The organism is Clostridium thermobutyricum DSM 4928 (genome assembly GCF_002050515.1).
GTDB lineage: Bacteria > Bacillota > Clostridia > Clostridiales > Clostridiaceae > Clostridium > Clostridium thermobutyricum.
Map to the genome: position 1 here is coordinate 1 of NZ_LTAY01000103.1, position 57,671 is coordinate 57,671.

The window sequence follows — 57,671 nt, forward strand, 5'->3', positions numbered from 1 at the left end:
CTAATAACTTTTTTCGATTTATTTTAATTTTTTTTAAATAAATATATTGATTTTTTAACATAAAAAATTTATAATAAATTTTGTTTGTTTAGTAATCATAAACTTTATGTTTAGTAAAACTTAAATTTTATAATTATTAAACAAATTATTTAAAAGAAAGCTGGTGTTATTTTGGATATTGGAGAAAAAATAAGAAGTCTTAGGGTAGCGAAAGGTTTAACACAAGAAGAACTTGCTAATAGATGTGAACTTTCAAAAGGATTTATATCTCAAGTTGAAAACGACCTTACTTCTCCTTCAATTGCCACTCTTGTAGATATATTAGAAATTTTAGGTACAAATTTAAATGAATTCTTTAGTGAAAAAACAAAAGAAAAAGTTACATATTCACATGAAGATATGTTTGAAACAGAAGATGATAATCTTAAATATAATTTAAAATGGTTAGTTCCTAATGCTCAAAAAAATGACATGGAGCCAATAATGCTAACTATATATCCAGGTGGAAGATACATAGAAGAAGAACCTCACGAAGGTGAAGAATTTGGACTTGTTTTAAATGGTACTATAATTCTCCATCTTGGTGATACTAGCTATAAAGTGAAAAAAGGTGAGACATTTTATTTTAAGCCTAAGTTGAACCATTGGATCTCTAATGAAGGTAAAACTTTAGCTAAAGTAGTTTGGGTGGTTACTCCCCCATCATTTTAATAAGTATTATTAGAAAGAGGTGTTTTCATGAGTGATAACATTTTAGAAATTAAAGGTATTAACAAAAAATATGAAGATAATGTAGTATTAGATAATTTAAATCTTAATATAAAGAAAAATGAATTTTTAACTCTTTTAGGACCAAGTGGATGTGGTAAAACAACTACTTTAAAAATAATTGCTGGATTTGAAAATCCAGATAGTGGGTCTGTTATGTTTGGAAATAAAGATTTATCAACAATTCCACCTCATAAAAGACCTGTTAATACAGTTTTCCAAAAATACGCACTTTTCCCACATATGAATGTTTTTGAAAATATTGCTTTTGGATTAAAAATTAAAAATGTTCCTAAAGAACAAATAAAAGAAAAAGTAACTGAAATGCTTAAACTTGTTGCTTTATCAGGTTTTGAAAAAAGACGTATAGAATCTCTTAGTGGTGGACAACAACAAAGAGTCGCTATTGCTCGTGCACTTGTTAATGAACCTGAAGTTTTACTTTTAGATGAACCTTTAGGTGCTCTTGATTTAAAACTTAGAAAAGAAATGCAAATCGAACTAAAAAAAATACAACAAAGACTTGGAATTACATTTATATTTGTAACTCATGATCAAGAAGAAGCTTTAACAATGTCAGATACTATTGTTGTTATGAATAAAGGTGTAATTCAACAAATGGGTACACCTCAAGATATATATAATGAACCTGCTAATGCTTTTGTAGCTGATTTCATTGGAGAAAGTAACATTGTAGATGGTATTATGCTAGATGATTTTAAAACAGAATTCTGTGGAAGAGTTTTTGAAACTCTTGATAAAGATTTTGATAAAAATGAACAAGTTGATGTAGTTATAAGACCAGAAGATATTCAAATGGTTTCTCCTTCTGATAATGTTTTAAAAGGAACTGTTTTATCAGTTATATTTAAAGGAGTTCATTATGAAATAGAAGTTAAATTAGAAGATTCTGATTATAAATGGATTATACATAATACAAAATCTGCTCCTATAGGTTCAACTATTGGACTTATGTTAAATCCTGAAGATATTCATGTAATGAGAAAGGTAAGATAAGCTATGAGTAAAAGCAAAAATAAATTTAGTCTTATAGCCACTCCTTATGCTATATGGAGTGCTTTATTTATTGTAGTTCCACTGCTTATAATTTTATTTTTTAGTGTAACTGTTTCTACTCCTAATGGATATCAATTCTCTCTTCAAAACTTTACGAGAATGTTTCAGGAACAATATATTGCTATATTTTTAAAATCATTATTTTTAGCAGTAATATCAACTATTATATGTCTTATTATTGGATTTCCAATTGCATATATAATTTCTAAAATGAATATAAAAAGAAGAAATCTTTACATTATGCTTTTCATTCTTCCTATGTGGATGAACTTTTTATTAAGAACATATGCTTGGATTCCTATACTAGGTAAATATGGAGTTGTTAATAACTTTTTAGGTCTTTTCGGAATTGAACCAATACAATTTTTATATAGAAACGGAACTATTCTTTTAGGTATGGTTTATAACTTCCTACCTTTTATGATACTTCCTATTTATACAGTATTATCTAAAATAGATAATGATTTAATAAATGCTGCTAAAGATTTAGGTGCAAATGATAAAGAAGTGTTTACTAAAATTATTTTTCCTTTAAGTATTCCTGGAGTAGTTTCAGGTATAACTATGGTATTTATGCCAGCAGTTTCTACTTTCGTTATTTCTAAACTTTTAGGTGGTGGAAAAACTATGCTTATAGGTAATGTTATTGAACAACAATTCACTTCTATAAACAACTGGAATTTTGGTTCATCAATTGCAATTATATTAATGATTTTAATTCTTATCTCTATGGCATTTATGGCAAAATTCAGTGGAGATAGCGTAAAAGGAGGAGGAAAACTGTGGTAAACAAATTTGTAGATTTTTTCAAGAAATTTTATCTCGCTATAATTTTTATATTTTTATATGCTCCTATTGTTACACTTATAGTTTTCTCTTTCAATGAATCTAAAAGTATGGCAAAATGGACAGGATTTACATTAGATTGGTATAAATCTTTATTTCAAAACGATACTCTTTTAGAAGCACTTTATTATACAGTCTTAATTGCTGTAGTTGCTTCTATAATAGCAACTATAATTGGAACTATTTCAGCAATTGGTATTTATTATATGAGAGGAAAAAGAAAATCTCTTCTTCTTAATGTAAATAACCTACCAATATTAAATCCTGATATTGTTACTGGGATTGCTCTTATGAGTCTTTTTATATTTTTAAAATTTAATTTTGGTTTTAATACAATGCTTATAGCTCATATAGTTTTTGATATTCCTTATGTTATACTTTGTGTTCTTCCAAAATTAAGTCAGCTTCCTGATAATACAATAGAGGCTGCTATGGACTTAGGTGCAACTCATTTTTATGCCCTTAGAAAGGTTATAATTCCACAAATTAAGCCTGGTATAGTTGCAGGACTTTTAATGGCATTTACTATGTCAATTGATGATTTTGTTATATCATTCTTTACTACTGGTCCTGGAGTAACAAATCTTTCTATTGAAATTTATTCAATGGCTAGAAAAGGTATTAATCCTCAAATTAATGCTCTTTCAACTTTAATGTTTGTTACTGTACTTACTCTTTTATTAATAGTAAATAAAAAGACTAACTCTAGAGGTGATTCAAATGAAAAAATTAAAGGTTATTAGTGCTATATGTATTATCTCTTTAATCTGTATTGGTCTTTTTGTAGGTTATATAAAAAATAAAGAAGATAATAAAACTGATGGCAAAGTATTAAATGTTTATAACTGGGGAGATTATATTGATCCTTCTCTTATAACTAAATTTGAAAAAGAAACAGGAATTAAAGTTAATTATAATACTTATGATACAAATGAAACTATGTATGCTAAAGTAAAAAGTGGATCTAGTGATTATGATATAGTTGTTCCATCTGACTATATGGTAGAAAAAATGATTAAACAAGGACTTTTAGAAAAAATAGATTTTAATAATATTCCTAATTATAAATATATAGGAAAACAATTTAAACATTTATCTTATGATCCTACTGATGAATACTCTGTTCCATATATGTGGGGTACTATAGGAATTGCTTATAATTCTAAATATATTAAAGGTCCTATAACTAGTTGGAAAGATCTTTGGAATCCTAAATATAAAGATCAAATAGTTATGTTTGATTCTATGCGTGATTCTATGGCTATTGCTTTAAAAACTTTAGGATATTCAATGAATTCAACTAACCCTGAACAAATAAAAGAAGCTGGTGAACTTTTACGTAAGCAAAAACCACTTGTATTAGCATATTTTGTTGATGAAGTTAAAGATGCTCTTTTATCCGGAGAAGCTACTATAGCTCCTGTTTGGTCTGGAGATGCAGCTTACATGATGAGTGAAGATCCAGATATAAAATATGTTATCCCAAAAGAAGGTTCTAATGAATGGTTTGATGCTTTATGTATACCTAAAGGGGCTAAACACAAAAAAGAAGCTGAAATGTTTATAAACTTTTTATGTAATCCAGAAAATGCTCTTATAAATGTTGAATATATAGGATATCAAACACCTATTCCTGAAACTTATGAAATGCTTCCTGAAGATATAAAGAAAGAATATCCTTCAGAGGCTGAACTAAAAAATTGTCAAATATATACTGATTTAAATCAAAAAACACTTGATCTTTATGATGAAGAATGGATAAAATTAAAATCATAAAAAAATCCAAGGATATAATCCTTGGATTTTTCTTATTTAAACCAAATATTTATTTCTCTCTCAGCACTTTCATTAGAATCAGAACTATGAACACAATTTTCTCTTATACTATTTCCATAAAGATTTCTTATAGTTCCTTCTTTAGCTTCTAAAGGATTTGTTGAACCATTTAATTCTCTTACTATTTTTATTGCCTCTTCTCCTTCTAAAATCATTGCGCAAAGTGGACTTCTAGTTATAAAATTTACTAAATTTTCAAAGAAAGGCTTGTCCTTATGTTCAGAATAATGTTCTTCAGCAATACTTCTATCTGCTTTCATCAATTTTAAATTTGAAATATTTAATCCGTTCTCTTCATAAAGGCTTATTATCTTCCCTATTACCTTTTTTTCTACCCCATCTGGCTTAATTAAAACTAGACTTTTTTCCATATTTTTTCTCCTATTACTTTTTTTTCATTATATTATATATTATAATTCTGTAACTGTTTTCATGCAACTTTTATGTTATAATAATAAAAAAAAATTATGAGGTGATTATATTGAAAAGATATATTATAAATTTTACTGGAAAAGTACAAGGTGTAGGGTTTAGATATTTTTGTCAAATGAATGCTTTGAAATATTCTCTTCTAGGAAGTGCTAAAAATTTAGATAATGGAAGTGTAGAAGTAATTGTTCAAGGTAATTTAGATGATATAAAATTATTTTTAAAAAATGTAAAAAAAGGAAATAGATTTATAAATATAAAGGATTATTCTATAAATGAAGTTCCACTAGATAGCACATTAAAAAACTTCAATATTACCTATTAAAGTTATTAATATGAATATTTTCAAGTGCTGTAATTCTATTATGTTTTACAACTGATTATAGAGGTTATTTTATGAAAAATCCTTTAGTACTTAGAAAGTTTTCTTTAGATATGATTAAAAGAAATAATTTATCTAAGGCAAAGCTTGCTCTATCAAAATATGTTCAAAATTCATTGCCTTCTAAATATGCCCAATATTTATTAAATGAATCAACTATTTCATATCATGTTGGGCATGCTCTATTAAATAACTTTAATTTTACTGAATACAAAAAAGTTTATCGTGAAGAATTAATAACTAAACTAACTTTAGAAACTATTTTATATAGGCACAATTTATCTTCTGAACCATATTTAGAATATAGAAATTCCAATCTTATTCCACTTGGAAGAGACTATTTATTAAAAAATATAAATTGGGATCTAATTTTTTCAAATAATGTACATGATATCTATATAAATAAAGACTTATCTAAATTTTCTATTTAGACAAGTCTCTAAACAACTGTGCTTACATAAATTAAGTACAGCTTTTTTGTTTTAAACTATTAAAATATAAATTTGTTTCACTAAAAATAACTTTTCTAAGTCCTATAATAGCTATAAGATTTGGTATAGCCATAAGTCCATTTACTATATCTGCTGAAATAAATATTATATCTAAAGATAAGAATGAACCTATGAATACTAAAAATATATAAAATATTTTAAAAGGTTTAACTGCTCTTTCTCCAGCAATATATCCTATACATTTTTCTCCATAATAATTCCATCCTAAGATAGTTGTAAATGCGAAAAATACTAGTCCTATATTAACTATATACTTACCTATTATAGCTATTGGAAAGCCAATCTCAAATGCTGCTGTTGTAAGTGAAGCTCCATCTAAATGTGATGTATACATTCCTGTTAAAACAATTACTATTCCTGTCATTGAACAAATTATAATTGTATCAAAAAATGTTCCTGTCATAGATATAAGTCCTTGTTTAGCTGGCTCTTTTGTTTTTGCAGCAGCAGCTGCTATAGGTGCACTTCCAAGCCCCGACTCATTTGAAAAAACACCTCTACTTACGCCTCTTTGCATTGCTATTATAAATGTAACTCCAAAAGCTCCTCCTAGAGCTGCTTCTGGATTAAAAGCACTTCTTATTATTAAACTAATAGCTTCTGGTACTTGTCCTAAATTAAATAATATTACTATTATAACTCCTACTATATATAATCCTGCCATAAAAGGAACTACTTTTTCTGATACATTAGAAATTCTTTTTATTCCTCCTAATGTAACTAATGCAACAAGAGTTGTAACTATTATAGCTGTTATTATTATTGGAATGTTAAATCCAGTTTTCATTGCTTCTGAAATAGAATTTACTTGTGCAAATGTTCCTATTCCAAATAAAGAGACTAATACTCCAAAAAGTGCAAATATTTTAGCAAGCCATTTATTATTAAGACCATTTTGTATATAATACATTGGTCCACCACAAACTTCTCCATTGTTATCAAATTCTCTATATTTTATTGCTAGTAAGCCTTCTGCATATTTTGTTGCCATACCGAAAAATGCTGCAATCCACATCCAAAAAAGTGCTCCTGGACCACCAGCTTTTATCGCAGTTGAAACTCCTACTATATTTCCTGTTCCAATTGTTGCAGAAAGTGCAGTACATAGAGCTCCAAAACTTGATATATCTCCTTTTTCATTTGTTTCATCATCTTTTGAAAATACAAATTTTAATGCAAGTTTTAATTTAGTTATTTGCAGAAAACCTAATTTAAATGTAAGATAAATTCCTGTTCCTACTAACATGATTAATAATGGTGGTCCCCAAACTAGATTATCCACCGCTGTTAAAAATTCTTTCATAAAAAAAATCCTCCTAAAAATAAATTTTTGGGAGGAGATTATATAACAAATAAAATATTTGCTATAAATCCCCTGTCCTTTTACCTGAGAGTTTGGATACAAATAAATAAATGTATCTTGCTCCTTCGGTGCTCCTTAATAGAGTCTCTCCAGAGGCTCGTCCAGTAGCGGTCCTTTTACCTGAAAGATTACCATCTTCGGTGGAATACTAAATGTATTCTCTCTCCCACTACCTTCGTCCGAACATATTAAGTTGTTAACATTATAATAAAATAATTTTAATAAATCAAGTTTTTTATTCTTTATTTAGAGCATTTATATATGCAAGTACACTCGCCTCTATAACATCTGTACTTACTCCTCTTCCTATAACTGTCTTATCTTTAGATTCCAATTTTATTGAAACCTCTCCTAATGCATCAGCTCCACTTGTTATAGCGCTTATATTATAATCTTTAATTTCTCTATTGCTACCTAATAATCTCTCAATAGCATTATATAAAGCATTTACAGGTCCATCTCCACATGCTGCTTCTTCTTTTACTTGTCCATCGATTTCTAAACTTACTGTAGCTGTAGAAGTTATTTTATTTCCTGTACTTACATTAAAAGATTTTAATTTATATTTTTCTTCTAGCTCTATTCTTCCATGATTTAAAATTGCTTCTATATCTTTATCTGAAATTTCTTTTTTCTTATCAGCTAATTCTTTAAATTTAATGAATGCTTCTTGTATATCCTCTTTTAAAATATCATATCCAAGCTCTTTTACTCTATTTTCAAATGCATGCCTTCCTGAATGTTTTCCAAGTACCATATTATTTGTTTTAAATCCAACTGATTCTGGAGTCATTATTTCATAAGTCTCTCTATTTGTTAAAACTCCATGCTGATGTATTCCTGATTCATGAGCAAATGCATTTGCCCCAACTATAGCTTTGTTAGGCTGTACTTTTACTCCTGTAAAATGAGAAACTAAGCTTGACAATCTATAAATTTTTTCAGTATTTACATCTAAATTAATTTTATAAATATCATTTCTTGTTTTAAGAGCCATTATTATTTCTTCTAATGCTGCATTCCCAGCTCTTTCTCCAAGTCCATTTACTGCACACTCAATTTGCTCTGCTCCATTTTCAATTGCAGCTAAAGAATTAGCTACTGCTAATCCTAAATCATTATGACAATGGACACTTAATATAACATTTTCTATTCCATTTACATTTTCTTTTATGTCTTTTATTAATTTTCCAAATTCATTAGGAGTTGAATATCCTACTGTATCAGGAATATTTAAAACTGTTGCTCCTGCTTCTATAGCAGTTTCTAGTACTTTATATAAAAACTCTTTTTCTGTTCTTGAACCATCCTCTGGTGAAAATTCAACCTCATCAACTAAAGTTTTTGCATAAGATACCATTTCTCTTATTTTTTCTAAAACTTCTTCTCTTGTCATTTTAAGCTTATACTTCATATGAATATCTGATGTAGCTAAAAAAGTATGAATTCTTTTTCTTTTAGCTTCTTTTATAGCTTCATATGCTGTATTAATATCTTTTTTATTTGCTCTTGCTAAAGCATTTACAGTTGAATTTTTTATATTTTGAGCTATTAATTTTACTCCTTCAAAATCTCCTTTTGAAGTTACAGGAAATCCAGCTTCAATAATATCAACCCCTAATACCTCAAGATTTTTAGCAATTTCTAATTTTTCTTTTGCATTTAAGCTTACCCCAGGTGTTTGTTCTCCATCTCTAAGTGTCGTATCAAAAATATATATTTTCTTTTTCATTTTCCCCTCCTTAAATATATAAAAAAACCACGTAATCTCTCCTCTATTGGAGCGAATTCGCGGTACCATCCAACTCTTTTCTTAATTTAAATAACGGAAATTTTCCGACATAATAAATATGCAAGCTCTAAGACAAGTTCAAAGATGATTATCTGTAGAGCTTTCACCATACCTCTACTCTCTTTAAGATATCTTTTCTTTTACTACTTCTTTTCATAGCCTTTTATTATTATTTTTATCCATAATATACTATAAATAACTTTATATATCAATAAATATTTTTTTATTTTTTTGAATTATTACTAAAAACTCCTTTATTATGTTAATATATTCTTGTAAAAGAAAGGATGATATTTTATGATAAAACTTATTGCAACTGATATGGATGGAACACTTTTAGATGGAGAAGGAAATTTACCTAAAGATTTCATAGAAACTTTTTATGAACTAAAAAATAAAGGAATTAAATTTATTGCTGCTAGTGGAAGACCTTATTATACATTGTATCAAAACTTTGACCCTGTTAGTGATGATATTACTTATATTGCAGATAACGGAGCAATGGTAGTTGAAAATGGAAAAATTACTTCTTATGAAAAAATGGAAGAGAAAGTTATAAAAGAAGTTTTAAAAGCTTGTGAAAAAATTGATAATATAACTGTTATTCTTTGTGGATTAAAAAGAGCTTATCACAAACCTTGTTCTAAGGAAGCTTTAAATGAAATAAATAAATATTATATAAAGAAAAATGTAATTAAAGATTACTCAGAAATAGATGATATAATATTTAAAATATCAATTTTAGATTTAGGTAAAGCAAAATATAATTCTTTTCCTATATTTAAAGAAAAATTTGATAAAAATCTGAGTGTTGTAATTTCAGGTGAGGTTTGGGTTGACTTTACTAATAAAGGAATAGATAAAGGAAATGCTCTTAAATTATTCAGAGAAAAACATGATATAGCTTTTGAAGAAACTATGGCTTTTGGTGATTTCTTTAATGATGTAGGAATGCTTAAGAATGCTTATTATAGTTTTGTCATGGAAAATGCTTCTGATGAAATGAAAAAGTATGGTAGATTTATTGCTAAAAAGAATACTGAAAATGGTGTTATAGAAGAAATAAAAAAATACATATAAAATAAACTCCTAAAAAAGCTTGTCTCTTTTAGGAGTTTTATTTTTAATAAAATTCTTTTTAATTTCTTTTTAGCTTTTTAATAACAAACTATTGGCATGCTTCCATCAATATTATTAAATATTATTTCAGCAACTTTATAAGGAAGATTTACACATCCATGAGATCCATTTGAAACATATATATTTCCTCCAAATTGACTTCTCCATGTTGCATCATGTAGTCCTATTCCACCATTAAAAGGCATCCAGAAATCTACTGGTGTTCTATAATTCTCACCAGTTAAAACTGCTTTTTTTTGTTTATAAGTAAGCTTATAAACCCCAGCTGGAGTTGCCCAACCTCTTGACTTATTTCCTGTTACAATATCACTATCTACTAGCAATTTTCCATTTTTATAAAACCAAATATGCTGTCCACCTAAGCTTATTTCTACATATGAATTTCCAATATCATTTCCATTGTATATATTTCCTTTTTCTGAAAATACAGGCTCTCTAGTAATGTTTTCACCTTTTTTAATTGAAGAAATTATTTTTTTTACTTCTTCAGCTTGATCAACTGAATATCCATAATTTCCTCCAGATACATTAACTATTTTTCCTGTAGAAGTTTTAAAGCTTCTAATTTTTCCTTTAGTATTATATTGGAGAGCTATTTTATATGCATAATTAGCTACTTTTTTCTTATTTATATTTATATTCATATCTTTATCTACTGAAAACCAATCATTTATTTCATTCTTATCTAAAGTTAAATTTTTTCCTCCAAAACTATAATTTAAATTAGTATTTAACATATTATTTAATTCTTCTTTTGTCCTTAATACTTCCTCTGAATCTTTTCCATATTTAGGTTTAATATATACACCTTTTTCTTCTAAATTTATAGTTCTTTCTCCACTTTCAATTCCTTCTTCTATAGCTTTTATTAAAAGTTTTTTGTCAACTTTACTTCCTTGTTCCTCTTCAATTATGACAAAACTTCCATCTTCATATTTAAAAGAAGCATTTTTAGGCTCAATTACATTTTCTTTTTTAAAGAATACAAATTTATCTATTTTATTAGACAATTTATTTTTATCATATGTAATTGAATTATTTAAAATCTCTGCTGATGGATCAAATAGATTTATTATCCATGAAAAAGGATTTTGTGATTTTAAAATGTCATTTAATTTTTCTTCTCCATTAAAATTTAAATCTATATCACTAGCGTTTATCTTCTCAATTTTATCTTTTCCTTCAATAGTTAACTCATAATTTTTTAAACTATTCTCTATTTTATCTTTTGCTTCTAACGTAGTATTTGCTGAAACATCTATATTATTAATTAAAAATCCAATATGAAATTTATCTTTAAAATATAGGCTTCCTCCTAAATATATTACTAAAATGATTCCTATTATAGTTCCTAAAATAATTATTTTTTTCTTCTTATCTATATTTCCTTCTTCATTTTGAGAAGTTTTTTCATTTGTTTCTATTTTAACCTTATCTACATTTTCTTTTTTATCTTTTTCTCCTAGTTTTTTCAATCACATTCCCCCTTTACAAATAATGCTTTACTATTCATACTATGCAATATGATTGAAAATTAGAAATAAAAAATGCACATTATAAATGTGCATTTTTTTCTTATATTTTATATATCATTTTTAGTTCTTTTTCATTTTTTAATTTATATCCAAACGATTTATAAAAACTAACCAATTTTTCATTATTTGCTCTGAGGGAAATTTTATGATATCTATTTTCTACAGCATCATTTAAAACTGCTTCTAATAATATATGACTATAACCAAGTCCTCTATACTCTTCTTTTACATATATATTAGATAAGTAATATTCATTAAATAAACATTCACTTGAAAATAAATATTTAACCATTTCAAATATAAAAATAATTTTATCTTTTATTGATTTTTGCATTTTATATAATTTTATATCTGATTTCATGGTTTTAAACTTTAATTTTCTTCCTTCAAAAGCCAAAAAGAAACCTATTAATTGATTGTTTTTCTTAAGTACTTTGAAATTGGTATAAGAAAATCTATTACCTTTTTCAAGCATTAACCTTCTCAAAACTTTTATATGATTATTATAATCTCCATTTCCCCATTCTTTTGTTGGATTTTTTTCTGTTTCGTAAAGCATTTTACTGAGTTCATCTACATCTTCTTTTTCTGCAAATCTTATATTACAATTTTCCCCTGATTTCAAATCTTATTCCCCTTCTTATATTTATAATTTATTATATAAAAATATATTTATTAAAATACTTTTTAATAAGTATATTAGCAATATATTTTAATTTATTCTTATTTTATAAATTTTGCAATAGTAAATTTATAAAAATAACAAGGTATAAAATACCTTGTTATTTTTTTATAATTCAACTCTATTTCTCTTTTCTCCATTATAGAAAGCTTTTATATTTTCTATAATACCATTAAACAGTCTTTCTCTTGCTTCTACACTAGCCCAAGCAATATGAGGAGTTAAAATTAATTTTTCTTTATTTTTAACTTTTAATAAAGGACTATCTATAGGCATTGGTTCTACTTTAAATACATCTAAAGCAGCACCAGCTATTAAATCTTCATCTATAGCTTTTACTAAATCTTCTTCAACAACTATAGGTCCTCTTCCCATATTTATAAGTATTGCACTTTTTTTCATTTTAGAAAGATTTTCATAATTTATTAAACCTTCTGTTTTTTCATTTAAAGGTGCGTGAATAGAAATAATATCACTTTCTTTTAATATAGTATCTAAATCTACTCTTTTATATTTATCACTATTATTTCTTCCTGAAGCTGAGAAATACGTTACTTCTGCTCCAAATGCATCACATACTTTAGCAACTTCACGTCCAATTGTTCCAAGCCCTATGATTCCCCATTTCTTGTTTTGAATATCAATAAATGGTCTATCTAAATTTGTAAATAATCCTGACTTTGAATACTCTCCTGATTTTACAAAATTATCATAATAAGCTATTTGATTATTTAATGCAAATAAAGTTGCAAATGTATGTTGTACAACAGTTGGAGTTGAATATCCTGCTACATTAGTAACTGCAATTCCTTTTTCTTTTGCATAAGCTATATCAATATTATTAAAACCTGTTGCCATTTCACAAATAAGTTCTAAATTTTTAGCTTCATCTATAACTTCCTTACTAATAACAACTTTGTTTGTCAAAATTATATTAGCATTTTTTACTCTTTCTATCGTTTCATCTTTTGAAGTAGTTTGATAGATTACAACTTCTCCAAACTCTTTTAAAAGATTAACATCAAACTCTCCAATAGTTTTTGCATCTAAAACAACTATTTTCTTCATATATATCCCCTTCCTAAATCTGCTGTATTTTTATTTTACCATATCTTAATCATATTATTATTAATTAAAAGTTACGTTAACTAATTAAAGCTCCAATTATAAATGGAATCCATAAACATAATGGATATATAAAATAGAAAGGTTTCTTTATTTTTAATCCTTCTTTTTCATTATATAGAAGTATAAATATTATTCCAAAAAACATCATCCATTGCGGAGCAGCTAATAATGCTTTTACTGTAAACCCTGGAACAAGTAATCCACTCAATACAAAAAGTCCTGTTATAATCATTCTTTTATTGTTTCTAAATTCATAAATTATAAAAGCAAATGCAGGTCCTATTATTGATGTTTCTGTAAAAATACAAATTGCGAAAACTATAAGGACTTTTATTACACTTCTCTTATCAGTACCATTTTTAGATCCATCTAATGCCTTTAATAATACGAGTATTCCTGCTAATACTAAAAACATATTATTTCCTAAAATAGATATTTGAAAATTAACTTCTCTTAAGACTACATTAGTTCCTACACTTAATACAAAAATAAAAATCATTACCATTCCATCATTTAAGCACTTATCTTTAAAATTTAAAATTAAAAATATTAAAGCAATTATAATTAGTCCTATTATATAAGCGTATGATTTAGAACTTAAATTATTATAATTTAATCTTCCTTCTGGTCCCTTCATTAATGCAAGAGAAATAATAAAATTTCCTATTAATAATATTTCCCCACCCATCATTAATCTTTTTATATATTTTTCTAAAGATGTAGTATGATAATAACCATCAACTACTAAAAATATAACTACTGGCATAACTAATACACCAGGATAATTAAGCCAAAATGGCATATGTGGTATAAACCTAGCAATACTACCTAAAATAAAAAGTATTACTAATATAATTTTTATTTTAAATCTATCCATTTTTTCTCCTTTTCTTCTGTATTCTTCTTTTTCATCTAAAATTATACAACGTCTATCTTTACTTTAAAAGTTTTTTATAATAATATAGCTTTTATAAAGGTAATTCTATTATCTTTATAAAATGATATACAAGAAAGGATATTTATATATGTTTATTTTATCATACGAATTTTCTTCTAATAACATAGATGAAAAAATAGAATTGCTTCAAATAAATGATATATTTGATGCTTTTTATGAAAATCCATTAGAAATAACAACTGACGAATTTGGATATGGATATTTAGAAAAAGAAAATGTGACTATAATACTAAAAGTAGCTTTTAATGGTGATCCTAAAGATTTAGATGATTTTAAAGAAAAAGTTTCTTCTATATTAGGAAAACCCCCTATTAATATGGAAGAAATTAATTATAATTATGAAAGCTTTAAAATGCCACCTATAGAATTGAAAAATAATTGGGTTTTATGTGATCCTTCTGATTCAAGTGAATTTGAAGATAAAAATGTAATAAACTTTATTTCACAAGGAGCCTTTGGAACAGGATTACACGAAACAACTTCAGATATATTAAATTATATATTATCAAAAGATTTTACTGGGAAAAAAGTTTTAGATATAGGTACAGGTTCTGGTATACTTTCAATAGCAACTGCTATTAAAAATGCTGATGAAGTAGTATCACTAGATATAAGAGATGTAACAGATGAAGTCACATTAAATTCTAGCTTAAATAATCTTTCTAATATAAAAATTAAAATTGGTGATGCTTTAAGCGAAAATTTAATAGATGATATTAAATATGATTGGATATATATAAATATTGGTGGTGAAGAGACTACTATGTTTATGGATTTTATAAAAAATCATTTATCTATTAATGGATATCTTCTTGTATCAGGTTTAGTTACTTGGAGTTATGAAAAAATTAAAGATTTTATTTTAGAAAATGGCTTTAAAGTTGAATCTGAATTAAACACTAATGAATGGTGCACTTCTATTTTTAAAAGAATTTAATAAAAGATGAGGATTTCCTCATCTTTTTATTTTGATTTTTTCTTCTTTTTAATATTCATTCTAACTTGATCTCTTTTTGCTTTTTGCTTTAGTGATTTTTCAGCTGCTAATCTTTCATCTTGTTTTTTAGCAATCTTTTCTAACTGCTTAACAAATATAAACCAAGCCCAAGTAAAAATTCCCCACATTATAAAAAGAACTATTATTGATGCCGTAATATTTTGATTTGAAAAAATATTCATTAAAAAAATCACAGAACTCAATATAAATCCAGCTTTTATAGAAGTTTTCCTATAATAACTTTTATTTTCCAAGCATTTTTGTATGTATACATCTATAAATTGCATATTCCTCTCCTACCTCTCATTAATTTATATATTCTATATATTTTCTTAAATTCCTTTTTAATGTAAAAATTAAATGCTTTTAAAATGAAAATACCTATTTTAAATATATTTGATTTGTTAAAATTTAATGTACAAATTCATTTTTTATATATAATTATTGAAATCGAACCCCTTTTTGGAATAATTTAGATTTTGTAACCTTTTTGTTTCTTTTTTATATATGGATTTTTTTTACTTTTCTTTCTAAACTAATAGTTATCTTGCTTATAGAGCATAATATAAAATTTTTTTATTCACTTTTTTAAAAATTTTAAATTTTCTAAATATTAAGAAATTAGCTAAATATGTCTTTTTAATGTATAATATTAATAAATTATTAATTAAAAAATTACATAAGGGTTACAAAACTTAATAACCTTATGTTATAATACATAAATATCAACGGTTTATGTTAGGAGGTTGTTGAAACATGAAAAAAGCGTTTTTATCTTTTTTCACTATAGTTACAGTTACCTGTAGCTTAAGCTTTACTTCTTTTGCTGATACACTAAATAACAAATCTTTGAATAATGATAAAGTACAATATAATCAAATTAGTAGTGATATAAAAAACTTAGATGAAAATATTCGTAGTTTAAACAATGAGATTAATTCATTAAATAACACTATTACAAACAATAAGACTAAAGTGGACAATATTCAAAAAAATATTGATACTGCTCAAGTCAAAATACAAAATACAAAAGAACAATTAGACAAGCAACAAAATATTTTATCCGATAGATTAAGTGCTATATATAAAAGTGGTACTTTCTCACCTGCTTCATATTTAGTGTATATATTGCAAGCAGATGGATTTTCACAATTAATTAGTAGAATATATGATGTTCAAAGAATAGTATCCATTGATGATCAACTTATTAATGGCTTAAAAAGTAGTCAAGCCCAAGTTCAAAAAGAAATTGATGGATTAAATAAACAAAAAAATGAAGTTTTAGCTTTAAATGCTCAAACTCAAAAAAGCTTAGAAGAAGTTGTTCAAAAACAAAATAAGGTAAAAGCTGAAAAAGAGAATCTAAATACTCAACTTCAAAGTATAGCTTCTACTATTACTGCAAATGAAGAACAACTTGTAAGTTATCCAATTGGAGTAATAAATAATTCTAACTCATCTATTTCTCAACTAAAGGATGCAGTTCAAACTTTAAATGATTTATTACCTCAAATAACTATGCAATCTGTTATAAATAAAGTAAACAATGCTATTTCTAACGGAAAAGCTTTAATCAATCAAAAAATAGCACAAGAAAATGCTGCATCACAAAGTAATAATAGCAGTAGTAATAAAGGAAATTCTTCTAGTAGTTCTTCTAACAGTTCATCTGGAAATTCTTCTAATGGATCATCAAGTGGACAATATAAGAAAGAACTTTCTATGGAAGCTACAGCATATGCAGGTGACGGAATAACTGCTATGGGAACTGCTACAGTTAGAAATCCAAATGGAATAAGTACAGTAGCTGTAGACCCAAATGTAATTCCTTTAGGAAGTAAACTTTATATTCCTGGTTATGGTTATGCTATAGCATCAGATACAGGTGGAGCTATTAAAGGTAACAGAATAGATTTATTTATGAATTCTGAAGCTGAATGTAATCAATTTGGTAGAAGACAAATAACAGTATATATAGTAGCTTACCCTGGACAATGGTAAAAAGAAGTATAAAAAAGAAGCATTAATTTGCTTCTTTTTTTATATATTTTTATTATAATAAAATATATTTTTTGTATTAAATTAACAAATAATAAGGTATTACTTATAAATATATTCATAATAATTTTTTACTTAACATTACACCTTTTAATAAATACATACATATTATGCTGACTAATTATTATATTTAAAAATAATATTTTATAATTAATAGATAAAATTTATTATGAAAGATTATCATTATACTATTTATAAAAAAAGAAAAAAGTATTTTGGTAATATATAGTAATATTTTATTAGAATGAGAAAAAGCTCCTCAATTGTTGTAGTTCATGTTTAGAAGATTGCCACACTTATATTATAAAATACAATATTCCTACTCTTTTAAATTCAAATAGATAATACAGTGCTTTTAGCTATCGTATCAAATAAAAAAGAGTATTGCAATTGTATATCAAATTCTACGTTCTAATAAATTATAAACCTTTCTCATGCGATCCTATTCCAATGCTGATCAACCCTCTTATTTTCCATTAGCCACTCTATCTATAGATAATCGAAATATTAAAACTTTATCAAATGTAGTTCAATTCTCTAGAATATTAGTAAATGCAACAACTACTCAATCTGTAACAATTATTTTTAGAGTTTAATAAATGTATTAATGGTACTATACAGACTATTTCTGACCTATATCCAGTAGTACTACCTGATTCAATTGCAAATATTAATCCTATATCCTATCCTTTTGATTTTCCGTTCTTTTATAATTCTAATAATTACTTATGTAATTGTACAGCTTATATACTTGAAGATAATATTAATTCTAGAAAAGATAGATCTGTAACAATTAATACTGCTTTTTTATCTGTTATTAACTTTGTAAAATGATATCAATAAAAAATAATTAAATACAATATCTAATAAAGTATATTGTATTTAATTATTTCTATTTACAGTTATTTAAATACATAAAATATATTTTTTATTATATATATGTGTATACTATTTAAAATATAAATCATTAATTTAAATTATATATTTTATTAGTCAATTAAATTATAAAAAGAGATTATTTATACAAGTTTTATTAGGATAAATAAATAATACTCTACCCCTTTAATAAAAATGTGCAAAATAAAAAGAGACTAAGGAAAATTTTAAACTTTATCCTTAATCTCTATTAAATTCAATTTATGCGAGATAAGCCATAAGCGGAGTTCTGTATTAAGTAATCATCTATCTAGGCTTACTGTTGCCAGCAAGCTCAAGCGACACACCATGAAACGGAGCGGGTCACCCCATAATGTTTCTTTCTCGGTCTTGCTCCAAGTGGGGTTTACATAGCCATACTGTCTCCAATATGCTGGTGAGCTCTTACCTTCGCCTTTCCACCCTTACCAGTTACAAAAGTAAACTCAGTCTATAAAGACTTCTGGCGGTATATCTCTGTTGCACTATCCTTCAAGTCACCTTGACTGGCCGTTAACCAGCACTCTACCCTGTGGAGCTCCGACTTTCCTCTCCTAGTTCAAGACTAGCAGCGATTACACGTCTTACTCGCAATAACTATAATAACATATTTTAAAACTTTATCAAAGTTAATTTATGTAATTTTTTTAAAAAAGACTAGATTTTTTAATCTAGCCTTTTTTATTTAACATACGAGTTGCATTAATACTATTAATAAACCTATTATTATCATTGGATAAAATCCAACTCCACTTAATAACAACATTAAAAATATTCCTACACAAATACAACATCTAACTGGTGTAAACCATCTAAAACAACCGCAATTTCCAAAATTTCTTCTAATATTCACAAATGATTTACTAAAATTCCCTCCAAATCCTTTATTTCTTCTTCCCATTTCTTACCTATAATATAATTAATATCATTTATATTATATGAAAGAATTTATATTTTTTTACTATAATATTAGAAAAAACTATAAGGATTAGAAGTTTTTATAGATTTTACAAATTCAACGTCTTTTATATTTTCTTTTATATTCTCCATTGCTGATAAAAATGCTAACCATTCAGTTCCAAAATGTCCTGCATCTAATATTGTAACTCCAAGTTCTTTATAATCAGATACAAAATGATAACTTGTATCTCCTGTTATTATACAATCTGCTCCCATTTCATATGCTTTATTAAAGTAACTGCTTCCACTTCCATTTATTATTGCTATATTAGAAACATATTCACTTGAAATATTTCCTGTTAACATATCTATATTAAGCTTTTCTTTTATATTATTTATTAAATCTTTTGTTTTTATAGGTTCTTCTAAATATACAATTCTACCTATTCCACTATCTTCTAATATAGATTTATCTATTATTTTTGATTTTTTAAATCCTAAAATATTTACTACTTTATCATTTATTCCATCTTTAATAGCATCTAAATTTGTATGACTAGAATATACAGATATTTTATTTTCTATAAGCTTTATAATTTTATCTCCTAGTAAATCTCCTTTTACTATCCTATTTGGTTTTCTAAATATTAGAGGATGGTGAGTTATTATCATTTCACATTTATTTTCTATAGCTTCATCTATAACTTCCTTTGTACAGTCTAAAGCTAATAAAACTTTTTTTACTTCTCTATTCCTATCTCCAACCATAAGCCCTACATTATCAAAATCTTCTTTTAATTTGCTTGGCGCAAAAGCTTCCATTTCATTAATTATATCTTGTACACATCTACTCATAACAAATCTCCTTTAACAGTATTTAATCATATTTTCTAAAATACTTACCTTTTCATTTAAAAATGCTTTTCTCTCTTTAGCACTTTCACTTTCATCATTTATAAGATTTATAATTTTATTATATTTTTCTATTTTTTCTTCTAAATAATCTTTCATTAGAGGGTTTTTACTTCTTAAAATAAGAGGACTTACTTCATAATATATGTCTTCTAATTCTGTTTTTTCTTTTTCATTTACTTTTACTTTAAATAACTCATAAAAGATTCCATCTTCAAAACATAAGTCTTCTTTTATTATTTCATATCCTTTTGTATATAAATATTCTCTCAACACTTCTGGATTTTGTGCTGGTACTAGAATTATATTTTTAGCTTTTTCTGCTTTTAATTTTCCTTCTTCAAGAATGTCTCTTATAAGATTTCCTCCCATTCCTGCTATTACAATAGTATCTACTTCACCAACTTTTACAGTTTCTAATCCACTACCCAATCTTACTTCTAAGCTTTCATCTACACCTTCAAATATAGAATTAAGTTTTGCTTTATCTAAAGGATCTTTATTTATATCAGATGCAATTGCTCTTTTAGATATTCCTCTTTTAATTGCTTCTATAGGTATGTACCCATGATCCGTTCCAACATCAACTAAATTATCACAATTATCTATGTTTTCTAATATCATCTCTAATCTTTTACTTAATTCCATTTCTTTTCTCCTGTCAATAAACTCTTTTCTATTTTTTGTATATTTTTTATAAAAACTAAAAAAGCACCTCCATGGTGCTTTTTTTAGTCTAGATAATCTTTAAGCTTTTTGCTTCTTGATGGATGTCTAAGCTTTCTTAAAGCCTTTGCTTCAATTTGTCTTATTCTTTCTCTAGTTACATTAAATTCTTTTCCTACTTCTTCTAATGTTCTAGCTCTTCCATCATCTAAACCAAATCTTAATCTTAATACTTTTTCTTCTCTTGGAGTTAAAGTATCAAGAACATTTATAAGTTGTTCTTTTAACATTGTAAATGCTGCTGCCTCTGCTGGAGCTGGAGCATCATCATCTGGGATAAAGTCTCCTAAATGACTATCTTCTTCTTCTCCAATAGGAGTTTCAAGAGAAACTGGCTCTTGAGCAATTTTTTGTATTTCCCTAACTTTTTCAACTGGTAATTCCATTACTTTTGATATTTCTTCTGGGAATGGATCTCTTCCAAGCTCTTGAAGTAATTGTCTTTGAACTCTTATAAGTTTATTTATAGTTTCTACCATATGTACTGGTATTCTTATTGTTCTGGCTTGGTCTGCAATAGCTCTTGTTATCGCCTGTCTAATCCACCATGTAGCATATGTTGAAAATTTGAATCCTTTTCTATAATCAAATTTTTCAACAGCTTTTATAAGACCTAAGTTACCCTCTTGTATTAAATCTAAGAATAACATTCCTCTTCCTACATATCTTTTTGCTATACTTACAACAAGTCTAAGGTTTGCTTCTGCTAATTTTTTCTTAGCATATTGGCTTCCTTCTTCAATTTTTCTAGCTAATTCCATTTCTTCTTCTGAAGATAATAGAGGAACTTTACCAATTTCTTTAAGATACATTCTAACTGGATCATCTATAGCTATACCTTCTGGTATACTTAAATCTAATTCTTCCTCTTCTTCCTCTTCTTTAGCTGATGGTTCACCAATTACTTCAATTCCCATTGATTCAAGAACTTCATATATCTTTTCAATTTGATCTGGAGATAATTCTATATTATCTATTTCATCCATTATTTCTTTATATGATAATGTACCATTTTTCTTTCCTTTATCAATTAAATTTTTGACAACCGTCATTTTATTATTTTTTTCTTTTTTATCGTCTTTTTTTACCTTTGTTTTTTCTACCATATTCTTGTTGCCTCCTTCCGTCACAGCCAAATTAACCTCTCTCTAATCCTTTTAGCTCAGCATTTAACCTATTAAGCTCTGACGCTAATTTTATAGATTCCTCAAAGTTTCCATTCTTCTCTGATTCTTTAAGTTTCATTTTTATATTTTGTATATCTTCTTTCAACTTAAAGGATTTAATCTCATTTATATTATCAAGTATAAGTTTTCTTTTATCATTAGCTTCTAAAATTTTAAATTCTTTTATTTTAACCCATTCTTGTGAAGAATTGGGGTCATCACAAAAAGTTTCTATATATGAATTTATATTTTCAACTTTTTCATTCATACCTTTTTTTATTATTTTAAATAATTTTTTATTTTCTTCTCTATTAAAATTTTCTTCGCTAATTTTTGATATTATTTTGCTATAAAATTCTTCTATTAGCATTAACTTTATAATTGTTCTCTCTGCTTTTACATATGCTGGTTCTACATATAATTTTGTTCCAATTTCTTCCTTTTTATACATATTCCCCTCATTTTTTTCATTTCTTTGCATTTGTATAAGATCATATAAAGATTGTTCTTTAATTCCTGTATCTTCCGAAATAGATTTTATATATATATCTTTTTCTACTGGATTTAAATTGCTAATTATAGTTGCTACCCTATTTCCATATTTTACTACAGACTGTTGATCTTTAAAATTTATTCCTTCTTTGGCTTTTTTAAGTCTATACCCAATTAAAGTTTCAGCTTCATTTACTAGCTTCATAAAAGAATCCTTACCATTATTTCTTACAAATTCATCAGGATCTTTTCCCTCTGGTATTTGCAATACTCTAACATCAAACCCAGCTTCTTTTAATATCTCCAGCCCTCTAAGCGTTGCTGTTTGCCCTGCAACATCAGCATCATAAGAAATTATAACCTTATCCGCATAACGTTTTAGAAGTCTAGCTTGCTTAATTGTTAAAGCAGTACCTAATGATGCTACTACATTATGTATTCCATATTGATTTAAACTTATTAAATCCATATATCCTTCCACCATAATGAAATATCTATCTTTTATATTATTCTTTATTGCAAAATTTAATCCATATAAATTTGTTCCTTTTTGGAATATAAGTGTTTCTGGTGAATTTAAATATTTTGGTTTAGAATCATCTAAAACTCTTCCTCCAAATCCAATGACACGCCCTTTAGCATCAAAAACTGGGAACATTACTCTATTTCTGAACCTATCATAAATGGTTCCTTTTTTCTCACTTTTTAAAACTAAGCCCACTTCTAAAAGCAAATTGTCATTGAAACCTTTCTTATTTAGATACATTCTTAAATTATGCCATCCATCTTTAGCATAACCTAGCCCAAATCGTTTAATGGTTATTTCACTTATACCTCTTCTTAGAAAATAGTTTTTTTTCTCTTTATCATTTTGTAAATTAGAGAAAAAATACCTAGCCGCTTCTACGTTTATCTTATATAGTAGCGATTTCTTTTTAACTAATTTATCATCTTCATCTCCACCTAAATTCAATGGAATATTAGCTTTTTCAGCTAATAATTTACAGGCTTCTATGAAATTAAGATTTTTCTGTTTCATAACAAAAGTTAAAACATTACCTGCCTCACCACATCCAAAACATTTATATATCTGTTTATCTTGAGATACACTAAATGAAGGTGACTTTTCATGATGAAAAGGACAAATCCCCATATAATTTCTTCCTGAACGTTTAAGCCTTACTGTTTCTGAAATAACATCAACAATATCATTCTCATTTTTTATTCTCTCAATAGTTTCCTCTGAAATTCGCAAGGAGATCCCTCCTTCCTAATCAAATTTATTTTGCAACTCATATATTATTCGACATTTTTTTCTCTTTTCCTTCTTTATTAATATATTTTTTATATTTTAATATATTTTTTGCTTTAATTATTTATTCTTCTTCTTTTATAAAAATCCTTCTTTTTTATTTTTATAATTTTATCTTTCCTAATTTTATCCGTTTTATTCCTAATTTTAGTAATTTTCAATTTTATTTTTTTATTTTAATTCAATTGTCAAGCTCTAAGTTTATAAATATTTAATATTTTTTAACTCTATATTCATTTATTCTATATTTATCTCTTAATTCCTCTAAATATTACTAGTATTTATTATTTGCAAAATAATATTTTTTTATTATTTAAAATTTGTAATTCTATTTCTCTATATAAACAACATAGAATATAGTAATAATATTATTTAGGAGACTATTTATGAAAAAATTTTCTGATGAAATTTCTAATGATATTTTTAGTGAAGAAAGAATTAGATATAAAGTTCTTAATCATTACGGATTAGAAAATTCAAATATTACAATAATAAAATTTAAAGATACAGACAAACAGAGAATCGTATTTAAAATAACTTATAAAAATAAATCTTATTGCTTAAAAAAAGTTTACTTTGATGAAAAAAATCTTCTTTTTGTATATTCAGCTTTAGAATGGTTATCTAAAAATAATATACATACCCCTAAACTTTTAGATACTTTAGATGGAAATAAATATGTCAATTATAACGGAATGCTATTCATATTAACTATTTGGATTGATGGAATAAAATGTAGTTTTGATGAAACTTCCCATGTTTTAACAGCAGTTCGTCAATTAGCCTATGCACATAAGTGCTCTAAAAACTTCACTCCAATAAAAGGAAGTAAAAAAAGAGAAGGTTTGACTGATATTTACATAACAACCTTAAAACATTTTAATCAAATATTGCTTTCTTATAATTATTCAATAAAAACAAAAGATCATTTTTCCGAAATTTTTTTAGAATTTTTCGATGTAAATTTAGAAATTGCTAAATTTTCTTTAGAAATAGCTAGTAATATAAATAATAACAACTTATCTAAATCTCTTTGTCATGGTGACTATGTAAGTAAAAATCTTCTCTTTGATAAAGATGATAATATTTGGCTTATAGATTTGGATAAATGTAAATATGAATATTCTATGCAAGATTTTGGTTATTTTTTGAGAAGACTTCTTAGACGAGATAAAACAGCTTGGAATATCGAGCTAGCATTACGACTTTTTAGAGAGTATAATGAAGCAAATAAAATGTCTACTGATGATTTTAGATATCTTATTTCATATATTTGTTTTCCTCAAAAGTATTGGAAAATATCAAGGGATTATTATAGAAATAAAAATAAATGCAATAAAAAATTATTTGTAGATATGCTTTTAAAAGCCACAGATAAAACTCCTTCCCATTTATTGTTTGTTAAAAATATTAAGTCAAGAATTGAAAATGAATACAATATAAAACTATAAAAAGCTTCACCAAATAGGTGAAGCTTCTTTTTTTATTTTAATTATCTTTTATTATTTACTTGTGCTTGTGCTGCTGCAAGTCTTGCAAGTGGAACTCTAAATGGTGAACATGATACATAATCTAATCCTATTTTATGGAAGAATTCAACTGATGAAGGATCTCCTCCATGTTCTCCGCATATTCCAAGTTTTATATCACTTCTAGTAGCTCTACCTTTTTCAGCTGCCATTTTTACTAATTGACCAACACCATTTTGATCTAATTTAGCAAATGGATCTTGTTCATATATTTTTCTATCATAATAAGCATTTAAGAATTTAGCTGCATCATCTCTTGAGAATCCAAATGTCATTTGAGTTAAGTCATTTGTTCCAAATGAGAAGAATTCAGCTTCTTCTGCTATTCTGTCTGCAGTTAATGCTGCTCTTGGAATTTCTATCATTGTTCCAACTTTATAATCTAATTTAGTTCCTTTTTCATTCATAACAGCTTCAGCAGTTTTAACTACTATGTCTTTAACAAATTTAAGTTCTTTAACTTCTCCAATTAAAGGAATCATTATTTCTGGAACTACATCATATCCTCTTTCAACTTTAACAGCTATTGCAGCTTCTATTATAGCTCTTGTTTGCATTTCTGCAATTTCTGGATAAGTAACTGCAAGTCTACAACCTCTATGTCCCATCATTGGATTAAATTCATGTTTCTCTTCTACTGCATTTTTAATTTCTTCTATATCTATATTTAATTCTTTAGCAAGAGATAACTTGTCCTCTTCTGAATGAGGTAAGAATTCATGTAGTGGTGGATCTAAAAGTCTTATTGTAGCTGGCATTCCCTTTAATGCTTCATATATAGCTATAAAATCAGCTCTTTGCATTGGTAATATCTTATCTAGAGCTTTTCTTCTATCTTCTTCATTTTTAGCTATAATCATTTCTCTAACAGCTAATATTCTATCTTCTGCAAAAAACATATGCTCTGTTCTACAAAGTCCTATTCCTTCAGCTCCAAACTCAACTGCTTGTTTTGCATCTCTTGGTGTATCAGCATTAGTTCTAACTTTTAATTTTCTTATTTCATCAACCCATGACATAAATGTTGCAAAATGTCCTGTTATTTCTGGAGTTACAGTTTTTATCTTTTCTCCATATATATTACCTGTTGTTCCATCTATTGATATGAAATCTTCAGAAGTATAAACTTTTCCTCCTACTTCTAAAGTTTTATTCTCCTCATTTATTTTTATTTCTCCACATCCTGCTACACAACAAGTCCCCATTCCTCTAGCAACAACTGCTGCATGTGAAGTCATTCCTCCTCTTACAGTTAAAATACCTTCTGCTGCAATCATTCCTTCAATATCTTCTGGTGATGTCTCAAGTCTAGCTAATACCACTGCTTCTCCATTTGCAGCTCTTTCTTTAGCTTCTTCTGCAGTAAATGCAATTTTACCACATGCTGCACCTGGTGAAGCTGGAAGTCCTTTAGCTATTGGAGTAGCTTTTTTTAAATCCTCATCATAGAAAGCTGGATGTAATAAAGTATCAAGCTGTTTTGGTTCAACTTTTAGTATAGCTTCTTCTTTAGTAATCATTCCTGATTCTACTAAATCAACTGCTATTTTAAGAGCTGCTGGAGCAGTTCTCTTACCATTTCTTGTTTGTAAGAAATAAAGTTTTCCTTCTTCTATAGTCATTTCCATATCTTGCATATCTCTATAGTGATTTTCTAATTTATTTACTATATCAATAAACTCTTTATATAATTCTGGATTTTGTTCTTCTAATTTTGAGATTGGAAGTGGTGTTCTTATACCTGCAACAACATCTTCACCTTGTGCATTCATTAAGTATTCACCATAAATTTCATTATCTCCATTAGCTGGGTTTCTTGAGAATACAACTCCCGTTCCAGAAGTTTCTCCTTTATTTCCAAACACCATTTGTTGAACGTTTACAGCAGTTCCCCACTCTCCTGGTATATCATTTAATCTTCTATATACTATTGCTCTTGGATTATCCCATGATCTAAATACAGCTGTAACTGATTCTATTAACTGTAATTTTGGATCTTGTGGGAAATCTTCACCTTTTTCCTTTTTATATATTTCTTTATATTGATTAACTAATTCTTTTAAGTCTTCAGCAGTTAAATCTGTATCATCTTTAACTCCTCTTTTTTCTTTCATTTCATCAATTTTATCTTCAAATAATCTTTTTTCTACATCCATAACTACATCTGAAAACATTTGAATAAATCTTCTATATGAATCATATGCAAATCTTGGATTATTTGTAAGCTTTGCCATAGCTTCTACAGCTTCATCATTTAAACCTAAGTTTAATATTGTATCCATCATTCCAGGCATTGAAACTCTAGCTCCTGATCTTACTGATACAAGTAATGGATTTTCAGTGCTTCCAAATTCTTTTCCTGTTTCTTTTTCAAGTTCTTTCATACATTTTTCAATTTCTTCTATGATTGATGCTGAAATAACTTTTCCATCTTCATAATATTTATTACAAGCCTCTGTAGTAACTGTAAACCCTTGTGGAACTGGTATTCCAAGCTGTGTCATTACAGAAAGGTTTGCCCCTTTACCTCCTAGAAGATTTTTCATTGACCCATTACCTTCTTTAAAAAGGTAAACGTACTTTTTCTCCATCTCAATACTCCTCCGTTCAATACTTAAGTTATATACTATCGAGGGCTTTTAGCCCTCGTAGCTACCCATTTATTTTTTCCCAAGCTTAACGAATAATTTTGTGATATTGGTTTTAGAAACTTTACCTAAGATTTTATATTGCTCCTTATCATCTACCATAGTTTTTTCTACTATAGGAATACTATCTATTTCATGCTCGATTATTTTTGTAGCAAGCACATATGCAGAGTCTTCCTTTGAAGCACATATTATATTTGGCATTCTTGTCATAATAACTCCTACAGGAACTTTATGAATATCTGTTCCACCAATTGCAATTTTAAGAAAATCTTTTCTAGAAACTGCCCCTGTTAAGAATCCTCCATTTTCTACAAATAATGTTCCTACATCATTTAGAAATAGGTATACAATTGCATCATAAACTGTAGTCTCTTCACCTACAACTGAAGGCTTTGACATAATTTCGCCAACTTTTATCTCATTTATATATTCATTTACAAGACTACTTTTAGGTTTATCTGAATATACATAACCTACTTTAGGTCTAGCATCTAAAGCACCTATCATTGTTAATATTGCTAAGTCGGCTCTTAGTGCAGCTCTAGTCACTCCTAATTTTTCTGCTAGTGCTTCACTCGTAATTGGCTGTCCTTCTTTAACTAATCTTATAATCTCTTCTTGCCTTTCTGATAACTTCAAATTTATCCCTCTTTCTTTATTATGAGAGTAAATATTCAGATAATTCAGATTTATCGGAATCTTTGTTACATTCTAATTATACCATTAATTCCTTTTTTTTCTATATCTGAATTTTTCTGTTTTTCTCTGTTTCCTTTAATATATATCCATTATAACAGATTAACTCTTTATAGATTCTTTTATCTATAATTTACTTTATTTTACAGCTATTCTTCATCAAACTTAACTGTATAAGTGTAAACAGTATCATCACCTGAATAAACTTTACTTTTATTCTCATTTTTATATTTCATATCATTTCTTACATCTGACAATTTCTCTTTTACGTCCATAGCAGTTTGAGTAGCTTTTTCTTTTACTTCACTAGCTACAACAGTTGCTTTTTCCATGACTTCATCTGCCATCTTTTTAACATATTTATTTACTACTTCAACACTTCCATCACATTTAGTTATTTCTATTGTAATTTTTGTAGCTACAGCTGCTATAACTCCAAATGCTAAAAATGCAGGAATTATAGCAGCTATTACCATAGCTGATATACCAGCATTTACTGGAATATCTAAAATTACAACTTCGTCTTTCTTTATTTTTATTCTACTTACATTACCTTTTTCAATTACTTTCTTTATCCATGTTTTAAAGTCTTCAACTGAACAAGTAGATGCTTCGTTATAATAATACTCATTTGATGCTTCAGATTTTAATTGTGCATATGTACTTTTAGCACCTTTTGTTTCTAAAGCTATTATCGCTTCTAATACATCTCCATTTGCCTCTATTAAAGCATCTTTAGCATCTTTATAGCTTACACCTAGTCTTTCTACTATCTTATCAATTTTTTCTAATGTAATATCCATCATAAATCATCACTCCTTAATATAATTTAACATCTCTAAACTTTTTGGCTTTCTTGAATAATTAGTTGATATAAAATATATGTTTATTTTTTCAATTTGCTTTTTTATATCATCTGATAATTTCATCATATATATTCTACTTGCATCAATCTTATTTAAAAATTTTAAAGCTGCATATGCTTCTTTAGATATATGAATACTATGGTCTTTATTACAATTTTCACAAATTCCACCATAGCTTTGTAAATTTATATACTTTGAAGTTCTAATTTTCCTTTTGCAAATAGAACATGTTTCAAGATTTATTCCATATCCAGTTGCTTTTAATAGTTTAAGTTCAAATGATCTTATTAAAAGCTCATAGTCTATTGCATCTGTATCTAAAAGATATAAAGTTTTAATAAATTCTATATACAAGTTCTTGTCTATTTCTCCATCTTCTAAACCTATATCTATAAGTTCACAAACATAAGATGCATATGTTAATTTATCTAAATTGCTCATTAATCCTTTAAAAGAATTTATTATCTTTCCTTCTTGAAGATTAAAAAGGTTTTTTCCTTTAAATACCACATAATCACTATAACAAAGAGGAGATGTTACCGAAAATAATCTACTTTTATTTTTTTTTGATCCTTTTGCTATAGCTGTAATTTTTCCAAGCTCCTCTGTATAAATCCAGAGAAGCTTATCATTTTCTTTATAATCAGCTGATTTTATTATTACTCCACTGGTTTTAAATAAAGACATTTTAAAGCTCCCAACAAACTTTATTTTACGTTTTTATAACCTAACTCTTTTAATAAGTTATTATTATCACGCCATTCTTTTCTTACTTTAACCCAAAGTTTTAGCATAACTTTAGTTCTTAAAAATCTTTCTAATTCATATCTTGAAGTTTCCCCTATCTTTTTAAGAACTGCTCCGTTTTTCCCAATTATTATTCCTTTATGTGAATCTTTTTCACAAATTATATCTGCTTCTATATGATATATACCTTTTTCATTCTTTTTCATTCTTATTATGTCTACTGCAATTCCATGAGGAACTTCATCTCTTAAACATCTTAATGCTTTCTCTCTTACTATTTCTGATACAACAAATCTTTCTTGAACATCTGTTATCATATCATCTGGATAATATTTAGGTCCTTCGGGTAATTTATCTACCATTAATTTAAGTAAAGTATCTACGTTTTTCCCTTTTATCGCTGATATAGGAATTATTTCATCAAATTCAAAAGCTTTTGAATATTTAGATAATGTTTCTGCAACTTTATCTTGTGTAAATTCATCAACTTTATTTAAAACTAAAAATATTGGACATTGTTTTCCTTTTAGACTTTCTAAAATAAAGCTATCTCCTTTACCTAATTCTCCATCTGGATTAGTTAAGAAAAGGATTAAATCAACATCTTTTGTTGAGTCTTTAGCTGAGTTTACCATGTATTCTCCTAATTTATGTTTAGGCTTGTGTATACCTGGTGTATCAACAAACACCATTTGATAATCATCTGTTGTCTTTATTGTTTGAATATTATTTCTTGTTGTCTGTGGTTTATTAGATACAATAGAAAGTTTTTCTCCCATGATATAGTTCATAAGTGTTGATTTTCCTACATTTGGTCTTCCTACTATTGATACAAATCCTGATTTAAACATTATTTCCTCCTACTCAAGATCTTTTCTAGTAAAGCTTCCTGGCATTAATTCATCTAAAGTTTTTACTAAATAATCTGTTTCATTTTTTACTATATATACTTTAATATCTCCATTTTCTGCAAATTCACTCATTACCTGTCTACACATACCACAAGGATAAGTGTATCCGTTTAAATCTCCAATTAAAGCAATTGCTTTTAATTTTGTATTTCCTTTTGATACAGCAGTAAAAATAGCTGTTCTTTCTGCACATATTGTAGCCCCGAAAGAAGCATTTTCAATATTACATCCTGTATAAATTTCACCATCTTCAAATAATACAGCCGCTCCAACTTTAAAATTTGAATATGGACAATAAGCGTTCTCTCTTGCTTTTATAGCCTCTTTTATAAGTATTTTTTCTTTCATAAAAAAACCTCCCCTAGCCTTAAGTATATACTATTTTTATTTATTGTGCATAATATTATATCATTATTTTTATTAATAACAATATTTATTTTATATTTCTTATCTAAAAATAGTAAAAATTAATATTGTTATTAGCATACCAAATATAGCTCCAACTACAACTTCAAAAAGCGAGTGAACTTCCGCATCTACTCTACTTTGTGCTGTAATAAATGCCATTAAAAAGCTTAACATCATACAAATTGGCTCTTCTGTTATAAATGAAATTGCTGTTGCTATTGAAAAAGCCAATGCACTATGTCCACTAGGCATTCCACCTTTTAATGGTGTTCCTTCTCCAAAAATAGCTTTTGCAATTATTGTAGCTATACTAACTATTACAAGTAATATAAATATTGTATGTGGTTCTGATTCTTTTATTTTATTTAAAAGTATATAAGATAAATTACTTAATTTATCCCAAAATATTATATACCCAACTAAAACTGCATTTAATGCTGTTACTACTACTGCTCCTGCTGCTACATTTTTAGCTATTTTAGCTAAAGGATGATAATAATTTGTATTCATATCTATTACTGCTTCGATTGCCGTATTAAAAAGCTCTGCTCCTATAACCATTGCAATTGTTATTGCAAGTATTAACATTTCTATTTTCGATATGTCAAAGAAAAGACATAAAATTAAAACTAATAATGTTACACACATATGTATTTTCATATTTCTTTGCGTTCTCACAGTGTATATAATTCCATCTATTGCATAATTAAAACTATCTACTATTTTTTTTAATTTCATGTCTATCCACCCTCTATCTTCTAATATCTAATTTATTTAATATTTCTTCTTCTCTTTTTCTCATTATAACTTTTTCTTCTTCTATCATATGATCATACCCTAATAAATGAAGTATTGAATGAACTATAAGATAAAAAACTTCTCTTTCATAACTATGATTATATTCCTTTGATTGCTCTAAAGCTTTCTCAAGTGATAGAACAATATCTCCTAACACAAGTTCTTCTCCATCTAAATATACTTCATCAAATTCTTTTTCTTTATATACATCTTTGAAAACTTTTCCTTTTGGATAATCTAGCATTGGAAATGAAAGTACATCTGTAGCCTTATCTATATTTCTAGTATCATTATTTATTTCTCTTATCTCATCATTATTAACAAGAACTAATGATACTTCACATTCATTCTCTACCTCTTCTTCTTTTAAAGCAAAATAAATTACTTTTTCCATATCTTTTATTAATTCTTCACTTACTTTTATTTCTTCTTGTCTGTTGTCTAAATAAATCATCTTTTACTCCTTATTTATATATATGTTAAAAGGGGAAGTTTCAAACCTCCCCTTTTTTTATTATTTTAAAGTTTTTACTTTTTCTGTTGGATACTCAATTCTTTGATGATATATCCCATTTAAAGCCTTAAGGAAGGATTTTCTTATTTTCTCTAAATCTTTTAATGTTAAATCACAATTGTCAAGTTGGCCTGAATATAATTTATCTTTTATTATATTATTTACCATTTCTTCTATCTTTCCTTTACTTGGCTCTGATATTGATCTTACAGCTGCTTCTACACTATCAGCAAGCATTAATATTCCTGATTCTTTACTACTTGGAATAGGCCCTGGATATCTAAAATCTTCTTCTTTAACATCATCTGGATTTTCTGTTGAGTTTTTCATTTTATAATAAAAATATTTTACTAATGTAGTTCCATGATGCTCTACTATCATGTCTTGAATTATTTTAGGAAGTTTATATTCTTTTGCAAGTTCAAGACCATCTTTAGCATGTGAAACTATTATTAAAGTACTTAAATTAGGCTTTATTTTATCATGTGGATTATCTTTTCCTAATTGATTTTCTTTAAAGAAATATGGTCTAATAGTTTTTCCAACATCATGATAATAAGCTCCTACTCTAGCTACAACCGGATTAGCTTTTATATCTTCTGCTGCCATTTCAGCTAAATTTGCGACTAACATACTATGATGATAAGTTCCTGGTGCTTCCATTAATAATTTTTTTAATAATGGACTATTTGGATTTGAAAGCTCTAACAATTTTAGATTTGTTACTATATCAAATCCTGATTCAAAAAATGGTAAAACTCCAATAGCTAAAATAGATGATAATACTACTCCTACAGCTGAAGCCATACTTAATAAAATTATTTCACTTAAATTGTTTGATAATAATACTCCAGTTGAAAAAGTTAAAAATGCACTCATTATTATAAGCCCTATACTTGAATACAAAATATCATTTCTTTGCTGCATCTTTCTTAATGAAGTTGCACCAATTATAGAATTTAATATTCCAAGCATAATAATTTGAGGATTAAATCCAACTAGCGCTCCTATAATTATTACATCTAAACTTGTAACCATCATTGACAATCTATAATCTACAAGGAGAGTTAAAAGTATCGGTGCACATGCTAAAGGAATAGCAAAAGGTGTTATTATTCCTATAGCTCTTGCAACTATAAATGCCATAATACTTATAGTATTTATCATTATTAACATTTTTTCATTTTTAAAAACTTCTCTATGATTTTTATAAATATAAAAATGCTTTATAAAAATTATAAGTGCTGCAAATATTGCAATAACTACATAAAGAATAAATATACTTCCACCACCACTTTGATCTAAAAGTCCTAAATCTTTTAATATAGCTATCTGTTCTGCTGTTACTGGTTCTCCTTCTGTGACAATTGTTTGGTTCTTTTTTACTATAACCTTACTAACTGCTTTCTCTGCTTCTTGTATCGCTTGTTCAGTCTTTTCTTTGTCATAGAAAAAGTTAGGTTGTATCTTTGGAATTATCATTTGCCTTAATACATTTTTTACAGCTAAACTTGTATCTACTTCATTTATTTTTTCTTCTGCAATTTCTATAGCATTGTTTAAACTTGTTGGGTTATCTGCAGCTATATTATTTGCATATGCAGCTGATACAATTGACTTAACAGCAAATTTTAAATCTTTAATTTGATTTTGAGATAAATTTAATAAAGTTTTATAGTTTTGTTCTGTTAAATTTGTATTTTCTATACTTGAAAGAATTTTTAATTGTTCACTTTGAGTACTTACATTAGTATCTACATCAAGAACTTTATTTAATATTCCAATTAGATTTTCTTCTAGTTGAGGTTCAACCTCACTTTTTAATGTATATTGTTTATCTACAGCTTTTGCTGCTTCTTCTTCTCTTTTCTTTGTAGCAATTTGATCTACAGTATCTCTAGGAGCTTTAATAGTAACCTTTGCTATATCTCCTTCTTTTAAATCATATTCTTTTGGCGCAATTGCTGATATAAGTAATCCATATATAACTAGAAAACTAATTATATACATAAGAATTCTAATATTTTTTTCTTTTAAGTCTATATTAAATTTTATCCTTTTTTTCAATTCTCCACCTTCTCATCAAAACGCTGAATTACCTATGGGCTATATTTTGCTCCACAGTAAATTGTCCAATTATTTTTATCTTTCCATCCCCTAATTCTAAAACCTCATCTTCTGTATCTATTATTTTAGCATCTATCGGTAATTCTTTTTGTAATAACTTTTTTAATGACTCTAATGAACTTTTTATTTTTTCCTCTTTATTTACATTTATTTTTCTTTCTTCTTTTTCATAATAAGTAACTTCCTTTATTAATCCATCATTACTCTCTATTTTATCATAATTTTGGAATGAATTAGAGGATTTTTTCAAATAAATTTTCTTTCCCCACATATCTAAATAAATATCATTATCTTTTTTTCCTGTTCTAACGCTCTCTTTTCCTGATATTAATACTTCAACTTCTTTTGTATAAAAAGTGTTGGCTAATACACTTCCATCTGCTTTTGTTTCAAAGGCTGTATCTCCAGTTCCATTAATCCCTTCTATTAATAAATCACCTTTTCTTACTATATCTCCTGGCTTAGCTACTGCTGTTCCATTTTCAGCATATATTCTTTTTATCTCACCATCCATTTTTGCATAAACATTTCCTTCTTCTACATTTAATCTCTCTGGTGGATTAACTTTTTCTTTTAAACTTATCTTAAGTGTAGATCCTTCTATTCTCGTTCTTATCCATAAAACTTCATCACATCTATTTTCTATTTCTTTCTCTATTTCATAAACATTTATTTTATTTTTTTGCATTCCCTGTTTAATACCTAATTGATTAAGGATTTCTCTTATTTCAAAAGGAGATAAATTTTTTTCTGTTTCTATATCTATGGCCCAAACAAAACTAGATAAAATAAATATTATTACTAAAAACCCTATTCCACTTACAAAAAAACTCAAACTTTTCTTTATTCTTTTAATTTTTATTATGTTCCCCATTTCTCTTGTTATTCTTATTTTTCCACCACATCTTTTAACTATTTTTTGTATGTCTTTATAATACTCATAAAATGTCTCAAAAGATATAAGTACTTTATTAATTTTTCTTACGTTACTTAATGGAATTCCATTTCTTGTACATAAATTTAGTATTTCTTCTATTTTTATTGCATTTATTTCTACTTCTATTTTATATCTAACTAAATTCTCTTTATTCATGGCTCTTTTCTCCATAATATATAGTATTAAAAGTTCCACTTACTATTATAGTTTCTTCTTCTATATACAGTATTTCAAGTCCAGTTCCTTCTATGGTTAATTTTCCAATAGTTGAATTTAAAGATATAAAATTATCATCAAACTTAATTATTCCTTTATGATTTTCTATATTTATTTCTTCTTTTCCTATAATTGTTATTTTAGGTTCTCCAGTCATAACTTCCTTTGGCAAATTAAGTTTTTTTATTACTTCATTTTTTCTATTTTTAAATTTATTTTCCATAAAATCTCCTTTTATTATTTCTATCATAGTAATCTATGTTAAAATAAAAAATTTTATGAATAATTTTAAACTAAAAAAATAAGAGATATAAAGTTTTCTTTATATCTCTTACAAAAATAACAAAAAGGGCTCATAATGAACCCTTTTGCTATTTATTACTTAAATAATCTTTAACTATTTGACTTACAAGTTTACCATCAGCTTTACCTAAAGTTTTAGGTCTTACTAATGCCATTACTTTTCCCATGTCTTTTATGCAATTTGCACCCGCTTCTTCTGCTGAGTCTTTGACTATTTGTAATATTTCTTGTTCGCTTAATTGCTGAGGAAGGTAATCTAGCAAGATTTTAATTTCTTCATTAGTAGAATCTACTAAATCTTGTCTGTTACCTTTTTCAAACTCAAGCACAGCTTCTCTTCTTTGCTTGACTTCTTTAGCTAATATCTCTATAGCCTTTGCATCATCAACAACTATTTTATCAGTTTTTTCAACTAATAATATTGCTGCTTTAGCACTGCTTAAAACATTAGCTTTAAACTTCTCTTTTGCTTTTAAAGCATTTTTCCAATCATTTTGAAGTCTGACTTTTATTTCTGGCATCTATTTCATACCTTCTTTCAAAAAGAAATCCTATTTGAACTTTCTCTTTCTAGCAGCTTCTGATTTCTTTTTCTTTTTTACACTTGGTTTTTCGTAGTGTTCTCTTTTTCTTACTTCAGTAAGAACTCCAGCTCTAGCACATTTTCTTTTAAATCTTCTTAATGCACTTTCAAGAGTTTCGTTTTCTCCAACTTTTATTTCTGACATTCATTATCCCTCCCTCCGCTAGCTTAAATTAATAAATTCAACTCAGCTACGGGCTTAATAACACACGCTAAATTATACAACATTTGCATAAGGTATGTCAATAATAAGATTTAACTTATTTTTCTTTAGCCTGGTGGCCATTTTAATTCTCTTCCACCTAAGACATGAAAATGTAAATGTTCTACAGTTTGCCCACCATCTACTCCACAGTTATTTACTACTCTATATCCTGTTTTGTCTATGTTAAGCTCACTAGTTAGTTTATTTATAATTTCAAATATATGTGATATATATTTGGAATTTTCATTATTTATATAATTTGCACTTTTAATGTGCTTTTTAGGAATTACTAAAAAATGAACTGGTGCTTCTGGATTTATATCATAAAAAGCATATACCATATCGTCTTCATATATCTTTTTTGATGGAATTTCTCCATTTATTATTTTACAAAAAATACAATCCAATTTTTTCACCTCCTTAAAATTCTAGTACTATTCTATTCTACCACGTTTCCTATAGAATAGTCACCCTTCTCTTCTAAAATTTTCACATTTATAATTTTTCCTATTTCTTTTTCGCTTATTCCTTTTACATGAACTTTAACATAATTTCTTGTATATCCTTCATAAACTCCTTCTTCACCTTTAACTTCTTGTTCTATTAAAACATCCATTGTTCTACCAACTAAAGCTTTAGTGAATTCTCTTTCATTTATCTTATTTAAAGCTATAAGCTTCTTACTTCTCTCTTCTTTTATCTTTCCATCTATTTGATTTTCCATATCATGTGCTTTTGTTCCTGTTCTAGGACTAAATTTAAATATATGAGTTTTTGTTAACTTATTTCTTTTTAAGAATTCATAAGTTTCATTAAACTCTTCCTCAGTTTCACCTGGGAATCCTACTATTACATCTGTAGTTATAGAAACATCCTTTAAATTATCTCTTAATACTTTTACTATTTCTTCATATTCATCAGCTGTATATCTTCTGTTCATTCTTTTTAAAGTACTTGTACATCCACTTTGAAGAGAAAGATGGAATTGTGGACAAAGCTTCTTCATATTTTTAATTTTTTCTACTACTTCTGGTGTAAAGAAAGCAGGTTCTATTGAACCAATTCTTACTCTTTCTATACCATCTATATTTTCTATTTCCTCTAAAAGAGAAATTAATGTAACATTTCCTTCTAAATCTAATCCATATGAAGCTGTATGTATTCCAGAAAGAATTATTTCTTTAAAACCATGTTCTGCTAATTGTTTTATTTCATTTAAAACTACTTTAAAATCTTTTGAACAAACAGCGCCTCTTGTATAAGGAATTAAACAATATGTACAGAATCTATTACATCCATCCTGTATTTTTAAGAAAGCTCTAGTTTTTTCTCTATAATCTTCAATTTTTAAATTTTCAAATTTTTTATTTTTTAAAACTCCTGATACTTCTATTTGAGGTTTTTTTTCTTCTCTTGCTTTATTTACAAAATAAACTATATCACCTTTATTTCTTGTTCCTAAAACAACATCTACACCTTCTATAGAAGAAACTTCTTTAGGCGCAATTTGTGAATAACAACCAACAGCAGCTATTATAGCTTCACTGTTTTGTCGTCTTGCTCTTCCTATTATTTGTCTTGATTTCTTATCTCCCATATTCGTTACAGAACATGTATTTATTACATATACATCAGCTTTTTCTGAAAAATCTACTACTTCATATCCTTCTCTAATAAATTTTTCTGTCATAGCTTCTGACTCATATACATTTACTCTACAACCTAATGTTGCAAATGCTACTTTCATTTATATTCCTCCTAAATCACCAAACTCATATTGAACTAGTGAAGTAGCTGTAAAACCTGCTGTTTCTGTTCTTAAAATTCTACTTCCTAAAGTGATAATATATGCTCCATTATCTTTCATTATTTCTATTTCTTTTTCTTCAAATCCACCTTCTGGACCTATAACTATTCCTATTTTAGATATTTCAGTTTTATCTATTTCTTGCATAAGTCTTTTTATGCCAAAATTTTCTGCATTTTCATATGGAACTAAAATCAAATCAAAATTTTTCATTTCTTCTACTAATTTATCCATTGAAATTGGCTCTAAAACTTTAGGTATAATACTTCTTTTACTTTGCTTGCATGCTTCTAAAGCTATTCTATTTAATCTATCTAATTTTTTAAAATCACCTTTTAATTTAACATCTACTCTTTCAGTTAAAAGTGGTTGAAAAGTTTTTATACCTAATTCAGTTCCTTTTTGAACAATTAAATCCATCTTTTGTGATTTTGGTAAACCTTGAAAAAGAGTTATTTCTACTCCACTTTCATTATCAATATCAAGTTTTTCTATTATTTCTAATTCTACTTCAGTTTTTGTAATATCAGTTATCTTCGCTAAATATTCATTTCCATTACAATCATTTAATTTAACTTCTTCACCTTCGGATAATCTCAGAACCTTATATATATGCTTTACGTCATCTCCTACTATTTTAGCTTTATTTTCTATAATATTATGGTCTGATGTAAAAAACTTGTGCATAAAAGTTCCCCCTTATTTTAATTTGGCTACTATACAATTCCATTCTCCATCTTTATTTATTTCTTTAACCTCAAACCCTGATTCTTCTAATTTAGAAGTAACCATTTCAACTCTATCATGAATTATTCCAGATGTTATAAATAATCCATCCTCTTTTAAAACTCTCTTAACATCATCAATTAGTATGCAAATTATTTCTGCTATTATATTCGCAACAACTATATCTGCTTTACCATTTATAACTTCTACTAAATTACCATAAAGAATTTCTATATTATCTAAATTATTGTAGCTTACATTTTCTTTTGCTGATTCTACTGCAACTGGATCTAAATCAACTCCTATAGCTTTTTTAGCCCCTAATTTTGCTGCACCTATAGCAAGTATTCCTGAACCACAACCAACATCAAATACTGTACTATCTTTTTTTACATATTTGTCTAAAGCTTTTAAACACATACTAGTAGTTTCATGATCTCCTGTTCCAAAAGCCATTCCTGGATCAAGTTCTATAATAAGTTCCCCTTCATTTGCTTTATACTCTTCCCATATAGGTTTAACAACTAATTTATCAGTTATTTTTGAAGGCTTATAATATTTTTTCCAGTTATTTGCCCAATCTTCTTCATGAGTTTTTTCTATTTCAACAGCTCCTTCCCCTACATCTATTCCAAAGCCTTTAAGTTCTTCAACTTTTTCTTTTACATAAGCTAAAATCTCTTCTAAATTATCTTCTTCAGCAAAATATCCTTTTACTACTGCATATTCACCTTTATGTTCTAATACATTTATATCTGCAAAATCCCAAGTTAATGGACCTTGTTCTCTTCCTAATATATCATTTGGATCTTCAATAGAAACACCTTTGCAATCTAGTCCATAAAATATTCCTGAAATAGGCTCTAATGCCTCACTAGTTGTTTTTATCTTAATTTCTGTCCATGTTCCTTCCATTATCGTCATTCCTTTCATTAATTCTGTTTATACTAATAATTTATTTTACACTTATGTAATGTTTATGTCTAGTTTTCTTATTAACATAAAGAAAGGTAGTTAAAATATTAACTACCCCAACTTAATATCTAATTTTTATTTTATCTAAAAAAACCTTTTTTCTTGCTTGGCTCACTAGAAGCTTCTTCTCCAGTTGCTTCCATAAATGCCTTCAATGCATTCTTAGCTTTTTCATTTAGATGTTTAGGAATATCAACTATTACTTTTACATATTGATCTCCTCTACCACTTCCTTGAACTTTAGGAATTCCTTTTCCTTTTAATCTAAATACAGTTCCAGATTGAGTTCCTTCTGGGATTGTGTATTTAACATTTCCATCTATTGTTTCAACAGTTATTTCTGTTCCTAAAGCAGCCTTTGCCATACTTATATGTGTTTCAATATGAACATCTGCTCCTTTTCTTGTGAATACTTTAGATGGAGTTACCATAATTTTTATATAAAGATCTCCTGCTGGACCTCCATTTATTCCTTGCTCTCCTTGTCCTCTAAGTGGCATAACATTTCCTGTATCCACACCTGCTGGAACATTTACTTTTATTTTTCTATTTTTTCTAACTCTACCTTTTCCTTTACAATCTGTACAAGGCTCTTCAATTATTTTTCCTGTACCATGACATTTATCACATTCAGAATTAGTTACGAAATTTCCTAAAGGAGTTTGTCTTTGAACACGAACTTGACCTGTTCCACCACAATTTGGACAAGTTTTAGGAGATGTACCTGCTTTTGCTCCACTACCACTACATGTTGAACAATTTTCAGTTCTTGTTACTGATATTTCTTTCTCAATTCCTCTTATAGCTTCTTCAAAAGTAAGTCTTATAGTATACTCAAGATCTGCTCCTCTTCTAGGACCATTTCTTCTTGAACTTGAAGATCCACCTCCAAATCCGCCTCCAAAGAAACTATCAAATATATCTCCCATATCAAATCCACCGAAGCCTCCACCACTGAAGCCTCCACCGAAACCTGAACTTCCATCAAAATCAGCAGTTCCAAATTGGTCATATCTAGCTTTCTTTTCTGGATCTGAAAGAACTTGATATGCTTCATTTATTTCTTGGAATTTCTTTTGCGCCTCATCATTTCCTTGGTTTTTATCTGGATGATATTTGATAGCTAATTTTCTAAAAGCTTTTTTTATTTCTGCATCACTTGCACCTTTTTCTAAGCCTAATACTTCATAATAGTCTCTTTGTGCCATTTCTCTATTTCACCACCAAATTAATTTTTAAATTTATAAAAGGGAAGACGACTAATCTGCCTTCCCTTTAGTATTATATAAGAATTTATCTATTCCTTACAAGGATTATTTGTCATCTTCTACTTTAAAGTCAGCATCTACTACATTGTCATCATGTGGTGCACTTTGAGCTCCAGCATTAGCTCCACCCATGTTGCTTGGATCAAATCCTTCTGCTCCTGGTGCTCCTTGTTGACCATATAATTTTGAAGATATTGCATAGAATTCTTGAGTTAAATCTTCAACTGCTTTTTTAATTGCTTCTAAATCTTCTCCATCTTTAACTGCTTTAACATCAGCAAGTTTAGCTTCTATTTTAGCTTTGTCATCAGCAGAAACTTTATCTCCTAATTCATTTAAAGTTTTTTCTGTTTGATAAACAACTTGTTCTGCATTATTTTTAACTTCTATAGATTCTTTTCTCTTCTTATCTTCTGCAGCAAATTTTTCTGCTTCTTTTACAGCCTTATCTATTTCATCATCGCTTAAGTTAGTTGAAGCTGTAATAGTAACATTAGCTTCTTTACCAGTTCCTTTATCCATTGCTGATACTTTAACAATACCATTAGCATCAATATCAAATGTTACTTCGATTTGTGGAATTCCTCTTGGAGCTGGAGCTATTCCTGATAATGTAAATCTTCCTAATGTTTTATTGTCAGCTGCCATTTGTCTTTCACCTTGAACTATGTGAATTTCAACTGAAGTTTGACCATCTGCTGCTGTTGAGAACACTTGGCTCTTTTTAGCTGGAATAGTTGTATTTCTTTCGATTAATGGAGTTGCTACTCCTCCTAAAGTTTCAATTCCTAATGTTAATGGTGTAACATCTAGTAATAATACATCTTTAACTTCACCAGTTAATACACCTGCTTGAACAGCTGCTCCAATAGCAACACATTCATCTGGGTTAACTCCTTTTGAAGGTTCTTTTCCTGTAAAGTTTTTAACTGCTTCTTGTACAGCTGGTATTCTTGTTGAACCACCAACTAATATTACTTTATCAACTTCATTTATTGAAAGTCCTGCATCACTTAATGCTTTTTTCATTGGCTCAATTGATCTTTGAACTAAGTCATGAGTTAATTCATTGAATTTAGCTCTAGTTAAGTTTAAATCAATATGTTTTGGTCCTGTTGCATCAGCTGTTATAAATGGTAAATTTATATTTGTTTGAGTTGATGATGACAATTCTATTTTAGCTTTTTCAGCAGCTTCTTTTAATCTTTGAAGTGCCATTTTATCATTTCTTAAATCAATTCCATTTTCAGCTTTGAAAGTATCTGCTATGAAGTCCATGATTTTATTATCAAAGTCATCTCCTCCAAGTTTTGTATCTCCATTAGTTGATAATACTTCGAATACTCCATCTCCAAGTTCTAAGATAGATACATCAAAAGTACCTCCACCTAAGTCATATACTAATACTTTTTCATCTTTATCAGTTTTATCTAAACCATATGCAAGTGAAGCTGCTGTTGGTTCATTTATAATTCTTAATACTTCTAATCCTGCAATTTTTCCTGCATCTTTTGTTGCTTGTCTTTCAGCATCATTAAAGTATGCTGGTACAGTAATAACTGCTTGAGTTACTGGCTCTCCTAAATAAGCTTCTGCATCTGCTTTTAATTTTTGAAGTATCATTGCTGATATTTCTTGTGGTGTATATTCTTTGTCATCAATTTTTACTTTATAATCAGTTCCCATATGTCTTTTTATAGAGATTATAGTTTTATCTGGGTTTGTGATTGATTGTCTTTTAGCTACTTGCCCAACTAATCTTTCTCCATTTGCTTGGAAAGATACTACTGATGGAGTAGTTCTAGCACCTTCTGAGTTAGTTATAACTACTGGTTCTCCACCTTCCATTACTGATACACATGAATTTGTTGTTCCTAAGTCAATTCCTATTATTTTTGCCATAATATATTTCCTCCTCAAAAACAGGTATCCCTGTCTAAAATTCTTTATTTATTCTAAATTATTTTTACTAATTAGCTGTTTTAACCATTGAGTGTCTTATAACTTTATCTCCTCTTTTGTATCCCTTCATAAACACTTCTACTACAACATTAGTTCCAAGTTCAGGATCTTCTATATGCATTATTGCATTATGGAAATTTGGGTCAAATCCTTCACTAGTTTCTATTTCTGTAACACCAAGTTTTTCAAGAGAATTTTGGAATCCTTTTAAAGTCATTTCAACACCTTGTTTTAATGCTTCAATATTTCCTTCAGCTGCAATTGCTCTTTCTATATTATCAAGATTTGGAAGAATTTCTTTTAATACATCTACACAAGCATCTGTATATATCCCTTCCTTTTCTTTAGCAGTTCTCTTTTTAAAATTTTGATATTCAGCTGTTTGTCTTAAATATTTATCTTTTTCAACTTCAAGCTCTTCCTTTAGTTTTTGAATTTCTTCTTTATATTTCTTAACTAAAGAAAGTTCATTTTCTTCTGAATTTTCTTCTTTTGTTTCTTCAACTACTTCTTCTTTATTTTCTTCTACTGATTCTTCAATTATTTCTTCATTTAAATCTTTTTCTAGCTCTTCTTTGTCTTTACTCATTCCAGTAACCACACCTCTTTTTCTTTATTTATCAAAATTCCCTTTAAGAGTATTATTTAATTCTTTCATAACTTGTGCCATAATAGCCACAACTTTTGAATAATTAATTCTTCTAGGTCCTATAAGACCTATAGTTCCTTTTGCACCATCTCCTAGCGAATATTCAGCTGATATGATGCTACACTCTTTTGCTTCAGGAATAAAATTCTCTTCACCAATTTTAATTGTTATTTCATTATTTGGTTCTATAAGTTCAAGTACACATTCCTTATCATGAAGTAGAGAAAGTATTTCTTTTACTTTATCTATGTCATTGTATTCTGGATAATTAAATATATTTGTTGTTCCTTCCATAAATACTTCTTTTGAATCTTCTTCTTTTAAGCATGTGTATAAAGTTGGTAACATCGCATTAAAAAGCTCTTCATGACCATTTAAATCATTTCTTAAATTATTTATTACCTCTAAATTTATTTCATCTATAGTTAAATTCTTAAGTCTATTGTTTAATACTGTATTTAAATTAACTATATCTTCTTCTAAAGGCATTTTATTTACTTTTATTAAATGATTTTTTATTATCTCACTGTCAGTAATGACTACAAAAAGTAAATTTTCTTCATCAACTTTTATTATTTGTATAGATTTTAATCTACACATTTTCATTGATGGAGTTTTTACAACACAGGTTAAATTAGTTAATTCTGAAAGTAATGCACTTGCATTTTTAACTATTTTACTAACCTCTAGCATTGCAGAATCAATTACATACTCTTTTATACGAAGTTCTTCCTCCTTACTTAGAATTGAATTTCCCATCATACTATCTACATACATTCTGTATCCTTTGCTTGATGGGATTCTTCCTGCTGATGTATGAGGTTGTTCTAAAAGCCCCATATCTTCTAAATCAGCCATTTCATTTCTAATCGTTGCAGGACCAACTCCTAAGTCGTATTTTTTAGCGATTGTTCTTGAGCCAACAGGTTCTCCTGTATTAATGTAATCATTGATAATAGCTTGAAGTATTTTTATTTTTCTATCATCAATAATCATAACATCACCTCTTATTGTTAGCACTCATTACTGTCGAGTGCTAATGACTATATTTAAAATATATTCTTCATGAGTAAATTTGTCAATAATATCTTATTTATTTTTAGCTAATTATTTTAAATTAAATAGATTTTACTCCGTTTTTCTTCATTTTTCTAATTATTTTATGAAATCACTTAAAACATAATTTGAAACTTCTATTCCTTGTTTCGTTAACTTTAACCTTTCATTAGTTTGTATCATTAGGCCCTTTTTTATGTTAGAAATAATTTCATTTTCATAAACTTCTTCTATATCTAAATTAAATTTATCTTTAAAATCTCTTTTATCTATTCCCTCTAACATTCTAAGGCCTAAAAAAATATATTCTTCCATATTCTCTTTTTTACTATTTTCTAATATTTCTTCAAAAGCTTTTTTATTAATGTTTATATTATCTATATACTTTTTAACATTAGATATATTTTTTATTCTTTTATTATTTATAAATGAACTTGAAGAAGATCCAACTCCTATATAATCCTTAAGTTTCCAGTATCCTATATTATGAAAGCATTCATTATTAGACTTCGCATAATTTGAAAATTCATATTGCTTATAGCCATTTGATTCTAATATTTCTTTTCCTATTGAATACATTGCTCTTTCTTCTTCTTCGCTTGGAAGATTCAAAATATCTTTTTCATACATGTTATAGAATGCTGTTCCTTCTTCTATTATTAAGCTATAAAATGATATATGTTCAGGATTTAATTTTATAATGTAATTTAAGGTCTCTTTTAATTCATCTAACTTTTGATTTGGAAGTCCAAACATTAAATCTATATTTATATTTTTAAATCCTATATCTCTTGCCAGTTTAAAATTCTCTTCAAAGGTTTCTAAAGTGTGTATTCTTCCTATTTCTTTTAATAAATTGTTGTTTGTTGTCTGAAGCCCAAAGCTTATTCTATTTATTCCTCCTTCTTTCATAATTTCAAGTTTCTCTTTATTTATAGTTCCTGGATTACATTCTATTGTTTTTTCGGCTCCATGAACAAATTTTACATTTCTCAAAATATTAAAAAGTTTTCTTAATTCTTCTTCTGTTAAATAACTTGGAGTTCCTCCACCTATAAAAAGTGAACTAAATTCTATATCTTTACATCTGGACTCTATTTCTATTTTTAAAGCATTTAAATAATCTTCTCTTAGATATTCTATGTTGGCAAAAGATGGGAAATCACAATAAAAACATTTTTGTTTGCAAAATGGAATATGTACATATAATAATGTTTCTTTTTTCATACTTTAATCTCCTTTCTTAATAAAAAAGGTGTATCAATATAGATACACCCCTAATAATAATCATACTATATTAAAATAACTTTTCAGCTTCTGCTTCTAAATTTATTTCTTTTCCTTCAGTTTTTATAACAGATACTTTATGTATATTTTTAAAATTATAGAAGAAGTTTGCAAATGCAATTTTCTTTGCTCTAGTTATTCCCAAATCATTTGCTACTTTATCTAAGTAATCTATTTCTTGTTCTTCATAATTTCCATCAACAAGAGCAAGACCTAATAATTCAAAGTAAGCTATTTTTTTTATTCTATCACTAGATTGTTTGAAATTATATACAACTTCTGCATATGTCATTTTAGAAAAATTTTCTTCTTTTATTTCTAATTCATTTAAATATTCTTTTATTAATTTTTTTTCATTTCTAGCTATTACTTTATCTACATCTGCTAACATATATATTAAATTAGCAAATGCCCTTTTTTCATTTGTATTAAATTCTTTTAAAAACATTTTTTGTCCTCACTTTCACTTCCTATATCTTAATTTTACTATAAATTTTTTTCTAAATCATTCATTTTTTTAATTTGTAACTATTTTATCATATTTTCCATATTTTATGCCTATTGTATTATTTATTCATTAATATTTGATTAAAAAATAAAAGAGATGTTCTTAAAACATCTCTTTTATTAAAAATTAATTCTAATCTACTTTTAATATTGACATGAATGCTTCTTGTGGAACTTCTACTGATCCAACCTGTCTCATTCTCTTCTTTCCTTCTTTTTGCTTTTCTAAAAGCTTTCTCTTTCTTGAAATATCTCCACCATAACATTTTGCAAGAACGTCTTTTCTCATAGCTTTAACAGTTTCTCTTGCAATTATTTTTGAACCAATTGCAGCTTGAATTGGAACTTCAAACATTTGTCTTGGAATTATTTCTTTAAGCTTTTCAGCAATACCTCTACCTTTATGGTAACTTCTTTCTTCTGGCACTATCATTGAAAGTGCATCAACAATATCTCCATTTAGAAGTATATCAAGTTTAACAAGTTTTGATCTTACATAACCTTTAAATTCATAATCAAGAGATGCATATCCTCTTGTTTTTGATTTTAATGTATCAAAGAAATCATAAACTATTTCATTTAATGGAATATCATAATTTATTACAGCTCTAGTTTCCTCCATATATGTCATATCTATATATGTTCCTCTTCTTTCTTGACAGAATTCCATAACTGAACCTACATATTCTGTTGGAGTAATTATTGAAGCTTTTACTATTGGCTCTTCCATATAATCTATTTCTGTCATTGGAGGAAGATTAGTTGGGTTTGTAATATCTAATTCTTCACCATTTGTTTTTCTAATTTTATATATAACTGAAGGTGCTGTTGTTATAATATCAAGATTAAATTCTCTTTCTATTCTTTCTTGAATTATTTCCATGTGTAATAACCCTAAAAATCCACATCTGAAACCAAATCCTAAAGCTATTGATGTTTCTGGTTCAAAATTTAATGCAGCATCATTTATTTGAAGTTTTTCTAAGGCTTCTTTAAGCTCTTCATATTTTGCTCCATCTACAGGATAAATTCCTGAATAAACCATTGGTATTGCTGGTTTATATCCTGGAAGTGCTTCAGCTGTTTCATTTCCTTTTTCAGTTATTGTATCCCCAACTCTTGCATCTTTTACATTTTTAATTGAAGCAGTTACATATCCAACATCTCCTGCTCTTAATTCATTTGTTGAGAAAAGTCCAGGTGTAAATACTCCAACTTCTGTAACATCATAAGTTTTATCTGTTGCCATAAATTTTATTTTTGTTCCTGGTTTAACTGTTCCATCTATTACTCTTATATAACAAACAACACCTTTATATGTGTCATAATATGAATCAAATACAAGAGCTTTAAGAGGAGCATCTTCGTCTCCTGATGGAGCAGGTATATCTCTAACTACAGCCTCTAAAACCTCTTCAACATTAAGCCCTGTTTTTGCTGAAATCATAGGAGCTTCATCAGCTGGAATTCCTATTACATCTTCTATTTCTTCTTTAACTTCTTCTGGTCTTGCTGAAGGTAGGTCAACTTTATTTATTACTGGTGATATTTCTAAATCATTATCAAGTGCTAAATAGCAGTTTGCAAGTGTTTGAGCTTGTATTCCTTGTGTAGCATCTACAACTAAAACTGCTCCTTCACATGCTGCTAAACTTCTAGAAACTTCATATGTAAAGTCTACATGTCCTGGAGTATCTATAAGATTTAAAATATATTCTTCTCCATTTTCTCTTCTGTAAATAAGTCTAGCTGCTTGTGATTTAATGGTGATTCCTCTTTCTCTTTCAATCTCCATATTATCTAAAACTTGCTCTTCCATTTCTCTTTTTGTAAGAGTTCCTGTAATTTCTAATAATCTATCCGCTAGGGTTGATTTACCATGGTCTATGTGCGCAACAATTGAAAAATTTCTTATAAATTTTTGTCTATCATTTTTCATATATATTAACTGCCCTTCTCTATGTATTAAGCAGTTCATTTCACCCCCAAATTCTAAAATCAAGCTAAATTATATCATACTTCTTTTAAAATGTGTGAGTTATTTTATAATATAAGTAAACTGCTTTTTTTAAATTTATATGTTTTTAAAGTATATTTTCACTTATAAATGTATCAAGACTTTCTGTTATATTTATTATTTTTTCTTTAATTCCTTCTAAAAATTCAGATTTTTTCTTTATTTTTAAATTTACATCACCAAATTTTATCAATCTCCCATCTTCTTCATCATATATTTTTACCTTTGCTTTATCTTGAATAAAATTTTCAAAATCTTTTCCAAATTCTGAACTTACCATTTGGAAATTATCTTCTGATGAAATTCCTATTGGAGATAACGCTTTCGTATTTTCTACATTTATTTCTGTTAAAAATATAAAAACAAGACCTATTAGTAAAATCGTATATAAAGTAAACCAAAAATTTCTACTTTTCATAAAAATAATCCTCCTAAACCTATATGTTTAGAAGGATTGACAATTTTAACCACTTATATACTATTTATTGTTAATATACTCTGCAATTATCCTAGCTATATATTTTCCAGTATTTTGCGCTTCTTGTGAAGTATTTGAATTTGCTCCAACTTCAATAAGCACTGAATTCTTAGCTATTTGTTGTGCTAATCCATACTTTCCATGATTATATGTCATTGGCTCACTTTGTCTTGTTAAACCTGGAAATAGCTTATCTGAAATTTTTATCATTTCTCTTGCTACTTTATCATTATAAGAGAAAAATGGTGAACTTTTACTATTTACAAACATTATCTTAGCTAAATCATCTCCATTTATTTTTGTATAAAATGGTGCTTTAAGTGATAAATCTTTAACCCCATCTCTATGAATATCTAAAACTAAGTCAAAATCATTTCCATATTTATTTACATATCTTTTTATAGTTTCTTGAGTTCTTAAATAAGCTCCATTATATGAAATATCATGTACAGTTTTATCATGTATAACTTCAATTCCATATTTTTCTTTCAATTCTTTTGCTATAACTTCTACTACTCCAACTACATTATGTTCTGAATTAGTTGTAAATTTTTTAGAATCTGAATAATTTTCTGTTGAGTGAGTATTATATATTAAAATTTTAGGTTTACTATTTTTTAATTCTTCTTTTAACTTTTCATTATAAGGACCTTTTTCATTTTTATCATATTTTGAAACTGCTTCATCACCTAATTTAAAATCATCATAATTAGGAATATCATTTTTTGCTATAGTACTATTTGTTTTTACAAGAGGTAATTCGCCATTTAAAATAGATTGAGGTCCTATTTCTGATAATCCAATCGCTTCTAATGCTACATTTTTAAGTGACATTTCACTTTCTGCATAATCTTCTTCATCATAAGTTAATTCTTCCACTAGTGGTAATCCATAGTTTAACATCTGTACATAAGCTAAACCACCTCTTTCAAAGCTATTAGCCATTACATTAAAGCATCTACCAAAAAATATTAATAATATTATCAATAATCCTAATATACTAAAATCTAAATTAAATCCTTTCTTTTTTCTTTTACTATTTTTTACTCCTAACGCTTCTGAACTCAAGTTAATCCCCTCCCTGCTTCTTTCTAAATATATGAGAGAATTAACATAATTATTATACTTTTTTTATTAATTCATAAATTTATTTATTTCTTCTACATCCAAATTAGGCTGTATTCCAATATTTATGCTCTTTGAGATTATTTTTGAAAATCCATCAATAACTAAGTCAACTTCCTTTGGAGTTACCATAAGCTGACCTAAGTAAGGTTCTAATAATTCTTTAATAAGTCTACTCTTCTCTTCTTTATCAAGTTCAATTAATTCTTTATAAAATATACTTCCTTTTTCAGTTTGATTTAAAAGTTCATCTATTATTAAATCCATACTATCATTAACTATAGTACTTGCATCAACAACAGTTGGTACTCCTATTGCAATAACTTTAACTCCAAGATTTTCTTCATTTATTTTCATTCTATTATTTCTAACTCCAGCTCCTGGAGAAATTCCTGTATCACTTATTTGAATAGTTTTATTTATTCTTTCTACTTTTCTAGATGCCAATGAATCAACACAAATAACAACTGAAGGTTTTATTTTCTGTACAATACCTTTAATTATTTCAACTGTTTCTATTCCTGTTATCCCCAAAACTCCTGGTGCTATTGCACAAACAGAGTTTATTTCTTCATCAAATTGATCTGGCATTAGATTTTTTAAATGTCTAGTTATCATTATCTTTTCCATGACTTTTGGACCTAATGAATCAGGTGTAATTTTCCAATTTCCAAGACCTACAACAAGAGCTGTTTTTTCTTCATCTGTTCCAATTAATTTTCTTAATATTTGTCCCCCTACAAGTGCTACCTCTTCCATAAGTTCACTATCATAAACTGTATTTTCAGATATATCTAAAGTTATATAATTTCCTATAGGTTTCCCAAGTTTTTTACTTCCTTCTTCATTTAGTACTTTTATGCTTGTTATTTTTATATTTTCTAACTCTTTTTCCTCTAAAATTATTCCATCTATTTCTTTTTTGTTTATTTTTTTATAATTTTCGCTAACCTCTACAGCTAAGTCAGTTCTTATGTTAAGCATACTTTTTCTTCCTCCTTATTAACCTATTTAAAATTATTTTTCCTTTTTGTTTGAATTTAATACTTGAATATATAATATTTCAATGCTATAATATGGTTTGTTGAATGTACACTCGACGTAGATTGCTTTTAATCTACATCGAAACCCTATAAAATCTAGAGGGGGTGAAATTGAATGGCAAACATAAAATCAGCAAAGAAAAGAATTAAAGTTACTGAAACTAAAACTTTAAGAAATAGAATGGTTAAATCAGCTTTAAAAACTGCTATAAAGAAGTTTGAAGCTGCAGTTGAAGCTAACAACGCTGAAGAAGCTAAAACTTTATTTGTAGCTGCTACTAAATCTTTAGATATGGCTGCTTCTAAAGGAGTTCTTCACAAAAACATGGCTGCTAGAAAGAAATCAAGATTAGCTGCTAAGTTAAATGCTATGGCATAGTATATAAACCGACCTATGGTCGGTTATTTACTTTTATAGCACTAATTACATAAAAATACCTTGCATTATTAATGCAAGGTATTTTTTATTTTTTCGCAAGTGCCATATTTAAAATTAATAATTCTAATTCCATCTTTTTATCTCTACTAGTTGTTTTAAGAGACTTTTCTGTATCAATACAATGTTTCATACTTTCTTTTAATTGATTAAAAGAAAATTTTTTACTTTGATTAACCGTTTTTTCTACTACAAATCTCGGAAGTCTAGTTATCTCTTGAATATTATCTATTGACTTACCCTCTTTTAATAAAAGTTTATAATCATAAAGCTTTTTTATTTGGTTTTCTATAGACACTAATATAAGCATATGTTGATCAGCTTTAAATAAAAGTTCATTTACTATTTTTATAGCTTTTTCAGTTTTCTTTTGTGCTATAAAATCTACTAAATCAAAAACATCATCTTCATTTTTATTTAAAACCATTTTATCTATGTCTTCTCTTTTTATTTCTCTTCCATTTGTATAATCAATTAATTTTCTAACTTCTTTTCTAGCTATCTCCATATTCATAGGAATTTTCTCTGCATAATATTTTAAATTAATATTATTTATTTCTCCTCCCATTTCTTTAAACATGGAATCCAACCTTTTATAAAATCCATCTCTTCTAAGTTTTTCAACTTGAACAAGGGTTGTTACTTTTTCTAATCCCATAAAATTTTTATTTCTTTTTACGTTTTCTCTTTTATCGCCAAAAACATAATACATAATAAGTATTGTAGTAGGAGGTATATCTTTTAAATATTCTTTCATTAGTTTATAGAAAGCTTTTCCTTGTGAATCAGTTTTTTCTTTTAAAAATGGACATCTATATAATAAAACTACTTTTTTTTCACCCATGAATGGAAATGTCTCGCAAGCATTTCTAACTTCTTCAAATTCACATTTTCCACCATCAAATTTTTCAAAGTTTAAATCATCTTGCCCACTTACGTATTTTTTTATTATTTTATCTATACCTTCTTTTATTAATTCTTCATCAGGTCCACAAATAACATACGAATTTTTTTCTTTCCCATTCTTAATATCTTTTAAAACAACATCTAAATTTACCAAATTAATCACCTAAAACCTTTAATCTATTCTGTAACTATAATACCTTCTTTTAAGATATTTAGTTCTTTTTCCTTTCCATCTTTAAAATTTATTATATCATAGTCTTTTTCTATTTTCTCACTAGACATTTTCAAAAAATATTCTTTGTCCCCTGTTTTAAGTAAAAAATTTTTTCCATCTCTTTTTATAGTTCCTAAACTATTTATTTTTAAAGTATCATGTTTATATAATTTACCACCAGTTTTATTTTGTATTTCTTCAATATTTATATTTTTATTAGATACCATAATTACTTTTTCTCCTTTATAAGAAATCAAAAGTGCTCCTTCTTTTCTATATTCAATATTAGGTGATAAATTATAACTACTTATTATTAAAAATATAGCATATGGTATTGGTATATATTTAGCAAATTCTATTTTTCTTTTATAAAGATAAAAGCTTAAAATTATAAATATATAAAAATATCCAACTACCTCTCCTAAATAAACTTCTTTTAAATTTAAATATCCAAGTCCTCTTACAAATGAGTCTAATATATCTAAGAAAATAATTAATATATAGGATATAAAATCAAATATAAATTTTACTTTTAAAAATACAAAGCCTAATATTCCAAATATAAGAATCAAATTTATCCATGGAACAAGTAGCAAATTTCCTAATATGAATGCAGTTGAAAAAGTATTGAAATTTATTATTAATATTGGAAATATAAATATTTGAGCTGACAAAGATATACTAATACAGTCTCTTAAAATCTTATTTAATTTATAAAGTTTATCATTTATTTTTTCATTAAATAATATTATTCCAAGAGTTGCACCAAAGGAAAGTTGGAATCCAATATTAAAAATACAATATGGTTTCCAAAAAAATATTAATATTCCGCTTATGGCTATAGCTCCTAAACTACTTTTTGTTTTTCTATTTAATATAGCTAAAGAAGAAAAAATAATCATTATCCATGCTCTTAAACTAGAAAATCCAATTCCAGTAATTAATACATATATAAAACTTAAAATTAAGCCAGCTTTAATATTAATAATCTTTTTTATTAATAAAAATATCATAGCTATATGAAGCCCAGATACACTCATAACATGTATAATGCCAAGCTCTTTAATGTCTTCTTCATCTTCTTTATCTAAATTTTCATCTTTGCCAAATATTATTGATGATACAATAGTAGCATTTCTTTCTCCTAAATTTCTTTTTAATTCTTCTTTTACGCCTTCTCTTAAATGGCTTAATTTTGTAAAGATACTCTTTTCATCAATGCTATAACTCTTTACTTCTATATTTCCAATTCTTCCTTTTTCTTTATTTATATCTTTTTTAAATTCACCTTTTAAAAAAACTTTTTCTCCTTCTTTTACTTCTGAAATTTTTCCAGTTAAATTTATTTCTCTTCCCTTAAACTCTCCTACGGCAAAATTATTATAGCTCTTAATTATTCTTATACTTTCACTATTGTTAAATTTAATATTATAAAAACTATTATTAATACAAATTCCAAGCAAAAATACTATAATAATTATAATTAAAAATTCTCCACTTTCTCTAAAAGTCACAAATATAAAAAATAGGCTAGTTAAAATTGTAACTAGCCCCAAATTAAAGTCATAATACGAATAGAATATACTGCTAACAAAAAAACTTAAACAAATATATACTATTGGATATCTTGTTTTTTCTAAATTTTGAAGCTTCATTTATATCACCTCTTTTCTGAATTTTTGCCAAAATTAATAGCTTAAATTCATTAAATAAATGAAACTCCTAAAAATAATATAATATTTATAATTATAAATCTAATTTTATTTTTAAATATAAATTTTAATCTTTCTCTTTTTATAAGGAATAATAAAGAAGTAATATATAAAATAAAAATTATAATACTTAATTTTATAAAATCAAAAATGGTATTAGCTCCAATATTCAAAATTACCATAAATAAATTTAAAGTTATAAATTGTAATAAGATTATATCGCCTAATTCTTTTATTCCATTATAAATATAATCACTTTCATCATATAATTTAAATATTTTAGTTAAATAATCTTTAGTAATAATTGCATCACTAACTTTACCTACAATATTAAATTTTAAATCTTTACAAATTCCAACGTCACTTTTTGTTAGAAATGATATGTCTCCAATACTTTCACCTATAACTAAGGTTTTATATCCTTCTGCTTTAAAAATATCTATTATTCTGTTTTTTAAATTTATATTTAAATTAGAATATATTTTTACTTTTGATAATAATTTTATAAGTTCCTCATCTTTTAAGTTTTCTATTTCAACTCCAGATATAACCTCATCTTTACTTTTTATAATTCCAATTTTAAATCCTAAGTAAATAGCAGAAATTTTATGCTCTTCTGTAAATAAAATAGGTGCAATATTTTTACCTTTTATTTTTTTCTATTCTCTCTTTTGCATCATTATATAATTCATTTTCTAAAGCTGCTATTCCAACAAAAGTTAAATTACTTTCTATATTTTCATCTAAACTTGGTTTATAATCAAAACTTCTATATGCTAATCCTTCTGTTATAAGCCCCTCAGTTAATAAATTATAATTATTTGTTTTTATTATTTCTATATATTCTTCAGTTAATTTTTTTTTTACACCATCAATCATTATATAAGTGCATCTTTTTAATATATCTTCTAATTTTCCTCTTGAATATGCTCTATATCCTTTTTTATTTTTATTTAATGTTGTAAGAAATTTTTTATCCCATTCTATTTCTATTTTAAAGATTTCTCTATTTCTATTTTTTATTAAATATCGTAAGCTTTCTTTTTCTGCAAGAAATTTTAGATATGCAATTTCTATTAAACTGCCTTTATTATAATTATTTTCACTATCATAAATTCCACAATTAGCTAAAGTTATTATATCTAAAACTCTCTTAAAATTTATATCATTAGAATATTCTATTTCTTTACTATTTTTAAACTTAAAATCAGTAAATATCTTTTTTAAATAAACTTCTTCTTTAGCAATAGAACCTACTTTTTCTAGAAACATAACATTTATATTTCTTATATTTTCTATTATTGATATGTTTCTTATGTCTACACCATTTTTAATATAATATCTTTTAATGTAATTTATATAAAAAATTATTATTCCTATAAATGATATTGAATATATTAAATAAAATCCATTTAAAAGGTTTTTATAATTATAATTAGATATAATGAATATTAAAATATTTATTATAGTTAAAATACAATAAGTTTTATTTATATTTTTCTCAATTTTAGATAAGAAACTTCTTTTGTTAATATTTTTTAAGTTTCTAAACATACTTCCTAAAATAGAGTTATTTCCCGTTTGGATAACTACTCCAATACCGTTTCCTTCTTTTACTATTGAACCTTTAAATAGCATATTATTTATTTCTCCAATATTTGAAGGAGCATAATCTAATTTATAATTATATTTTTCCTTTATAAATTTTTCTCCTGTAATATTGCTTTCATCTACTTTCAAATCTTTAGATTTTAATATTCTTATATCCGCTGCTATAAGAGAATTTTTTCTAAAATAAATTATATCACCTACAACTAAGTTGCTACTTTTTATTATTTTTTCTTTCCCATCTCTAAGCACTTCAACACTAGCTATATTTATTTTATCTATATATTCAATATTTTCTTTATTTTTCATTAAAATAAAAAATTTAATATATATATTTATAAATAATATAAAAGATATAATCCCCAACTTGAAATATTCTTTAAATAAAAACATAAAAATACATATAATTAAATTAAGCAAAAGATATATATTTTTTAATGAAAAAATATTTTTAAGTAAATTTTCTTTATAAAAATAT

Annotated in this window: 55 protein-coding genes, 1 other RNA gene, 2 riboswitches and 1 other annotated feature (1 of these 59 running past the window's edge); of the genes, 12 read left to right on the top strand and 44 right to left on the bottom strand. The window is 26.8% G+C overall.

Annotated elements, in window-relative coordinates; all coding sequences use genetic code 11:
* The first annotated feature begins 171 nt into the window (after positions 1-171).
* The 5 genes from CLTHE_RS15075 to CLTHE_RS15095 are packed head-to-tail and all read left to right on the top strand — an operon-like array spanning position 172 to position 4,467.
* The gene (locus tag CLTHE_RS15075) at positions 172-711 is read left to right on the top strand and encodes a helix-turn-helix domain-containing protein (protein ID WP_080024117.1); all 540 of its coding nucleotides are present in this window, start codon (positions 172-174) and stop codon (positions 709-711) included.
* A gap of 27 nt (positions 712-738) precedes the next feature.
* A complete protein-coding gene (potA, locus tag CLTHE_RS15080; RefSeq protein WP_080024118.1) occupies positions 739-1,785 on the top strand; it encodes a spermidine/putrescine ABC transporter ATP-binding protein in 1,047 nt (348 codons plus the stop codon).
* A 3-nt stretch (positions 1,786-1,788) separates the two neighbouring features.
* Positions 1,789-2,634, top strand: coding sequence for an ABC transporter permease (locus CLTHE_RS15085; RefSeq protein ID WP_080024119.1), 846 nt, complete (start codon positions 1,789-1,791; stop codon positions 2,632-2,634).
* On the top strand, positions 2,628-3,434 hold the full coding sequence (locus tag CLTHE_RS15090) for an ABC transporter permease (protein ID WP_080024120.1): 807 nt from the start codon (positions 2,628-2,630) through the stop codon (positions 3,432-3,434). The genes CLTHE_RS15085 and CLTHE_RS15090 overlap by 7 nt, the downstream gene beginning before the upstream one ends.
* Positions 3,412-4,467 carry an ABC transporter substrate-binding protein gene (locus CLTHE_RS15095; protein ID WP_080024121.1) on the top strand — a complete coding sequence of 352 codons (1,056 nt, stop codon included), beginning with the start codon at positions 3,412-3,414 and terminating at the stop codon, positions 4,465-4,467. Before CLTHE_RS15090 ends, CLTHE_RS15095 begins: the two co-directional genes overlap by 23 nt.
* Positions 4,468-4,499: 32 nt before the next feature.
* On the opposite strand, the gene ndk is transcribed toward CLTHE_RS15095, so the two are convergent.
* The gene (gene ndk, locus CLTHE_RS15100) at positions 4,500-4,898 is read right to left on the bottom strand and encodes a nucleoside-diphosphate kinase (RefSeq protein WP_080024122.1); all 399 of its coding nucleotides are present in this window, start codon (positions 4,896-4,898) and stop codon (positions 4,500-4,502) included.
* Positions 4,899-4,999: 101 nt separating this feature from the next.
* Here ndk and CLTHE_RS15105 point away from each other — a divergent pair, with 101 nt between their 5' ends.
* Positions 5,000-5,281: an acylphosphatase gene (locus CLTHE_RS15105; RefSeq protein ID WP_242945661.1), complete on the top strand. Its 282-nt coding sequence runs from the start codon at positions 5,000-5,002 to the stop codon at positions 5,279-5,281.
* A gap of 71 nt (positions 5,282-5,352) precedes the next feature.
* Positions 5,353-5,769, top strand: a complete 417-nt coding sequence (locus CLTHE_RS15110; RefSeq protein ID WP_080024124.1) for a hypothetical protein — start codon at positions 5,353-5,355, stop codon at positions 5,767-5,769.
* Between the two features lie 31 nt (positions 5,770-5,800).
* Here the strand turns inward: CLTHE_RS15110 and CLTHE_RS15115 are convergent, their stop codons facing one another.
* The gene (locus CLTHE_RS15115; RefSeq protein WP_080024125.1) at positions 5,801-7,153 is read right to left on the bottom strand and encodes an alanine/glycine:cation symporter family protein; all 1,353 of its coding nucleotides are present in this window, start codon (positions 7,151-7,153) and stop codon (positions 5,801-5,803) included.
* Between the two features lie 69 nt (positions 7,154-7,222).
* Positions 7,223-7,309, bottom strand: a riboswitch (glycine riboswitch).
* A gap of 2 nt (positions 7,310-7,311) precedes the next feature.
* Positions 7,312-7,392: riboswitch (glycine riboswitch) on the bottom strand.
* A 56-nt stretch (positions 7,393-7,448) separates the two neighbouring features.
* The gene (locus CLTHE_RS15120) at positions 7,449-8,945 is read right to left on the bottom strand and encodes a 2-isopropylmalate synthase (protein WP_080024126.1); all 1,497 of its coding nucleotides are present in this window, start codon (positions 8,943-8,945) and stop codon (positions 7,449-7,451) included.
* A gap of 44 nt (positions 8,946-8,989) precedes the next feature.
* Positions 8,990-9,171 (bottom strand) — a binding site (T-box leader).
* Positions 9,172-9,302: 131 nt separating this feature from the next.
* Between CLTHE_RS15120 and CLTHE_RS15125 the strand changes: the two genes are divergently transcribed.
* Positions 9,303-10,085, top strand: a complete 783-nt coding sequence (locus CLTHE_RS15125) for a Cof-type HAD-IIB family hydrolase (RefSeq protein WP_080024127.1) — start codon at positions 9,303-9,305, stop codon at positions 10,083-10,085.
* Between the two features lie 77 nt (positions 10,086-10,162).
* On the opposite strand, the gene CLTHE_RS15130 is transcribed toward CLTHE_RS15125, so the two are convergent.
* The 4 genes from CLTHE_RS15130 to CLTHE_RS15145 all read right to left on the bottom strand — a co-directional run bounded on the left by CLTHE_RS15130 (position 10,163) and on the right by CLTHE_RS15145 (position 14,367).
* On the bottom strand, positions 10,163-11,620 hold the full coding sequence (locus CLTHE_RS15130) for a L,D-transpeptidase family protein (RefSeq protein ID WP_080024128.1): 1,458 nt from the start codon (positions 11,618-11,620) through the stop codon (positions 10,163-10,165).
* Positions 11,621-11,720: 100 nt separating this feature from the next.
* Positions 11,721-12,305, bottom strand: coding sequence for a GNAT family N-acetyltransferase (locus tag CLTHE_RS15135; RefSeq protein WP_080024129.1), 585 nt, complete (start codon positions 12,303-12,305; stop codon positions 11,721-11,723).
* A gap of 165 nt (positions 12,306-12,470) precedes the next feature.
* A complete protein-coding gene (locus CLTHE_RS15140; RefSeq protein WP_080024130.1) occupies positions 12,471-13,430 on the bottom strand; it encodes a D-2-hydroxyacid dehydrogenase in 960 nt (319 codons plus the stop codon).
* A 76-nt stretch (positions 13,431-13,506) separates the two neighbouring features.
* Positions 13,507-14,367 (bottom strand): hypothetical protein, encoded by an 861-nt coding sequence (locus CLTHE_RS15145; protein ID WP_080024131.1) that lies wholly within the window; start codon positions 14,365-14,367, stop codon positions 13,507-13,509.
* Positions 14,368-14,515: 148 nt separating this feature from the next.
* Here CLTHE_RS15145 and CLTHE_RS15150 point away from each other — a divergent pair, with 148 nt between their 5' ends.
* A complete protein-coding gene (locus CLTHE_RS15150; RefSeq protein WP_080024132.1) occupies positions 14,516-15,385 on the top strand; it encodes a 50S ribosomal protein L11 methyltransferase in 870 nt (289 codons plus the stop codon).
* Between the two features lie 26 nt (positions 15,386-15,411).
* Here CLTHE_RS15150 and CLTHE_RS15155 read toward each other — a convergent pair whose 3' ends face one another.
* The gene (locus CLTHE_RS15155) at positions 15,412-15,732 is read right to left on the bottom strand and encodes a hypothetical protein (protein ID WP_080024133.1); all 321 of its coding nucleotides are present in this window, start codon (positions 15,730-15,732) and stop codon (positions 15,412-15,414) included.
* Between the two features lie 469 nt (positions 15,733-16,201).
* On the opposite strand from CLTHE_RS15155, the gene CLTHE_RS17080 reads away from it, so the two are divergent.
* The gene (locus CLTHE_RS17080; RefSeq protein ID WP_242945662.1) at positions 16,202-17,446 is read left to right on the top strand and encodes a 3D domain-containing protein; all 1,245 of its coding nucleotides are present in this window, start codon (positions 16,202-16,204) and stop codon (positions 17,444-17,446) included.
* Between the two features lie 1,195 nt (positions 17,447-18,641).
* Here CLTHE_RS17080 and rnpB read toward each other — a convergent pair.
* The 6 genes from rnpB to dnaG all read right to left on the bottom strand — a co-directional run bounded on the left by rnpB (position 18,642) and on the right by dnaG (position 23,869).
* An RNA gene (gene rnpB / locus CLTHE_RS15165) (RNase P RNA component class A) lies at positions 18,642-19,009 on the bottom strand.
* Positions 19,010-19,103: 94 nt separating this feature from the next.
* Positions 19,104-19,271, bottom strand: a complete 168-nt coding sequence (locus CLTHE_RS15170; protein ID WP_158082753.1) for a hypothetical protein — start codon at positions 19,269-19,271, stop codon at positions 19,104-19,106.
* A gap of 116 nt (positions 19,272-19,387) precedes the next feature.
* Positions 19,388-20,173 (bottom strand): Nif3-like dinuclear metal center hexameric protein, encoded by a 786-nt coding sequence (locus CLTHE_RS15175; protein WP_080024134.1) that lies wholly within the window; start codon positions 20,171-20,173, stop codon positions 19,388-19,390.
* A 12-nt stretch (positions 20,174-20,185) separates the two neighbouring features.
* Positions 20,186-20,878 carry a tRNA (adenine(22)-N(1))-methyltransferase gene (locus tag CLTHE_RS15180; protein WP_002597923.1) on the bottom strand — a complete coding sequence of 231 codons (693 nt, stop codon included), beginning with the start codon at positions 20,876-20,878 and terminating at the stop codon, positions 20,186-20,188.
* Positions 20,879-20,961: 83 nt separating this feature from the next.
* Complete coding sequence (rpoD, locus tag CLTHE_RS15185; RefSeq protein ID WP_002597924.1) at positions 20,962-22,062, bottom strand: RNA polymerase sigma factor RpoD; 1,101 nt, start codon at positions 22,060-22,062, stop codon at positions 20,962-20,964.
* 31 nt (positions 22,063-22,093) lie between these two features.
* Complete coding sequence (gene dnaG / locus CLTHE_RS15190) at positions 22,094-23,869, bottom strand: DNA primase (RefSeq protein WP_080024135.1); 1,776 nt, start codon at positions 23,867-23,869, stop codon at positions 22,094-22,096.
* 443 nt (positions 23,870-24,312) lie between these two features.
* On the opposite strand from dnaG, the gene CLTHE_RS15195 reads away from it, so the two are divergent.
* Positions 24,313-25,377 carry a CotS family spore coat protein gene (locus tag CLTHE_RS15195; protein ID WP_080024136.1) on the top strand — a complete coding sequence of 355 codons (1,065 nt, stop codon included), beginning with the start codon at positions 24,313-24,315 and terminating at the stop codon, positions 25,375-25,377.
* Between the two features lie 41 nt (positions 25,378-25,418).
* On the opposite strand, the gene ppdK is transcribed toward CLTHE_RS15195, so the two are convergent.
* From ppdK to gpr, 27 genes are all read right to left on the bottom strand, one after another.
* Positions 25,419-28,046 carry a pyruvate, phosphate dikinase gene (gene ppdK, locus CLTHE_RS15200; protein ID WP_080024137.1) on the bottom strand — a complete coding sequence of 876 codons (2,628 nt, stop codon included), beginning with the start codon at positions 28,044-28,046 and terminating at the stop codon, positions 25,419-25,421.
* Between the two features lie 69 nt (positions 28,047-28,115).
* Complete coding sequence (gene ccpN, locus CLTHE_RS15205; protein WP_002597928.1) at positions 28,116-28,745, bottom strand: transcriptional regulator CcpN; 630 nt, start codon at positions 28,743-28,745, stop codon at positions 28,116-28,118.
* A 206-nt stretch (positions 28,746-28,951) separates the two neighbouring features.
* Positions 28,952-29,608, bottom strand: coding sequence for a DUF4342 domain-containing protein (locus CLTHE_RS15210; protein WP_080024138.1), 657 nt, complete (start codon positions 29,606-29,608; stop codon positions 28,952-28,954).
* A 6-nt stretch (positions 29,609-29,614) separates the two neighbouring features.
* Positions 29,615-30,355, bottom strand: coding sequence for a DNA repair protein RecO (gene recO, locus CLTHE_RS15215; protein WP_080024139.1), 741 nt, complete (start codon positions 30,353-30,355; stop codon positions 29,615-29,617).
* Between the two features lie 20 nt (positions 30,356-30,375).
* Positions 30,376-31,266, bottom strand: a complete 891-nt coding sequence (gene era, locus CLTHE_RS15220) for a GTPase Era (RefSeq protein WP_002597931.1) — start codon at positions 31,264-31,266, stop codon at positions 30,376-30,378.
* Between the two features lie 9 nt (positions 31,267-31,275).
* The gene (locus CLTHE_RS15225) at positions 31,276-31,674 is read right to left on the bottom strand and encodes a cytidine deaminase (protein WP_080024140.1); all 399 of its coding nucleotides are present in this window, start codon (positions 31,672-31,674) and stop codon (positions 31,276-31,278) included.
* Positions 31,675-31,773: 99 nt separating this feature from the next.
* On the bottom strand, positions 31,774-32,472 hold the full coding sequence (locus tag CLTHE_RS15230; RefSeq protein WP_080024141.1) for a diacylglycerol kinase: 699 nt from the start codon (positions 32,470-32,472) through the stop codon (positions 31,774-31,776).
* 13 nt (positions 32,473-32,485) lie between these two features.
* Positions 32,486-32,986: an rRNA maturation RNase YbeY gene (ybeY, locus tag CLTHE_RS15235; RefSeq protein WP_080024142.1), complete on the bottom strand. Its 501-nt coding sequence runs from the start codon at positions 32,984-32,986 to the stop codon at positions 32,486-32,488.
* 60 nt (positions 32,987-33,046) lie between these two features.
* Entirely contained in the window at positions 33,047-35,113 is a 2,067-nt protein-coding gene (locus tag CLTHE_RS15240; protein ID WP_080024143.1) for an HD family phosphohydrolase, read from the bottom strand.
* 28 nt (positions 35,114-35,141) lie between these two features.
* Positions 35,142-36,266 (bottom strand): sporulation protein YqfD, encoded by a 1,125-nt coding sequence (gene yqfD, locus CLTHE_RS15245; protein ID WP_080024144.1) that lies wholly within the window; start codon positions 36,264-36,266, stop codon positions 35,142-35,144.
* Positions 36,259-36,549: a sporulation protein YqfC gene (gene yqfC / locus CLTHE_RS15250; protein ID WP_080024145.1), complete on the bottom strand. Its 291-nt coding sequence runs from the start codon at positions 36,547-36,549 to the stop codon at positions 36,259-36,261. Before yqfC ends, yqfD begins: the two co-directional genes overlap by 8 nt.
* A gap of 148 nt (positions 36,550-36,697) precedes the next feature.
* A complete protein-coding gene (locus CLTHE_RS15255; RefSeq protein ID WP_002597938.1) occupies positions 36,698-37,150 on the bottom strand; it encodes a GatB/YqeY domain-containing protein in 453 nt (150 codons plus the stop codon).
* Between the two features lie 30 nt (positions 37,151-37,180).
* The gene (gene rpsU, locus CLTHE_RS15260; RefSeq protein ID WP_002597939.1) at positions 37,181-37,357 is read right to left on the bottom strand and encodes a 30S ribosomal protein S21; all 177 of its coding nucleotides are present in this window, start codon (positions 37,355-37,357) and stop codon (positions 37,181-37,183) included.
* Positions 37,358-37,482: 125 nt separating this feature from the next.
* Positions 37,483-37,824, bottom strand: a complete 342-nt coding sequence (locus tag CLTHE_RS15265; protein ID WP_080024146.1) for a histidine triad nucleotide-binding protein — start codon at positions 37,822-37,824, stop codon at positions 37,483-37,485.
* A 32-nt stretch (positions 37,825-37,856) separates the two neighbouring features.
* On the bottom strand, positions 37,857-39,164 hold the full coding sequence (gene mtaB, locus CLTHE_RS15270) for a tRNA (N(6)-L-threonylcarbamoyladenosine(37)-C(2))-methylthiotransferase MtaB (RefSeq protein WP_080024147.1): 1,308 nt from the start codon (positions 39,162-39,164) through the stop codon (positions 37,857-37,859).
* Positions 39,165-39,911 carry a 16S rRNA (uracil(1498)-N(3))-methyltransferase gene (locus tag CLTHE_RS15275; RefSeq protein WP_080024148.1) on the bottom strand — a complete coding sequence of 249 codons (747 nt, stop codon included), beginning with the start codon at positions 39,909-39,911 and terminating at the stop codon, positions 39,165-39,167. It lies immediately after the preceding gene.
* Positions 39,912-39,923: 12 nt separating this feature from the next.
* A complete protein-coding gene (gene prmA, locus CLTHE_RS15280; protein WP_080024149.1) occupies positions 39,924-40,865 on the bottom strand; it encodes a 50S ribosomal protein L11 methyltransferase in 942 nt (313 codons plus the stop codon).
* 140 nt (positions 40,866-41,005) lie between these two features.
* Positions 41,006-42,133 (bottom strand): molecular chaperone DnaJ, encoded by a 1,128-nt coding sequence (gene dnaJ / locus CLTHE_RS15285; RefSeq protein ID WP_080024150.1) that lies wholly within the window; start codon positions 42,131-42,133, stop codon positions 41,006-41,008.
* A gap of 105 nt (positions 42,134-42,238) precedes the next feature.
* Positions 42,239-44,095: a molecular chaperone DnaK gene (dnaK, locus tag CLTHE_RS15290; protein WP_080024151.1), complete on the bottom strand. Its 1,857-nt coding sequence runs from the start codon at positions 44,093-44,095 to the stop codon at positions 42,239-42,241.
* A gap of 67 nt (positions 44,096-44,162) precedes the next feature.
* The gene (grpE, locus tag CLTHE_RS15295; RefSeq protein WP_080024152.1) at positions 44,163-44,744 is read right to left on the bottom strand and encodes a nucleotide exchange factor GrpE; all 582 of its coding nucleotides are present in this window, start codon (positions 44,742-44,744) and stop codon (positions 44,163-44,165) included.
* A gap of 24 nt (positions 44,745-44,768) precedes the next feature.
* Positions 44,769-45,800 carry a heat-inducible transcriptional repressor HrcA gene (hrcA, locus tag CLTHE_RS15300; RefSeq protein WP_080024153.1) on the bottom strand — a complete coding sequence of 344 codons (1,032 nt, stop codon included), beginning with the start codon at positions 45,798-45,800 and terminating at the stop codon, positions 44,769-44,771.
* A 159-nt stretch (positions 45,801-45,959) separates the two neighbouring features.
* Positions 45,960-47,087, bottom strand: coding sequence for a radical SAM family heme chaperone HemW (gene hemW, locus CLTHE_RS15305; RefSeq protein ID WP_080024154.1), 1,128 nt, complete (start codon positions 47,085-47,087; stop codon positions 45,960-45,962).
* Between the two features lie 70 nt (positions 47,088-47,157).
* Positions 47,158-47,595: a hypothetical protein gene (locus CLTHE_RS15310; RefSeq protein ID WP_080024155.1), complete on the bottom strand. Its 438-nt coding sequence runs from the start codon at positions 47,593-47,595 to the stop codon at positions 47,158-47,160.
* Between the two features lie 192 nt (positions 47,596-47,787).
* Positions 47,788-49,593 (bottom strand): translation elongation factor 4, encoded by a 1,806-nt coding sequence (lepA, locus tag CLTHE_RS15315; RefSeq protein ID WP_080024225.1) that lies wholly within the window; start codon positions 49,591-49,593, stop codon positions 47,788-47,790.
* A 145-nt stretch (positions 49,594-49,738) separates the two neighbouring features.
* A complete protein-coding gene (locus tag CLTHE_RS15320; RefSeq protein WP_080024156.1) occupies positions 49,739-50,089 on the bottom strand; it encodes a hypothetical protein in 351 nt (116 codons plus the stop codon).
* Positions 50,090-50,149: 60 nt separating this feature from the next.
* On the bottom strand, positions 50,150-51,217 hold the full coding sequence (locus tag CLTHE_RS15325) for a stage II sporulation protein P (RefSeq protein ID WP_080024157.1): 1,068 nt from the start codon (positions 51,215-51,217) through the stop codon (positions 50,150-50,152).
* 66 nt (positions 51,218-51,283) lie between these two features.
* Positions 51,284-52,258 carry a GPR endopeptidase gene (gene gpr, locus CLTHE_RS15330; protein WP_080024158.1) on the bottom strand — a complete coding sequence of 325 codons (975 nt, stop codon included), beginning with the start codon at positions 52,256-52,258 and terminating at the stop codon, positions 51,284-51,286.
* A gap of 174 nt (positions 52,259-52,432) precedes the next feature.
* Between gpr and rpsT the strand changes: the two genes are divergently transcribed.
* Positions 52,433-52,696 carry a 30S ribosomal protein S20 gene (rpsT, locus tag CLTHE_RS15335; RefSeq protein WP_080024159.1) on the top strand — a complete coding sequence of 88 codons (264 nt, stop codon included), beginning with the start codon at positions 52,433-52,435 and terminating at the stop codon, positions 52,694-52,696.
* Positions 52,697-52,781: 85 nt separating this feature from the next.
* Here the strand turns inward: rpsT and holA are convergent, their stop codons facing one another.
* The 3 genes from holA to CLTHE_RS15355 form a co-directional block, all read right to left on the bottom strand.
* Positions 52,782-53,822 (bottom strand): DNA polymerase III subunit delta, encoded by a 1,041-nt coding sequence (gene holA, locus CLTHE_RS15340; protein WP_080024160.1) that lies wholly within the window; start codon positions 53,820-53,822, stop codon positions 52,782-52,784.
* Between the two features lie 14 nt (positions 53,823-53,836).
* Positions 53,837-55,528: a ComEC/Rec2 family competence protein gene (locus tag CLTHE_RS15345; protein ID WP_080024161.1), complete on the bottom strand. Its 1,692-nt coding sequence runs from the start codon at positions 55,526-55,528 to the stop codon at positions 53,837-53,839.
* A gap of 699 nt (positions 55,529-56,227) precedes the next feature.
* A protein-coding gene (locus CLTHE_RS15355; RefSeq protein WP_080024163.1) for a P-type ATPase actuator domain-containing protein crosses the window boundary here: on the bottom strand, positions 56,228-57,671 show its 3' portion. It continues 122 nt past the right edge of the window; 1,444 of the gene's 1,566 nt are visible here — the last part of the coding sequence; the start codon falls outside the window, past its right edge — the gene reads right to left on this strand; it ends in the stop codon at positions 56,228-56,230.

Bases quoted from the DNA above. Each gene is read 5' to 3' on its own strand.
- CLTHE_RS15345 (WP_080024161.1), bottom strand. From the start codon at position 55,528: ATGAAGCTTCAAAATTTAGAAAAAACAAGATATCCAATAGTATATATT.
- rpoD (WP_002597924.1), bottom strand. From the start codon at position 22,062: ATGGTAGAAAAAACAAAGGTAAAAAAAGACGATAAAAAAGAAAAAAAT.
- CLTHE_RS15180 (WP_002597923.1), bottom strand. From the start codon at position 20,878: ATGGAATTAAGTAAAAGATTAGAGATGATATTAGAAAACATAGATAAT.
- CLTHE_RS15195 (WP_080024136.1), top strand. From the start codon at position 24,313: ATGAAAAAATTTTCTGATGAAATTTCTAATGATATTTTTAGTGAAGAA.
- CLTHE_RS15175 (WP_080024134.1), bottom strand. From the start codon at position 20,173: ATGAGTAGATGTGTACAAGATATAATTAATGAAATGGAAGCTTTTGCG.
- hemW (WP_080024154.1), bottom strand. From the start codon at position 47,087: ATGAAAAAAGAAACATTATTATATGTACATATTCCATTTTGCAAACAA.
- CLTHE_RS15120 (WP_080024126.1), bottom strand. From the start codon at position 8,945: ATGAAAAAGAAAATATATATTTTTGATACGACACTTAGAGATGGAGAA.
- CLTHE_RS15110 (WP_080024124.1), top strand. From the start codon at position 5,353: ATGAAAAATCCTTTAGTACTTAGAAAGTTTTCTTTAGATATGATTAAA.
- dnaK (WP_080024151.1), bottom strand. From the start codon at position 44,095: ATGGCAAAAATAATAGGAATTGACTTAGGAACAACAAATTCATGTGTA.
- ppdK (WP_080024137.1), bottom strand. From the start codon at position 28,046: ATGGAGAAAAAGTACGTTTACCTTTTTAAAGAAGGTAATGGGTCAATG.
- era (WP_002597931.1), bottom strand. From the start codon at position 31,266: ATGTTTAAATCAGGATTTGTATCAATAGTAGGAAGACCAAATGTAGGA.
- CLTHE_RS15320 (WP_080024156.1), bottom strand. From the start codon at position 50,089: ATGAAAAGTAGAAATTTTTGGTTTACTTTATATACGATTTTACTAATA.
- CLTHE_RS15140 (WP_080024130.1), bottom strand. From the start codon at position 13,430: ATGAAGAAAATAGTTGTTTTAGATGCAAAAACTATTGGAGAGTTTGAT.
- grpE (WP_080024152.1), bottom strand. From the start codon at position 44,744: ATGAGTAAAGACAAAGAAGAGCTAGAAAAAGATTTAAATGAAGAAATA.
- hrcA (WP_080024153.1), bottom strand. From the start codon at position 45,800: ATGATTATTGATGATAGAAAAATAAAAATACTTCAAGCTATTATCAAT.
- dnaJ (WP_080024150.1), bottom strand. From the start codon at position 42,133: ATGGCACAAAGAGACTATTATGAAGTATTAGGCTTAGAAAAAGGTGCA.
- recO (WP_080024139.1), bottom strand. From the start codon at position 30,355: ATGTCTTTATTTAAAACCAGTGGAGTAATAATAAAATCAGCTGATTAT.
- potA (WP_080024118.1), top strand. From the start codon at position 739: ATGAGTGATAACATTTTAGAAATTAAAGGTATTAACAAAAAATATGAA.
- rpsT (WP_080024159.1), top strand. From the start codon at position 52,433: ATGGCAAACATAAAATCAGCAAAGAAAAGAATTAAAGTTACTGAAACT.
- CLTHE_RS17080 (WP_242945662.1), top strand. From the start codon at position 16,202: ATGAAAAAAGCGTTTTTATCTTTTTTCACTATAGTTACAGTTACCTGT.
- gpr (WP_080024158.1), bottom strand. From the start codon at position 52,258: ATGCTTAACATAAGAACTGACTTAGCTGTAGAGGTTAGCGAAAATTAT.
- yqfD (WP_080024144.1), bottom strand. From the start codon at position 36,266: ATGAATAAAGAGAATTTAGTTAGATATAAAATAGAAGTAGAAATAAAT.
- CLTHE_RS15125 (WP_080024127.1), top strand. From the start codon at position 9,303: ATGATAAAACTTATTGCAACTGATATGGATGGAACACTTTTAGATGGA.
- yqfC (WP_080024145.1), bottom strand. From the start codon at position 36,549: ATGGAAAATAAATTTAAAAATAGAAAAAATGAAGTAATAAAAAAACTT.
- CLTHE_RS15210 (WP_080024138.1), bottom strand. From the start codon at position 29,608: ATGATGGATATTACATTAGAAAAAATTGATAAGATAGTAGAAAGACTA.
- CLTHE_RS15155 (WP_080024133.1), bottom strand. From the start codon at position 15,732: ATGCAATTTATAGATGTATACATACAAAAATGCTTGGAAAATAAAAGT.
- CLTHE_RS15150 (WP_080024132.1), top strand. From the start codon at position 14,516: ATGTTTATTTTATCATACGAATTTTCTTCTAATAACATAGATGAAAAA.
- mtaB (WP_080024147.1), bottom strand. From the start codon at position 39,164: ATGAAAGTAGCATTTGCAACATTAGGTTGTAGAGTAAATGTATATGAG.
- CLTHE_RS15255 (WP_002597938.1), bottom strand. From the start codon at position 37,150: ATGCCAGAAATAAAAGTCAGACTTCAAAATGATTGGAAAAATGCTTTA.
- CLTHE_RS15225 (WP_080024140.1), bottom strand. From the start codon at position 31,674: ATGAAAGAAAAAATACTTATAAAAGAGGCTATAAAAGCAAGAGAGAAC.
- prmA (WP_080024149.1), bottom strand. From the start codon at position 40,865: ATGGAAGGAACATGGACAGAAATTAAGATAAAAACAACTAGTGAGGCA.
- rpsU (WP_002597939.1), bottom strand. From the start codon at position 37,357: ATGTCAGAAATAAAAGTTGGAGAAAACGAAACTCTTGAAAGTGCATTA.
- CLTHE_RS15095 (WP_080024121.1), top strand. From the start codon at position 3,412: ATGAAAAAATTAAAGGTTATTAGTGCTATATGTATTATCTCTTTAATC.
- CLTHE_RS15275 (WP_080024148.1), bottom strand. From the start codon at position 39,911: ATGCACAAGTTTTTTACATCAGACCATAATATTATAGAAAATAAAGCT.
- CLTHE_RS15145 (WP_080024131.1), bottom strand. From the start codon at position 14,367: ATGGATAGATTTAAAATAAAAATTATATTAGTAATACTTTTTATTTTA.
- lepA (WP_080024225.1), bottom strand. From the start codon at position 49,593: ATGAAAAATGATAGACAAAAATTTATAAGAAATTTTTCAATTGTTGCG.
- ybeY (WP_080024142.1), bottom strand. From the start codon at position 32,986: ATGATTTATTTAGACAACAGACAAGAAGAAATAAAAGTAAGTGAAGAA.
- CLTHE_RS15230 (WP_080024141.1), bottom strand. From the start codon at position 32,472: ATGAAATTAAAAAAAATAGTAGATAGTTTTAATTATGCAATAGATGGA.
- CLTHE_RS15085 (WP_080024119.1), top strand. From the start codon at position 1,789: ATGAGTAAAAGCAAAAATAAATTTAGTCTTATAGCCACTCCTTATGCT.
- CLTHE_RS15310 (WP_080024155.1), bottom strand. From the start codon at position 47,595: ATGTTTTTAAAAGAATTTAATACAAATGAAAAAAGGGCATTTGCTAAT.
- CLTHE_RS15115 (WP_080024125.1), bottom strand. From the start codon at position 7,153: ATGAAAGAATTTTTAACAGCGGTGGATAATCTAGTTTGGGGACCACCA.
- ndk (WP_080024122.1), bottom strand. From the start codon at position 4,898: ATGGAAAAAAGTCTAGTTTTAATTAAGCCAGATGGGGTAGAAAAAAAG.